Here is a 42,335-nt window from a genome sequence, read left to right on the forward strand (position 1 = left end):
CTCACCCCCCACCCTCCCCCACCCCCACACGCCCCCCCCTCCCCCCCCTCCCCCCACCCCCCCCCCTCCCCACCCTCCCCACACTCCCCACCCTCCCCATCTCCCCACACTTCCCACACTCCCCATCTCCCCACACTCCCCACCCTCCCCATCTCCCTATCTCCCCACACTCCCCATCTCCCCATCTCCCCATCTCCCCATCTCCCCACCCTCCCCACACTTCCCACACTTCCCACACTTCCCACCCTCCACTCCCGAACAATACTCTGGACAAATGACAATAGTTGATAGTACCAATGTTCTATAGAGCAATCACTAAGAACGACCATTTTTTGTCAAGAGTCTTATGGAAAACCTCACATCTGCTCAACAAGAACTCTACGATTGGCTGGTTAATTATATTCGCATCTCACACCATGCCCCTTCGATCCGGCAAATGATGAGAGCAATGAACTTGCGCTCACCAGCACCGATTCAGAGTAGGCTGGAACATTTGCGTAGCAAGGGATATATTGATTGGACTGAAGGAAAAGCCCGGACGATTAGGCTGCTGCGGCATTGTAATTTGGGAGTTCCTGTATTAGGAGCGATCGCAGCCGGGGGCCTAGTGGAACCTTTCACCGACACAGTTGAGGAGTTGGATATATCTGGCTTTTTCTATCAACCAGGTAATTTTGCTCTGCGGGTTACTGGAGACAGCATGATCGAAGACCTAATTGCAGAAGGGGATGTGGTGATTATGCGACCAGTGCCTGATCCCGATGACATCAAGAATGGTCTAATTGTAGCGGCACGGGTGGATGGACATGGTACTACCTTGAAACGTTTCTATCGTAAGGGTGATAAAGTTACTCTTAAACCCTCTAATGCTAAATACCACCCCATAGAAATTATGGCAAAACATGTCCAGGTTCAAGGAGTATTAGTTGGTGTCTGGCGGGGATATGAGCAGCATCTAACACCCGCAGCGATACATTAGACTTCCCAACAGTTGTCGGGAATAGGGAACAGAGTTTCCTATTCCCATCGGCTATAATTACTAGTTATTACTTTTCCTCCTCATCTTCAATCGCTTCATCTAGCCGGTCATTAGCATCCTTAGCTAGCTTAACAAAAGCAATATTCGATGCTAATCCCACACTGGTAGTAACTATTCCATCAGATAGCTGTTTGGACATTAATAATCCTGCGCCTGCTAGACCTACAATCCCGCTTAGAATTGTAGCCCCGACAAGCAAGTTAAAGGAAAGGTTGGCTTGACGAATGCGCTCGTTCAAGTAGGTGGTTTCTGGGTCATATTCTTTGTTTGGTTTAGACATAATTTATTCAGCCTTTAGTTCAGTAACGCTCTTATCTCCAACTATAGGCTCTCAAAATTAATAATCTGGATTTGTGGGTCAAAGTTCACTTAGTTCACGGTCTTTACTATTGGTGAATCTCGAATAATATATCCGTAATTATTGTTTCACTGCTTGACAAACAATCGTGAAACTAGGGAATAGGGAATAGGGAACAGGGAACAGTTGCGTAGGGTGCGTTAGGGGCGGGCTAGCCATGATTTTGCGCCTCTTTCTGGTTGAAACAGCCCGCCCCGTAACGCACCATCATGAATAGTTGATGTAGGGTGGGCAGTAAGTATAATCGCGATGGTAAGCTTTGGAATTGGTATGATTACTGCCCACCCTACGATTTATTTTAATCTATTTTACAATTAATTTTCTGTTGGTGGGCAGTGCCGATTTAATTTACTACAAGCTTTGGAATTGGTATGATTACTGCCCACCCTACGATTTATTTTACTATTTTACAATTAATTTTCTGTTGGTGGGCAGTGCCGATTTAACTGAATACAACCTTAAAAATTGCTAGGAAGCACTGCCCACCCTACGATTTATTTTACTATTTTGGAATTTATTTTCTGTTGGTGGGCAGTGCCGATTTAACTGAATACAACCTTAAAAATTGCTAGGAAGCACTGCCCACCCTACGATTTATTTTACTCTATTTTACAATTAATTTTCTGTTGGTGGGCAGTGCCGATTTAACTGAATACAACCTTGAAAATTCCTAGAAAGCACTGCCCACCCTACGATTAATTTTACTCTATTTTACAATTAATTTTCTGTTGGTGGGCAGTGCCGATTTAACTGAATACAAGCTTTGAAATTCCTAGGAAGCACTGCCCACCCTACGATTTATTTTAATCTATTTTACAATTAATTTTCTGTTGGTGGGCAGTGCCGATTTAATTTACTACAAGCTTTGAAATTGCTAGGAAGCACTGCCCACCCTACGATTTATTTTACTATTTTACAATTAATTTTCTGTTGGTGGGCAGTGCCGATTTAACTGAATACAAGCTTTGAAATTGCTAGGAAGCACTGCCCACCCTACGATTTATTTTACTATTTTACAATTAATTTTCTGTTGGTGGGCAGTGCCGATTTAACTGAATACAACCTTGAAAATTGCTAGGAAGCACTGCCCACCCTACGATTTATTTTAATCTATTTTACAATTAATTTTCTGTTGGTGGGCAGTGCCGATTTAACTGAATACAACCTTGAAAATTCCTAGAAAGCACTGCCCACCCTACGATTTATTTTACTCTCCACATTATCCATATTTCGTAATAAAAAAAAATTTATAAATTCCTTGACAATATATTAATTTATAAATATATTAATATTATAATCCATTTAGAGGAATCACGATTCATGACCAAGAACATTCCGCCTAACTCCGATGACAATAACACCCCAGAAAACCCTGGTCGCAAACCTAAGCAAGTCAAGCTGATCTTGATCGGTTCTCCTGAAAAAGTTTGGAAGACAATTATTGCCCTTTATGGCCTTAAATACGCCTATCCCAACGAGTGGAGCACTCCGGAACCTACGGGGAAGCCTGATGAGATTATGACTTTTTTGATTCGCTATTTTTACGTAGACTAGGATAGTAATTTGCCAGGGTTTGACCCCCTGGCGACCATGAGTAAAATTTGTTTTGTGGAGGTTAGTTTACTGAGTTAGGATGTTGTTGTTTTGGATCAGTTGCTGACTTAAGCAATACTTGTAATGGCTTATATAATAGAATTCGGTCAAGCATTGGTTAACCAAAACTTGACCAATTTTTTTTGTATGTAAGGGAGCAGAGAGCAGTAGGGAAGTGTGTGGAGTGTGGAAAAAAACTTCACGTTACTTCACGGCACTTCACATGGGTGAAGCTCTATGAAGATTTTTGTGATTATTTTTTCACGGATAAACAAAATTTGTGAAACTATTGTCTCAATCTTACTCAACTACTAAATAATACTCTATAATAACCATAGGAATACCTACGGCACAAGCAGCGATCGCTTATGATTAGTAAAGAAGCCTTCGAGGAAAAATATAAGAACATGCCCTCGAAAAGGCGAAAAGTATTGGAGGCTATGGTTGGTGGCCAGACAGATGAAGCAATCAAAGACGAGGTGCTAAACGTCTATGATAAATCTAGTGTAAGAAAGCATATTGAACAAATCTATAAAGACTTTGGTATTAAAGCTAATCGTTCTAATTGTCGTTGGGAATTAGTTGAAATCGTTTATACCCATAAGCCTGAGTTAGTAGCTGATAAAGTTTTAAAAAAGTACGAGTTACCATCGTCTCCAGCTAGAGCTAATCAAAAGATATATATTGACCGCCCACCCATTGAAGCTCGTTGTTATCAAGAAATTGTCAAACCGGGAGCGTTAATTCGGATTAAAGCGCCGAAACGGATGGGCAAAACCTTACTGATTCATAAGATTATTGCTCATGGGGAAAAACAGAATTATGAAAAGATTTATTTAAACATGAATCAGCTCCCTTTCACTAACTTAGATATATTTTTAAACTCGTTTTGCTTGCAAGTTGGGAAAAAACTGAAATTGCCCAATCAGTTGCAGACCTATTGGGATGATAGTTTATTTACCAGTGTAGACAACTGCACCACCTACTTTGAAGAGTATTTGTTAGACTCTTTAGAAAGTCCGTTGGTGTTGTGCTTGGATGACCTTGATCGAGTGTTTAAGCATCAAGAGATTGCGGAAGGGTTTCTGCCCTTGCTCCGTAGTTGGCATGAGAGTGGCAAGTTTGAGGATAGTTGGAAAAAACTGCGGTTGGTGGTGGCTCATGCCACGGAAATTTACATTGATTTAGATATAAATAAGTCGCCGTTTAATGTAGGATTACCGATAGAGTTACTAGAGTTTAGTGATCAGCAGGTTAACGAGTTTGCCCAGGGTTATGGTTTGACCTTGTCTGTGGATTCAGTAACGAAACTGATGGCAATGGTGGGGGGACATCCTGATTTATTGTCCCAAGGGTTTGATTATCTTAAAAATAACCAACCAGCCGAAAAAACCCTGGATACTCTTTTGGCTTTAGCCCCCACAGAAGCCGGAATTTATGGCAGTCATCTGTACTTACTGTTAACTAGTATTCAAGAGCATCCCCAATTGCTGGACGCTGTTAAACAATTAGTTAGTACACCCAAACCGGTGCGCCTGGATGCTACTATCACTCGGAAGTTAGAAAGTATTGGACTAGTGCAACGCCATGGCAATGATTGTAGTTTGATATCTAATTTGTATCGTCAGTATTTTAGCGATCGCATTTTAGGGAATAGGGAGTAGGGAGTAGGGAGTAGGGAGTAGGGAGTAGGGAGTAGGGGTAATATCATTATTATCAACATAGCAATAAGTACGATAACAATGAGCAAAACTATCTTTAACTATACCTAATTATTGAAAACTACTTGTTCTCTATCCTATCTCGCCAGACTTCCCAGACTTCCCAGACTTCCCACACTTGGTACACTCTTATCACTGCTCCCTACTCCCTACTCCCTGCTCCCTAAAACCCAGAAATTTGTACCTCACCGAATTGCAAACCGCTGTAATGACCAATCAACAATCAACAGTCTATAAAGTTGGAGGTAGTTTACCTCAAAATGAACCCACTTATGTGACCAGACAAGCTGATCACGAGCTTTTTCAGGCATTGATGGCTGGGGAGTTTTGTTATGTGCTCAATTCCCGACAAATGGGTAAGTCCAGTTTGCGGGTGCGAACCATGGAAAAGCTCACAAAGGCGGGAGTCGCTTGTGCCTCTATTGATGTTACCAGGATTGGCAATGACGTAACCTCCGAGAAGTGGTATGGCAGTTTGATTAGAAGTCTTGCCAAGAGTTTTGAATTAAAGGGAAAAGTCCAGGTAATTCCTTGGTTAAAAGAGCGTGAAATATTCTCGCCAGTGCAGTGGTTAGATGAGTTTATTGAGTCGGTTATCCTAAACGAACTAAGTCAACCGATTGTTATTTTCCTTGATGAAATTGATAGTATTATTAAAGTTAAGTTTAAAGATGATTTCTTTGCGTTAATTAGAGCCTGTTACAATCAACGAGCCGAAAATCCAGCTTACAATCGTCTAAGGTTTTGTTTACTGGGGGTGGCAACTGCCGCAGATTTAATTCAGGATAAACAGCGGACTCCGTTTAATATTGGTCGAGATATTCGGTTGACTGGGTTTACCTTTGAGGAGGCCAAACAGCCTTTGGTTCCGGGTTTGGAAGGTAAAGTTAATAATCCTGAACAGGTCTTAGGTGAGATAGTAGACTGGACGGGGGGACAACCGTTTCTTACCCAGCGCGTGTGTCGTTTGGTGGTCGAGACTTCGGAATCGGGCAATAGTCTTTCCCTAGACCAGATAGTGCGTAGGCAGATCATTGACAATTGGGAAGCCCAGGATGAACAGGAGCATTTGAAGACTATACGCGATCGCATTCTCAGGAATGAGCAACGGGCTGGGATGCTGTTGGGTTTGTATCAGCAAGTGTTGGATCACGGGTGTATAGCTGCTGATGGGAGTCAGGAACAGACGGAGTTAAGGCTATCGGGGCTGGTAGTTGAGCGCCATGGTTGTTTGGAGGTTAACAACCGGATTTATGGTGAGGTTTTCAATTCCGATTGGGTCAATCAAGAATTGGCTAGACTGCGCCCCTACTCTGAGGCGTTTACCGCTTGGCTTGATTCTGGGTGTAAGGATGAGTCTCGATTGTTGCGGGGGGGAGCATTAGACCAGGCGGAACAATGGTCGAAGGGAAAAGCCTTAAGCGATTTGGATTCCCAGTTCTTAAGAGCTAGTCAGGTTTTAGATAAGCGAGAAGTGCAAAAGGCTTTGGCGGCTGAGAAAGAGGCTAGTGAGATATTAGCCAAGGCCAAACAGGAAGCGGAAGCGTTGTTAGCAGAAGCCAAATTATTGACACGACTAGAACGGAAAGCCCTCGGTATTTTACGACAGTTACCGGATAATAATGTTTACTACGGCACCAATACAACAGGGGAAACCCTTTTGTACCAGGCCATGGAGAATGGGCAAGATCTATTCAATATAGTAACAGATGGTCGCCCCCTGGAGCAATATCCTGCTACTAGTCCTATAAATGTCCTCCACCAGAGTATTAGTCAATTTCGAAAAGGGGCTGTGCTCACCGGGCATCAGGACTGGGTAGATAGTGTAGCCTTCAGCCCGGATGGACAGAGGCTGGCCACTGCTTCAGGGGACAACACTGCCAGAATTTGGGACAACCAGGGCAATGAAATTGCCGTGCTCACCGGGCATCAGGACTGGGTAGATAGTGTAGCCTTCAGCCCGGATGGACAGAGGCTGGCCACTGCTTCAGCAGACGGCACTGCCAGAATTTGGGATAACCAGGGCAATCAAATCGCCGTGCTCAGCGGGCATCAGGACAGGGTAACGGATGTAGCCTTCAGCCCGGATGGACAGAGGCTGGCCACTGCTTCAGCAGACGGCACCGCCAGAATTTGGGACTTACAGGGCAATCAAATCGCCGTGCTCAGGGGGCATCAGGACAGGGTAACGGATGTAGCCTTCAGCCCGGATGGACAGAGGCTGGCCACTGCTTCAGCAGACGGCACTGCCAGAATTTGGGACAACCAGGGCAATGAAATCGCCGTGCTCACCGGGCATCAGTCTAGGGTATTAAGTGTAGCCTTCAGCCCGGATGGACAGAGGCTGGCCACTGCTTCAGCAGACGGCACCGCCAGAATTTGGGACAACCAGGGCAATGAAATCGCCGTGCTCAGCGGGCATCAGTCTAGGGTATTAAGTGTAGCCTTCAGCCCGGATGGACAGAGGCTGGCCACTGCTTCAGCAGAGGGCACCGCCAGAATTTGGGACAACCAGGGCAATGAAATCGCCGTGCTCACCGGGCATCAGGACTCGGTATTAAGTGTAGCCTTCAGCCCGGATGGACAGAGGCTGGCCACTGCTTCATCGGACCACACCGCCAGAATTTGGGACAACCAGGGCAATGAAATCGCCGTGCTCACCGGGCATCAGTCTAGGGTATTAAGTGTAGCCTTCAGCCCGGATGGACAGAGGCTGGCCACGGCATCATGGGACCACACCGCCAGAATTTGGGACAACCAGGGCAATGAAATCGCCGTGCTCACCGGGCATCAGAACTGGGTATTTAGTGTAGCCTTCAGCCCGGATGGACAGAGGCTGGCCACTGCTTCATCGGACCACACCGCCAGAATTTGGGACAACCAGGGCAATGAAATCGCCGTGCTCACCGGGCATCAGTCTAGGGTATTTAGTGTAGCCTTCAGCCCGGATGGACAGAGGCTGGCCACTGCTTCAGCAGACAAAACCGCCAGAATTTGGGACAACCAGGGCAATGAAATCGCCGTGCTCACCGGGCATCAGTCTAGGGTATTTAGTGTAGCCTTCAGCCCGGATGGACAGAGGCTGGCCACTGCTTCATCGGACCACACCGCCAGAATTTGGGACAACCAGGGCAATGAAATCGCCGTGCTCACCGGGCATCAGGACAGGGTAACAAGTGTAGCCTTCAGCCCGGATGGACAGAGGCTGGCCATGGCTTCAGATGACAACACCGCCAGAATTTGGGACAACCAGAGCAATGAAATTGCCGTGCTCACCGGGCATCAGTCTAGGGTATTTAGTGTAGCCTTCAGCCCGGATGGACAGAGGCTGGCCACGGCTTCATTTGACAACACCGCCAGAATTTGGGACAACCAGGGCAATGAAATCGCCGTGCTCACCGGGCATCAGTCTAGGGTATTAAGTGTAGCCTTCAGCCCGGATGGACAGAGGCTGGCCACTGCTTCATTTGACAACACCGCCAGAATTTGGGACAAAAAGGGCAATCAATTAGCCGTACTCACCGGGCATCAGAACTGGGTATTAAGTGTAGCATTCAGCCCTGATGGAAAGACCCTGGCCACTGCTTCAGCAGACGGCACTGCCAGAATTTGGAAGGTGGAAAGTTTAGGTGAGCTGCTAGCTAGGGGCTGTGAATTGCTGGAAGATTACTTTGTTAGGAATCCTGGAGCTAAAGAGAAGTTATGGGTATGCCAGGAAGAGGGAATAGGGAACAGGGAATCGGGAGTCGGGAGTCGGGAATCGGTTCAACGTTGAGGTTCAGAGGTTCAACGTTGAGGTTCAGAGGTTCGTTCACAACTGATCAATTTCATCCACACTCAACCCAGTATATTGAGCAATATCCTTCAGGGGTAACCCTGCTGCCTTCATCTGTTTAACAACCTTTTGTATACCTGCTTGTTCACCTTCTTGTCTACCTTGTTCAAGACCTTCTTGTCTACCTTGTTCAAGACCCTGTTCAAGACCTTCCTGAATCAAGGTTTGATTAACACTGTACATATCCCGGTACACCTTCAGACTATCCTGGTACAGGGCTTGCTCTTCAGAGGAGAAATTGGCAATTTCGGCCACCTCAAATAGCTGGGCAAAAACATTCCCTTGCAACGGTTCAGGGGGAGCATTACAGCTGGCGAGATGCCTCAATAAAAATAACCACTTATCAAAATGGGTTTCTAGTTGATCAACAGATTTAGTAAATTTTGGTAGTTCCACATAGATGAATTTCAACTTATCGTAGAACACTTCACACCGCTGATTTTTTAGCTCTACCACATGCAACAGTTCTGAATCCTGCTTATGGTCATCAAAACAAAAATCCAGAATACCGACGGTGTAGACTGCCCTTAGCTTATAATTCCAATTTCCCTGTTGCGCCTGTTCTTGGATGGGGAAAGTGGCATAGTAAACACTGCGGTCTTTGAAGAACGTTTGTTTTGCCTTTTGCATTTCCACAATGAAGCGTTCACCGCTTGTGCTCTGGCAATAAATATCAAAAATTGCTCTTCTGTCTACTAAGGTGTTACCCAGGAACTCGGGATTCTTAATGGTGACATCCTGAATCTGATGGTGAGGAGGCAACAGCGTATTCAAGAAATCAATCAACAGTGCCTTATTTGGCTCAGTGCCAAAGACGCGCTTAAAACCGAAATCCGTGAGCAGATCAATATATTTATCTGGCAAGGGGAAAACCATAGCAAAAATTCAGATCAATAAGAAGGTATTTTTATTAGCTTTAATTTCGTCTATCTCCCTATTTCTGGATTGGCTGCATCTTTTTGATTTTACTAAAAAACTATGCAGCTGTTGCCCCTATTGCCTATTGGGGTGCATCTCACCTTTGCTGTTTGAACCGTTGGGTGGAACGGGCATCAGTCGTGGAACAGGCTTCCAGCCTGTGGCAATTTTCGGAAGGGCGTTCCAACACTTTGTGGAACAGGCTTCCAGCCTGTGGCAATTTTCGGAAGGGCTATCCCAACACTACGAGGCAGAAAATCAGTGCGAGCCCGTCCCAACACACCCTACGGCTGTCAAGAAATTACAGACCGTTCCCACAAAAATTTTCTTTCAGACTCTTTAATCGGTACATCATTAATACTAGCTTCCCGTCTCTTCATTAAACCATTTTCAGCAAATTCCCAGTTTTCATTACCATAAGCTCGATACCAAAACCCAGAATCATCATGCCATTCATATTCAAAGCAAACTGAAATCCGATTATCCATAAAACTCCAAAGTCGTTTTCTCAGGCGATAATCTAATTCTTTTGCCCATTTGCGCTTCAGAAACGCAATTATTTCTTCTCGACCACTAATAAATTCGGCACGATTGCGCCATTCCGAATCAATGGTATAAGCGAGAGCAACTTTCTCGGGATTGCGGGTATTCCAGGCATCTTCAGCAGCTTGAACCTTAGCGGTTGCACTTTCTAAGGTAAAAGGAGGTAGGGGTGGTTTAGTTTCCATAGATAGATAGCGGTTTTAAATTTGGTGAGGTACAAATTATAGGCTTTTAGGGAACAGGGAACAGGGAACAGGGAACAGGGAGTAGGGAGTAGGGAGTAGCGATGCAGCGCGGTCTTGGGGGTTTCCCCCATGAGCGACTGCATCAAGACGGGAGTAGGGAGTAGGTAAGAGGGAAAACAATCCTGTGTACCTGATAGTTATGAAAAACGCTGATAGCACCTCAAGTAGCGTGCGCGTAGCGCATTAGCTTAATTATTATAGCGGTTTTTAGTCTAATGAGGTACACATAATTTTTGGCCTGTTCCCTCTTCCCCTCCTGGGAGGGGTTAGGGGTGGGTTACTCTTCCCTATTCCCTATTCCCTGTTCCCTGTTCCCTGTTCCCTAAAACCAGAAACTCTGTACCTCACAAAATTGAAAACCGCTATAACAAACTCTAAACAAGACAGGCTTGGAAATCTTGACGAAATTGGTTTTCATCAAGATTGCGGCCAATAAAGACTAACTCATTTTTTCTGGTTTCTTCTGGTTTCCAAGCACGGTCGGGACGACCCTCAAAAATCATATGTACTCCCTGGAAGACAAATCGATTCTCTTCTCCCATCACATTAAGAATACCTTTCATTCTGAAAATATTTTGCCCTTGGCTCTGTAATAATTCCGTTAGCCATGTGTTTAATTTTTCCAAATCTACTGCTCCTGATTCTACAATGGCAAAGGAAAAAACGGATTCATCATGTTCATGAGCATCTTCTCCTAATAAGTCCGGGTCAATGTCTAGAGCTTGTTTAAGGTCAAAAGCCCGCACCCCTAACACTGAATCCATATCAACTTCTGAGTTTTGGGTACGATAAATTTTGACTAAACCATTCATGGCTTTGATTTTTTGCTCTAATTCCTCCAGTTGTTGAGGGTCTACTAAATCAATTTTATTGAGCAAAATCACATTAGCGAAAGCAATTTGTTCCTGGGCTTCATCACTATCCCAGTGCTCTAAAATATGCTTAGCATCAACTACCGTTACCACGGCATCAAGGTCTAACTGGGTTTGAATCTCTTCATCCACAAAAAAGGTTTGAATTACCGGGGCAGGATCAGCAAGCCCAGTGGTTTCAATCACTAAATGGTCAAACTTATCCCGTCTCCGCATCAAGTTACCGATGATTCTAATTAAATCTCCCCGCACGGTACAGCAAATACAACCGTTGTTCATTTCAAAGATTTCTTCATCGGCATCGATAACTAACTTATTGTCAATACCAACTTCCCCAAATTCATTAACAATTACCGCTACCTTTTTACCATGCTCGTAGGTCAAGATATGGTTGAGTAACGTAGTTTTTCCGGCTCCTAAATAGCCAGTTAAAACCGTGACGGGTATAGCGTTATTTACAGTAGTTGCAACCATGACTAGTATAATGAATTAGTTGTCTAAAGTTTTTGGTAAGCATATGCGCTACGCGCACGCTGCGCGAACAGCCGTCAGTGGTCAGCCGTGAGCTAAAAGCTCACGCTACGCGAACAGTTTAAAATAAACCTCTTTCGTGGCACAGGCTTCTAGCCTGTGAAGCATTAGCTGATAGCTGATAGCTGATAGCTGATAGCTGATAGCTTACAGTTTTTGGATGTCTAGTTCTTGAATTTGTTCTATGGATTGATGAATCTTGTATTGTTGCGGAGGTGTTGTCATGATAGCAATCACGGTTTCTAAGGGAGGGCAATCTGGTTCATGGCATTGTAGCTGACTAACCGAAATAGGTATTTCCGGATCTATTGCCAAGTGCTGATAAACCCAGTTTTTGATTTCCCTAATTTTAGCTGAATTAGTTTTAGACTTAGAGGTTTGAAATAAGTTCATTGTTATTAACCAAATCCCCGACTGGAACTGGAAATAGAATTTTGCCAAATTATTACTTCACCATTTTGCCCTCCGGCAGCTAAATAGTCTCCAGTAGGGTTCCAAGCTAAACAAGAAAATTTTATTTTTCCGCTAAGTATTTTGTTTAGCTTTTTAGCCTTTGACCATAGTTGAATACCACCATCATTACTAGCGGAAGTTAGTAGGGATGAATTGGGGGCAAAGGTAATTGCTTGTATGGCTTGATCATGTTGTAACACAAGATTTTCCCAGTTGTTGATTTCGTTGTTAAACTGCCACACAATTACCGCATCTTGACAAGACGCAGCTAAAACTGGATCAGAAGTATTGGACCAAACAACTTTACTGACTTTGCCGGGAAATCCCTGCATTAACCAGGGGGGAGGATTACCCCAGTGAAGTACAGAAATAGTGCGGTCTAGATTGCCTGAAGCAAGATAGTCACCATGGGATGACCAAGCACAGTCTAGACTAGCTCCAGGGACTTCAAGCATTTCTGGTGGCTCTGACCAGTTGTCAATGTTCCAGACTTTAACACTACCATGGCCACTAGCAGCAAGGAATTTACCCTGGGGATGCCAAGCTATATTGAAAACTGATGAGTCTGCAAAGTTTAACTCTGCCATTAATTGCCCTTGGTTAACATCCCAAACCTTAACCTGGCGATTTACGGCAAAGGCTAATAGATTTTTTTGGGGATGCCAAGCTAGGGAGTCAATCCAAGCGTTGCCCTGATCCAGGGTTGTATTTAGCGTAAACTTGGGGGAATTGACCCCCAATTGCCAGATACTAACCTTGCCTTTCTGTCCAGCAGTGGCTAGATAATTGCCATCTTGGGAAAAGCCCACACAGTCTAGGGTATAGTCATTGCTGGCTGTCAAAATTTCCAAATTACCCTGTTGCCATAACGCCAGTTCTCCTGCAGCAGTAACAATAGCTAGATAATTACCTTGGTTTGACCAAACTAAGGCTGTGATGTACTCAGACAATTGCCGTTTATCTAACTGTTTTAGTGTGTTCGTGGTTTTGGATTTAGTTGACACTGATTCCCTGGTATAGCACTACACATTAAGATTAGTAGCGTAGGGTGCGTTAGGGGCGGGCTCCCCTTGATTTTCCCTCTCTTGACATCGGTTGAGAGAGCCCGGCCCGTAACGCACCACCGGGTCAAACACCATGCATTGAAATGCACCTGGATAATTTACGTTTACCCCGACAGCATTAATCATCCTAAGCTACCACTTTTTGTAGGGTAGGAATTTACCACACATAATGATTTGTACGCGATCGCCTTTCGGGTCTTCTACTTTCTCTACTTCTATGGAAAAATCAATAGCACTCATAATCCCATCCCCAAACTTCTCATGGACCACCGCTTTAACAGGCATACCATACACTTGCATAATTTCGTAAAAGCGGTAAATTAGGGGATCGGTAGGAATTTGAGGGTCTAGGGAACCCTTGAGAGGTGGCACAGTTAATTCTTCAGCTACGGATTCTGGTAAACCCAAAGCGGTGACTAGTTTGGTCGCTTCCTCCATATCTGCGCTAGCTTGACGATAGATTACAGAAGCAACCCAAGTTTCATCCCTACCTACAACTTTTTCCAAATCTTCAAAGGTGAGTCCTTTTTCTTTTTTTGCGGCTAACAACTGTTTAGTAATTTCTGCAATTGCCATAATTATTGATGTCTCCTGATTTTTGGTCTTTGGTATTTTACACTGTAAGCATTCAGCTATCAGCTTATGTGCTACGCACACGAGTGCGCGAACAGCTATCAGTTTATGGGCTACGGCTGAAGGCTAAAGGCTGAAGGCTTACTAGCTGACGGCTGACCGCTGACGGCTGAATGCTTACTTTACACTAACGGAGGATTTTTAGTGAATTCTCGCTTCTTCTACCGCTCTAGTTTCCCGATATAGATGGTTTTCCATTTCCTGTTTCAGTTCCATATAGGCAGGATGATGCTCAACCGTAGTGCGATCGCGTGGACGGGGGAAAGGCACTTCAAGCACCTCATCAATGCGCGCCGCAGGGCCTTTGGTCATCATGACAATCCGGTCGGATAACAACAGGGCTTCATCAATGCTATGGGTAATCATAATGGCAGTTTTACGCTGCTGCTCCCAAATGCGCTCGATTTCATCCTGTAAAAAGCCCCTAGTCAGAGCATCTAACGCACCAAAAGGTTCATCCATTAACAAAATTTGGGGATTAATAGCTAAAGCTCTCGCAATACCTACTCGTTGTCGCATACCCCCAGATAGTTCGTGAGGATGTTTGTTCTCTGCTCCGGTTAAACCCACTAGTTGGATATTTTCCTTAATAACCCGTTTTTGCTCCCTCGCAGAAATTTTAGGATAGACAGTTTCCACCGCAAACCTAATATTACCTTCCACAGTCATCCAAGGCATAAGGGCATAGTTTTGAAAAACCATACCCCGGTCAGGTCCTGGTTGAGTCACAAGTTGCCCATTGATAATCACTTCGCCACTAGTGGCGGAACTCAAACCCGCGATAATATTCAGCAAGGTGGACTTACCACAACCAGACGGGCCAATAATCGACACAAACGTGTTGTGCTCAATATCTAAATTGATATCTTCGATAGCGACAAAGTCTGCAGAAGATTGGCCAGTGATTTTATCAAACCAACCATGCTTACCGGGGAACGTTTTTGAAATATGACGTAATGAAATTTGAGCGTCACTGTCATTGTCACTAATGACCTTACGGCCCTTGGAAGAAAAAGAAGTACTCATCTGTCCGCCTCCCTGGAGACTCCCGCTATAATCTTTGATTTAGCGGTGTTTGAAGTTACCGTAAGGAGATTGGAGCCTTTGTGGTTGGTAGTCTGTGAGTTAAAGTTTAAGTCTGTTGTAATAAGGCTCCAATCTCCTAAGGTTTCGTCTATAGGAAAGGGAGGACAAAATTTAATTTGTATAGGCATAACCATCCTTCCTGTGAATAAATTTGCAATATTTGTGACTGATTCCTTGTACCAGCCCTGATTTAGTTGAGATGTTGAAATATCCTGATTTTCGAGTGGCTACTCGCCCAACGTAAGTACCGACCTTCTTTCCTTTAGTCACCACGGCTCGTACAATATCGCCTGTTTGGAAACCTCTGTGAATTTTAGTTCTTGAACAGTGACGGATGGGAAATCCATACTTGTTGGTTCGACAAAGCTGACGAGTTCCATGACCTTTGGCGGCAATCAGTAAAGGATGGGTTACTTCAACAATCAATGTTTCAACTTTTCCAACATTGGCCGCATCTAACCAATGAGTTTTTGGAAGGTTTTGACGACATCGATTGAACTTAGTTAATCCGCCGCTGCTTACTTCAACAGGCAACCCGGTTGACTTTAGGTTGTGGTACAACTTCCAACGAGTTACATTAACAGAAGCCGCATCAGCCAAGGGGCGTTTAGCTTGATTGAGTATGCGTTTCAAGATGCTAGGTTTCTTAGACAAGAAAAGCTCAATGTCTTGGCTGGATTTAGCCTGATTACATGGGTGACATGCTATAGCTAAATTAGAAACCCGATCGGAACCGCCTTTAGACTTTGGTTTGATATGCTCAATTTCTAACTGAGTACCTGTTGTCCCACAATAAGCACATTTACGATTCCATTTTTCAAGCAAATATTCCCGAAGTTCGTAACCGTAAAGTGTACCCTGCTGATACTCGACTCCAGATATCTCAGGATTTTGCAACTTCTGGGTGTCGAATCTTACCAACTCTTGAGATATGCCTATAACAGGACACAATCGAATCAGCTTCTTAACCCAAGTTAAAATGTTTTTAACTCTAGACATCAGGCTAGGAGCTAGCCAACCTTTTGGTCTAGTTCTATTAAGAAACCTGGGCTTGCGGTATCGAGTCTTACGATTCCGTCTACTACTCCTTAATTGCCTGCGAGAGGTTAAAGCCTCCCGTATTTTAAAGCCCCTATGGGTAAGTTCTGCTCCCCAAATTACTCGCTGTCCTTGGACAATAGCTAAACCGCTTGTTTTTGCGCCAGGGTCTATTTTGAGTTGATGCTCGTGAGTTACTGGTTCCTTTATTTCCTCCGTCAAAATTATAGTAAATGGGTAACGACGATAGACCTTTGCCTTCCCTGTCGAGAGTAAAATTATAGCCCTCGCTGGTTTACATGGATCTAATGGTTGTCCCTTTTTGTTAAGTACAAATACACGCATAATTGTGTTTTCTCCTATTGCTAGGGTAAAGTTAGCTTCGTCAAAGTTATTTCTCGGTACTTTCCTAATTACACTGGCTTAACTCAATTACACCTGTTTAATAATTAGGTTCTAGAGCTGGGGACTAGCTACGCATCCCCAGGTAGGAACTTAAACACTTAGAAATAACGTAGTTTTTTGAAAACTTAGACTGGTAAACTTTGAGCTGGAAAGCTCCCGCTATACTCGTGGGTGAGTTAGCGGTGAGTTGTTTACGAGGAGTTTTTACCGAAAGAAACCAGTTTTTCAAAATAGGCAAATATTTGATCAAGGACAATACCCACAATCCCAATAATAAAAATGGCCACGAGAATATTGGGTATGTAAAGGTTATTCCACTCATTCCAAATGAAGTAACCTAAACCCGTACCCAATAGCATTTCTGCTGCCACAATCACCAACCAAGAAATCCCCATACTAATTCTCAAACCAGATATGATGTTAGGTAGGGCAGCGGGAATAATCACCTTAAAAATCGTACGCCATTTAGAAGCGCCCAGAATTTTAGAAACATCAAGGTAATCTGGGTTAACATTGGCCACACCAAAAGCCGTGTTAGTTAGGGTTGGCCAAATACTAGCAATGGTAATAATGAAAATCCCTGTCATCTCTGAGTTCCGGAATATATACAGCCCCAAAGGTAACCAAGCCAGGGGAGAAACCGGTTTAAGAAGCTGGAAGTAGGGGTTAAAGGCTTTAAAGGCAATTTTGGAAATACCTACCAAGATTCCCAAAGGCACAGCAATGATTGACGCTAACGTGTAGCCAATCGCTACTCTCCGCAGGCTAATTAACAAATTCCAACCAATACCCAAATCATTAGGTCCATTGTCATAAAATGGATGGGTTACCCAATACCATAATTCCTTAATGGTTAGGGAAGCCGTGGGCATACCCTTAGCAAAAATCTTCATCTTTGCTCCTAATTCCCAAAACAGTAAAAATATGCCTAGGGAAAGGATAAATAGCAACAGAGCTCTGAAGTTTTCATTTTCAAAGATTGTGAGTTGTTGTTTTTTGTGAGTTACGTTTTTGGGTATTGATGTCATGTTGTAATTGCTTTTATCTGCAAAGAGCTTGGTGAGGTAGACTTCGTCAGCTTAAGCGCTACGCGCACGCTACTTGAGGTGCTATCAGCTATCAGCTATAGCAAAGGGAACAGGGAACAGGGAGTAGGGAACAGGGAACAAACATTCTCTCAATTGATTTAGGATTGCTATATCAGCTATCAGCTTTTGAATAAAATAAGCTGTTCGCGTAGCGTGGCCAACGGCCAACGGCTGACGGCTGACGGCTGACGGCTGACGGCTGACGGCTGATAGCTGACGGCTAAATGCTTACCTTTAAAAACCGTATTTTTTAATTTGTTCATCCACATACTCTTGGGGTTTAGCTGGATCAAAAGTGTCAAATTCCAAGGTTTCTGTACGGTAAATTTCTGTAGGTGGAGTTTGTCCCACTTCCTGAGCCAATTCCCTAGCTAAATCTGTAAGAAAAATTTCTTTACCCACTTCATCATACTTTTCAGAGGTGATAGCTGATTTGACTTTTCCATCTCCTTGCAAATCCCAACGCACTAACTGAGAAGAAATCCAATTCGCAAAGCTCTGCCAAGGATAGGGATCAAAATCAATTCTGTCTGGTACAGCTTTGGTGTTACCTTGACCATCTTCAAAGTTACCTGTTAGTACAGCTTCCACCACTTCCACCGGCTGGTTCAAAAAGGCTCTTTCGGAGATGGCTTTGGCAATTTCTGGACGATTGGCTGGGTTACGGGCATAACCTGCAGCTTCGATAATTGCTTTATTGAGGGAGCGGAAAGTGTTGGGGTTTTCCTCAATCCAAGCATCGCTGGCGGCAAAGGCACAACAAGGGTGTCCTGGCCATAACTCCTTGGTAAGTTTGTGGATAAATCCAGCGTCTTCATAGACAGCCCTTTGGTTAAAGGGATCGGGCATCAAGTAAGCATCGATATCCCCTGCAACCAACTGAGCAATACTATCTGGTGGAGGAACAGGGCGAATTTTGACATCTTTATCAGGATCAACTCCGCCAGTGGCCAAGTAGTAACGCATTAAGAGGTTGTGCATGGAGTAAGGAAAAGGTACACCGATGGTGAAGCCTTTGAAATCGGCGGGACCGTTAATTTTACCTTTGTATTTGTTAGCTACAGTAATGGCTTGACCGTTAATGTTCTCGATACTGGCTAGTTTAACTCCAAAGGTGGCGGAACCTAAACCCAACGTCATGGCAATAGGCATGGGGGCTAGCATATGATAAGCATCCAGTTCTCCTGCGATCGCAGAATCCCTAACCGCACCCCAGCTAGGCATTTTTACTACTTTGGCATTAAAACCATACTTGGAGTAGAACCCTAAAGGTTCAGACATAATAATAGGAGTGGCACATGTGATCGGGATAAACCCAATTTTAAGGTCTGTTTTTTCCAGACTGTCTACATTTGGTGGTGGTTGATTCTCCCCGGTCTTTAAATCCTGAGTTTGCTGTTTAGAGGTACAGTTGGCTAGGGTAACTAATGCAGCACCTACTGCTAAATTTTTCAAGAAGCGGCGGCGGCTGAAACTATTGTAATGCCTTACATCCCCGAAAAATTCTCCAGCTTTAGGACCAAAGGCAGCGGCAAAAGCATTTTCGATACCACCAGCTTGTTTAGCTAGCTCTAAAACTAATTGCTCCCTCTTCGGGTCCCCTTTACCAGCTACTTTTAGCTGTCCGGCAAAAGAAGCCCCACACAAATATGCGTAGCATAGGTGTGGGATTAATTTTGCACAGGGTATTATAAAATTGCTATAATATATTTACTGATAAACAAAGCCGAAAATGCTGGTTTGTCAGCCACAAACGTTCCTTAAAAATAGAACTTATTGTATTGTTCCGGCGCGGAGGGGCATCCCGTGTCGTTAATAAAGCTTGCCGAGTATCCGAACCGTTGGGTGGAGTTGGCAAGAAGCCCACACTGAACTCAACGAGTCAGTGTGGGAGTATGTCACTAGCAGTGCCTTTCTAATATCAGCAGCATTAACCGCATCTGCCATCTTAAACGTATCGGGTTTATAAACTCCCATTTTTGTGAGGTCTTCGATCATATCCACTGGATCGTTAGGCATATCTTCTGCCATAAATTTCCAGTGTTCAGCAGTCATGTGGACGCCACCACAAATCATACACCATAGATCTAATTCACTCAGATTACCTCTTTGGGAATCGAGGTTACCCCATTTTCCCGTTGCCTCTGTAACTGATGAAATTACCATAACTACATATATATGTTGATGTAGTTAGGTTAGGGCTGATGCTTCCAAGTCTTTTGTAGCTAAAAGTACATAAGCCTCGATTTTTTTTGCATCTACCGAAAATCCTGTGCTATTTTAGAACCTTCTTTTCCCGATTCCCGATTCCCGATTCCCGATTCCCGACTCCCGATTCCCGATTCCCGATTCCCGATTCCCGATTCCCGATTCCCGACCCGCCCCCAATCCGAATCTGATATGATATCTCAATCCGTGAGCAGCAACCGGAATTTATGCAACTCGTTGATTGGCTGATTGTCCTAGTTTACTTAGTCTTGTCCCTAGGGTTAGGACTATACCTCTCTCGCAAGGCTTCCGGCAGTCTTGTGGATTTCTTTGTTTCGGGGCGATCGCTCCCGTGGTGGTTAGCAGGTACCAGTATGGCTGCCACTACTTTTTCTATTGATACCCCCCTCTACATTGCCGGGGTAGTTGGCAATCGAGGCATTGCGGGCAACTGGGAATGGTGGAGTTTTGGCATATCCCATCTGATCATGATTTACATCTTTGCCCGGATGTGGCGACGGTCAGAAATTGTGACTGATGCCGAACTCACCGAAATCCGTTATGGTGGCTCCATCGCTGCCCTATTACGGGGAACCAAAGCCTTTCTGTTTGCTGTACCAATCAACTGTATTGCCATTGGCTATGCCATGCTAGCCATGGTGAAAGTGGTAGGTGCTCTAGAAATTTGGCAAAGCCTTGGTATTGCGCCCGAAGCCAGTAGTGTAAAACTCTGGAGTGTATTGGGAGTAAGTGTTCTAGTCTTAGTCTACGCTGGCTTTGCTGGACTGTGGGGCGTAGTAGCTACGGATTTCTTCCAATTCTTTTTTGCCCTACTCGGAGCAATCATAGTTGCTGTAGTTGCCATTAACCATGTCGGTGGTATTCATCAACTAATCCCAAAAGTGCAACAAGTCACCCAACAGGATGTACTCGCCTTTTTTCCCCTCACAGTTGGTTCTGGAGGGATTAGTTGGAGTGAAACCGCTGGGATCAGTGCTAGCACATTCTCTGCCTATGTGTTCCTGCAATGGTGGGCATGGCGTCGCAGTGATGGGGGTGGTGAATTTGTCCAGCGCCTGGCCGCATCTAAAAATGAAGCAGATGCCGAGAAAGCGGCTTGGCTATTCAATATCTTTCACTATGTAATCCGGACCTGGCCCTGGATATTAGTTGCCCTAGCCGCAATGGTAATCTATCCAGATTTGGCAGACCGGGAATTGGGGTATCCCAAACTGATGCTAGACTTTTTGCCACGAGGGATGCTGGGGATAGTGGTAACCTCCCTGATTGCCGCATTTATGAGTACTGTTTCTACCTCCATTAACTGGGGAGCCTCTTATCTTACTAATGACCTCTATTTGCGCTTTGTGCATCCCCAAGCCACAGAATCAGAACTGGTCTTAGTGGGGCGGATTGCTTCAGTGCTGGTCACGGTTTTAGGAGCAATTGCCGCCTTCTTTGCCACAGACGTTGCCACCGTGTTCCGGTTAGTAATTGCCATTGGTACCGGACCGGGATTAGTGTTAATGTTACGTTGGTTCTGGTGGCGGATTAATGCTGCTGCGGAACTAACCGCCATGGTTGCTGGTTTTGTAGTCGGGTTTGGTACCAGTGTCGTGCCAGTTATTCAGATTCCTGACTTTGGTTGGCGTCTGCTGGTAACTGCTGGAATTACTGGTGTTTTGTGGATAGTGGTGATGTTACTCACGCCACCAGAATCTGATACCACCTTAGATGAATTTTATCGACGGGTGCGTCCAGCCGGGCCTGGCTGGAAACGTCAGCAGCTTCGCACCGGTTTAGCCCCAATCCAGGATTTGGAACACGATCTAAAACGGGTGCTAGCATCGATATTGCTAATGTTTGGAGCAATGTTAGCCATTGGAGGATTTTTGTTGCTAAAGCCCTTGACCGGTTGGGTTTCTCTGGTAATAGCCGTTCTAGGATGGATGTGGCTGCGTCAGATTAAAGGGAGTAGGGAGTAGGGAACAGGGAACAGGGAATCGGGAATCGGGAATCGGGAATCGGGAATCGGGAATCGGGAATCGGGAATCGGGGAAGAGAGGGGAGTGTGGGGAGAGGGGGGAGTGTGGGAAGTGTGGGAAAGATAGGGAAGTGTGGGGAGTGTGGAGATAGGTAATTGCAACGACTATACTATTAAAGCGGTTGTCATAATTATCAGGTAAAGTCAATTTTCTTATCCCGATTCCCGATTCCCGATTCCCTACTCCCTACTCCCTATTCCCTGTTCCCTTAAAAAAACCATAGTTTGACAAGTCATTTTAAAACTATGTTAAAAACTGTAAATATCCAAAACCCTTTAGTAATCGTCCTGGTTATCGTAATTTTAGTAATCGGGGTGGTATTTTTTATCTACTCTCAAGCCCAGAAAAAAATGACCGAACCGAAACCATCTAACTACGAACTTTGTCGTAACGAGGAGATAAATCAACCTAGCTATTATCCCGTAAATCAGACCCTATCATCAAGTCTTTATCAACCCGTTAGTGAGTGGATCGGACGACTGATCGAGCTGCCAAAGGAGGAACGAACAACGGATGATTTGGTACTCTTTGAAGTCTACCATACTGCTCCTGAGTATCAGCATTTGGTAGGACAGATTGTGACCTTAGGATGGAGTAAGGATGCTCCAGGGATCCAAGACTATGTGAAGCGAGTTACCACAGATATTAATTTTAATCAAGCCACGATAGATAGCATCACAGGCGGCACTATCCATCCGGTTCGATTAAATAATCTCAATCAAGTAGGTCCCCTGGAATCGTTGGCTGCAGCCAGACCTGACGATAATGTGATTGTCATGGTAAACAATCCAGTTGTGACTGAGTCAGAGACAAGGACATCTTTGACTATTGCCGAAGACCCAGTGCAAATTACCGGTCGCTTCTATGGCTTAGTTACCATTATTAAGCGGGAGACACTTCAAAGCGATCGCTTTGAAGTGTCTCCCGCTTAATAAAGACTCAAAACAATTTGATGGACCTCAAGAAATTATTCGTATTCCTCAAGTGGTGGCTGACCGGGATGGCATCCCTAGATCTACCAATTCCCAGATTGAAGACTCTCCTCTAAATAGCGCTGGTTGGTATATTTATGGTGCTCAGGATCCTGACGGCATTTTTGTTACCCAAGGGATTGAACCTAGGGCTTTGATGATGCTAGAGCCAGATCAAGTAATTTTGGGAGTTGAGGAAGGGGTAACTTACATTAAGGAAAAAAATTGGGAAAATACCGAACAGCAAAAAGGTACTGGCAACACAGTTCTGCTGGATCCTTTAGCTGAAGAAGCAGAGGCGGCGATATCCCGTTGGCAAGAAGGAGACCGGGGAATTGTCATCCATCTTTTTGGGGGAATTGGTGGTAATAAAAAAGATGAACGTGCCCTTTTTAATATGGTAAGCGGTCACTTTGCCTATGGTATTGCTCATGTAGTGCGTGACCCATTAAGCGATGAATTACGCTTTGATATAGAGTACGATCAAGTTTATGCTAGTAACCCCGATGGCATTGTTTCAGGGTCAATCAAATGGCCGAACTATATGGGAAATTTGCAGCGGGGTTGGTTAGGCAATCGACCTGTTTCTGATGTGATTGTTAAGTTGGATGCAGTCACCCAAGACTACGAGTTTGGTGATATTAAACTATCACCCTTGGACGAATTGAAGCATCAGTTACAAGTAATGATGGCTCGCTACCGCACCGGGGATGGTGACGGTGCAGCATTGGTTTCACCAGCAGAATCCTGTGTGCAAGACTCCAATCAAGCGCTTTATGTAGCAATCCAACAGATAGAAGATGAAGTGAATGCCAATCCTGAAATTCAAGAGTGGTTGAAAAGTCATCCAGATCATCCCCAAACTCAACGATTTCAACAATTATCCGAGTTGGGACAAGCACTAGAAAAACAACTGACTCCCCTAGGAATTGTTCGTAGTGACTGGAAGGAAAATGCTGAAACCTTGGTGGGAGTTGCTACCAGTGACAATCCCATTATCCCGATCATTAGAGGACTTACTAGCTGGCGCACTATACTACCACGACGTGGTCATGACGAAATCGCTAATCTTTTGTTAAACCATGGCGCTAAACTTTGGGTTATCCGCACTAATCAAGTGGGAGGATTCGATCCCGATATTATCCCCTATGCTCCGACTACGTTATTTTAGAATGAAGAATGAAGAATGAAGAATGTAGAATGAAGAATGGAGAATGGAGAATGGAGAATGGAGAATGAAGAATGGAGAATGAAGAATGGATAATGAAGAATTAATAATGGAGAATGGAGAATGAAGAATGGAGAATGAAGAATGAAGAATGGAGAATTCTAAATTCTTAATTCTAAATTCTTAATTCTTAATTCTAACTTAATTCTTAATTCTTAATTCTTAATTCTTAATTCTAACTTAATTCTTAATTCTTAATTCTTAATTCTTAATTCTTAATTCTTAATTCGACCTTGACCGTGCCATAGTGGTCAAGCGTCTTAGCAAAGGTTGCAGCATCTCAGGAACTGCTGTATCACCAATTTCCACAGTTTTTTTCCGTCCAGCGACTTCCACTGTCAGTTTGTAGCTAAACTGATCGGCACCTGGTGTTGATGACATCAGCTGTGCTGGTAGCTCAAAAAAACTAGTAGTATTCAGCAGACCTTGCAACTGATCAGCTTCTTCTGGCGATAGGGATTCAGTATCAACCTCAGTTGCCATATTCATCCCCATAAAACCGCCACTACGCTCAAAGTATATTTTCATAACACCCCCATAGTCTTTACTTCTTAGATCTTGCACCATTGTGATTAATTCTAGTTATTAATTTTAAGGTGGGCAGTGTCTGGGGTGTGGGGTGATGGGGAGAGGGGTGGGTTCCTATCTCCCTATCTCCCTATCTCCCTATCTCCCTACCCGTGAAATTTTAGTCCGACGCCAGAAACAGGGCTACTCCCTAAGAGGGGGTGAAGAAAGACCTGATAAAGTCTGGCGCACCTGCGGAGCATCCTGGGGGTTCAGGGGGTTGAGGGGTCGGAGGCTGTTCAATAATCTCAACACCTATCTCTTCCCAACCTTTACGGACAGCTTTTTGTTCCAGGCTGCCAACACCAAATCGGTCACCTGCCACCTTGTATGTCTCTCTGGCAGCATCCTTAAATTCTGAGGTGGTACCCAGCTTATCCCTCAAAGTAAGATACCAGATCCAACCGGCCTTATCCCAAGCGTATCCACCAATGTCCAGAGCAGCAATGTAGAAGGCTCGGTTGGGGATACCAGAATTGATATGAACCCCACCATTATCTTGAGACCCGGTATAGATGTCTCTCATATGAGCTGGTTGAGGGTCTTTACCTAGTCTGGGGTCGTTATAAGCACTCCCTGGTTCTTTCATGGAGCGAATGCCTATACCATTGACATTCTCACTAAACAGACCAGCTCCAATCACCCAATCCGATTCACTAGCAGTTTGGTTCAGTGTCCGTTGCTTAACTAGGATGCCGAACACATCAGCAAAGTGTTCGTTGAGAGCACCTGGTTGATCCCGATAAACCAGTCCCGCTTCATATTGGACCACCCCATGGGTCAGCTCATGGCCAATAATATCGATGGCGATAGTAAAGCGATTGAAGAGTCTCTCCTCTTCTGGCAAATCTTCATCCCCATCCCCATAGGTCATCTGTCGGCCATTCCAGAAGGCGTTGTCAAAACCGCTCCCATAATGAACGGTTGAGCTCAAAACCATCCCGCGATCATCAATCGAGTTCCGCTCGTATATGTCACTATATAAATCAAAGGTGGCTCCAGAACCATCGTAGGCTTCATCCACTGCTGTGTCACCTGTGGCTGGGTCTCCTTCCCCCCGGACTTTACGGCCAGGTAAACGAGTTTGGTAGTCTGCATGGTAGATCACCCGTTCTTTAGCTGCTCCTGCTTCTCGGGCACTGGGTCGTGTGGAGAAGTCAGCTAATTCCTGGCGCACCCCACGGAACTGACCAGATTCCACTAGGGCGCTCAATGCCCGTTCTCGCTGTATAGGGCTTCCCTGTTCTGAAAGTTCCCGCAGCATATACGCCGGAAGTATACAGTGCAGAGGGTTGCGGTGGTTATGGTGGTTATGGTGGTGATGGTTTATCTTGGTAGGCATAGTATTATTTAAGTCTTTTTGCTATTACTATGATCGCCCTTGCTAGCGCAGGTTTTTTTGCCAAGTTTTTTTGCCCGAAGCAACATCTTGGAAGCTTTGCCAGCCACTCTCAATGATAGCGAAGGAAACTCAAAACAGTTTGTGATTTAGGGCATTTCCTATTGCTAGGATGATTGAGTCTGTTCTATCTTGCTTTAATTCCAGTCTCTTCACCCTCTTTCACAGTTTCATAAATCATCCATCCAAATCAGCAACGCCCTTATCTGTCGTGTCTCGATTGAAAAAATCGATACCCAAATTAGCATTATAGGTTAGATTTCCGAGCTTTTAAGTCTTTGATACAACAATTGTTACAATATAGTCGGATTGTATTATTTTTTCCTGATTAGTAATTGGCAATGGTTCAACATTTTTTAATGTCATGGAATAGCCATCAAAATTTCTAACAGCTAAATTTTCTTGGGCTGCTCTGAGGGTTAACTCAACCTCCTCTGGTTGTGAGTTCTCCTTGACAACCTCGAAGGCAATGGTGACTTGTCCTGGTTGCACACAGACTACATCAGCTGGGCATCTGGAATCCTCCACTATATCCAGAACCTTAACTTGCATCGTTTTCGATTCCATTAATGCCATCTGATCGATCTGGAGTTGAATCTCTTGATTTAAATCCGCCTTAACCAAATTTTCTGTTGGTTGAATCTCTTGATTTAAATCGGCCTTACTCACATTTTCTGTTGGTTGAGTACAACCGAGCATCGGTTGAATCAGACTACAAATAATAATAAGTTTTATGAACCCTGAGACTAAAGCTAATCCTTTCGATTTTGTCATGATTGACCACCCCAAGTCTGTTTAAATCTAACCTTTTCGCCCCTACTAATTGTACCTTACTAATTTTATAGGATTTTCTCTTAATTGACACAATAAGAGACAGAAAAATCCTCAAGCTCCTAACCGTGACTGTAATCGGATGGTAACCATTCAGCCCAAGGCTGATCAGCTATAAGCTAGTTATTATCAGGGTAACATAACTGATAGCTTCCAAACCGGGTCACGAAAAAGTGCCCTATTTGAAAAACCGATTAGGGCTGACTCTGTTTATTGATCCAGCATTACCTAATTTTAGCTAAGACGTGAATGCTGAGGTCGGATTTGACTACAATATCTTGCGATTTATTAATTAACGTAAATTTATCAATGCGGGAACTTGCAACAATGAATTTAAATCAATTAACTGGTAACTAAGGGTAATTGCTATTCAACGATCAATACTCTTACCCATAAGCCGGTCTTGTATAGGTTGGTCACTTTTTTCCACAGCCATAGCACTTATCAAGACCAAGCTTAGATATTGTTTCAGTTTATGGAACATCATGACTAAAAGTTTGTTAAAAATTTATCCCCTTGGCCATCTCAGTCTTGGTTTGGTGGAATTGGTATTACTGGCATGGGCAATTCGCCTGTGGCGTCGCTCAACTAGTCTGGCAATGATTGTCCTGCCCATTGTGCTAGCAAGCATTAGCTATGACAATCTAGTTCTGGCCATGGGGAGCCTGATTGGTGAAGGAGATCTCCTGAAATCACTGAGTATGGTGCGCTTCCTCTTACACTTCTTAGTGGTGCCGCTGTTCATTGTAATTGCTGTTGAGCTAGCTCACCGCGCTGGAGCAGTTTGGGCTAAGACAATTGTACGAGTGTTATCCTGGGTGCTTGCCCTAGGACTGGGTGGGTTTGAAGTGGCGACCCAGTTTGTTGGCCTAGAATTGGTTCCAGTCACCTTTGCTGGCACCTTGCGCTACACAGTAGCGGAAGTGAGTGCTCCACCAATTGTAACAATTTTGGTCAATTTGTTCGTGCTGCTGATTGGTATCGGCATCTGGGTAAGGCTGAAATGGCCATGGCTATTTGTAGGAACCTTGGTTGCCCTAATTGGCAATGCTGTACCAATCTCTAGAGTTGGCACCCTCGTCGGTAGTGCCTCTGAATTCGTCATGGCTCTGAGTTTGCTGTTAACTGAGCGGCGGACGCAGTTTGTCCGTGCCCAACTCGGCTCAGGTGAAAAGACAACGAAGGTTGAAGGTTGGGTTGAAGGTTGTTCGCGTAGCGTGGCCAAAGGCCAAGGTTGAAGGTTGGGTTGAAGGTTGGGTTGAAGGTTGAATGTTGAAGGTTGAATGTTGAATGTTGAAGGGTTAATAACCTGAAAGCTGAAAGCTGTAATCTCTAAGCTCTAACCTTAAACCTCTAACCTGTAACCTGTAACCTTCAACCTGTAACCTTCAACCTGTAACCTGTAACCTTCAACCTCTAACCTTCAACCTGTAACCTTCAACCTCTAACCTGCAACCTTCAACCTAGATGGTATTACCGACAAGCGATCGCATTATAAAATCCCTTTCGATTAGTTATCCTCAAAGAGGTTACTGCCATGAATGCCGAATTTAAATTTAGACCAATTCCCTTTGCTTGGGTTGCTATCCATCCTGAGCCGGTAGGTGTTGTTCAATTGATTGGTGGTGCGTTTTTCGGAAGTTTTCCGACAATTTTTTACCGGTATATCGCCAAGCGATTATTTGAATCAGGTTATACCGTTGTTGCCAGACCGTTTAGATTTACCTTCCGCCATTGGCCTGTAGCCATTGGTTTGGTCAAAGAACAAAAACCCCTATTCAATGGAATTTTAGAAGAAGCAAAAAAATTGGGCTATGATTACAGTATCTATGAAGAGGACTCCTCTGCCAGAGCGAAGAATTATTTTTGGTTAGGTCACAGCTTAGGAACAAAATACATCGCACTCTTGGAACTTTTAAGTGATTTGGAGTTCAAAAAAATTCAGGAAATTCTGGGAGATTGTGTGGGTAAAGATCAAGAGGAGCAGATTCATAATAGCCTCAGAGATGCTGATCTAAAAGATATTTCTTTGATCAATCAACCCTCTGTATTAATGGCTCCTGTTATTAGTGGTACCAGTAGTGCGGTTCCTGTTCCATTCATAGCTGATTTAGTAGACAGACTTGGTTTCGGGGTGGTACCCACACCCGAACAAACCTATTGCTTGATCAAAAATAGCAGTTTATTTAATCTTACTGCTTTAATTAGCTTCAGTAAGGATAAGATTGCTGAAGAAGCTGGAACGGTGCGTTGGCTACAGGAGAATTTAGGCAATAAACTCCTCACTGATAAGAAACTTCCCGGTAAGCATTTGACTCCCCTCGGTTGGCTCCGGGGAAATGATCAACTTGCGGATACCGTGATTCAAGTTATCAAAGAACTAACCAAGTAAGTCTAAGGGAGCAGGGAATAGGGAACAGGGAACAGGGGGAAGAGTGTGGGAAGTGTGGGAAGTGCGGGGAGATGGGGAGATGGGGAGATGAGGAGATGAGGAAGGGGTCAACCTACAACCTCTAACCTCTAACCTCTAACCTCTAACCTCTAACCTCCAACCTGCAACCTCTAACCTCCAACCTGCAACCTCCAACCTCCAACCTTGGCCTTTGGCCACGCTACGCGAACAACCTCCAACCTCCAACCTCCAACCTCCAACCTTCAACCAAATAACCTCCAACCTCTAACCGTCAACCGCTAAAAGCTGTGCCATTGTAGTAAGATGGAGAAAGTAAAGAATTGTTAAAATCAACGAACCATTAAATTCATGGCTATTTTTCGTCAGTACATTGCTCCCCTACTGGCACTACTAGGCTTCTTAATTGCCCTATTGGCAGTCAGTTCTCGGATCTTTTTACCGAACGATATGCTAGCCCCTGCACCGATTGAAGAAGTTGACGCTGCCAGCATTCAAGCACCAGTATTCGCTCAGCTGGTTGTTAACCAAAATTTCGCGAAAATTGGTGAGTAAGCCATTGTTAGCAGGCTACCAGCTACGACTGGGAACGGTACGAGAACGGGCAATTTTGGTGAAGTTCATGGAGTTCACTTACCAAGAGCTTTTCCCAGAACAAAATGATTTTTCTCACCTGGCGAAGACTGTTAAACAGTACTTTTCCAGAGAAACCCCCCTGTGGTGGGTTACAGCAGCGGATGGGAACGTTTCTAGGAAAGGTTATACTGCAACTCATCCCTTGCCCGTGGGGTGTCTGTGGATGGGCAATGGGGTTGATCAGGTAAATGGCGATCGCTATGGCTATATCTTTTTACTGTACGTCATGCCAGCACACCGCCGTCAAGGCATTGGTTCAGCACTGATGCAGCAGGCTGAAGCTAGGGCAAGGGCAAGAGGCGATCGCCAAATTGGACTACAGGTGTTTCAATCGAATCAAGTCGCTTTGAACCTTTACCACGGACTGGGTTTCCGCACCCAATCTCTGTGGATGGTTAAACCATTGGCAAGGAAATACTAATGAAGACTCTGGTAGAATCAGGCAAGATAAGGTAGGTTATCAGGCATGTATGAAGATGATGATCTGAGTTTACTGGATAATACGGCTTTACTAGAAAGCCCTTTAGATGACATAGAGCCGATTGAAGATGAGTTAGAAGCTTCCAAACCTGATCCAGAGGAAATGCTGGCTCTGTTAACGGCACCGGAAAGCCAACAACGGATGCTAGCAGCTCGTGCCTTTTGTGAGTTGCAAGATGAGCGGGCAATTCCCCATCTGATTAACCTGTTAAATGATGTTTGTCCTTTGGTACGGGTAAGTGCTGCCTATGGTCTCGGGCACAATCCCAGTCCCACGGCAGTAAAGCCCTTGATTGACCAGCTAACCGTTGATTGGAACGGTTATGTCCGTAAAGGGGTTGTTTGGGCATTGGGGAACTGTCGCGATCGCCGTGCTTTAGCTTCTCTAATTGATTCCCTAAAAACGGATATTCCTGCAGTGCGTTTGTGGGCAGCTAGTGCTCTGGCGCAAATGGCAGAGTTAGATTATGAAGAAGTAATCGCATCGATTCCGCCCTTGATTACTGCTTTAAGGAAAGACCCAGTAGCAGCAGTGCGCAGTAATTGTGCTTGGTCTATCGGGCAACTGTGTCGGGAATTGCCCTCCAATGCCGTTTACGCTGGTGCTATTGATGCCTTAATTGAAGCAATTGCTGATGATGAAGACCTAGGGGTAAAAGAAGACGCCAAAGCTGCCCTCTTGAAAGTGGGAGACCCCCGTGGACTTCAGATGATTGAAATGATTGAGATGGAAGGGTTTTTGTAAGTTGGCATGTTATAGCCCTGGGCGCGGGAAGTCTGGGGAGATGGGGAGATAGGGAGATAGGGAGATGGGGAGATGGGGAGATGGGGAGATCTTACAAGGGTAGGTTTTGAGTACGTACTTTCATTAGCTAGAAACTCCTCAATATATGTATTAAAATATGTATCAAAATACACAATCATTTCCGGGGTAATTCTGCCCATTTCCCGCTTCTGACGACTCCCGACTCCCGACTCCCGACTCCCGACTCCCGACCCAAATGTAAAAAACCTACCCCTGTGAGCCCCTCTCCCCACAGTCTTCTTCCTATTCCCTGTTCAAGCCTTATGCTTTTAAGCCATCTTGCGCTACACTAGCCACCTGCTCAACACTGTCATTAGCTAATGTTTCTAGGACTGCCTTAGCCTCTTCTCCTCCCAGATTAACCAGTGCCTGTACTAACCGGTAACGAATTTGCCAGTCGGAATTAGTGGCAAAGGGAATCAGCAGAGGCACAGCCCGGGGGTCTCCCAATTCTCCTAAGGAACTAATGGCGGCTGTTTGGATTAAACTGGTATCGGATTTGAGAGCGTCTTCTAAAATTTGAAATGAACGGGGTTCACCTAGTTCCCCTAAGGCAGCAATAATACTAAATTTAACGATCCACTCAGTGGTTTGGTGATAGATTTGCTCTAAATCATCATAGGCTTCGGTGAGCTTCAAGGCACTCAAGGAATCCGCTGCTGCTGCCTGAACATCTGGTTCTGGATCATTCAAAAGGCGATCGCGTAATAGGGTCAAAGATACGGTTAAATCCTGATCACCCAAGGTATCGAGCTGGCTGACTGCCCCATATCGAATCCGAACATTGTTATCTTTAACCAAGGGTTGAATTAGCTCAAACCCCACCGATGGTTCCAGCTGGCGTAGTTGGTTTAATCCTCTAATGCGGTGGCCAAAATCCGATGAATTCAGCAGCTCTTGGACAGATTCACGAGTAACGCTCATGGGTATTTGATCTATATGTAGCCAAAACTCAACTTACCATGTTACTTGTTCACCGTGAACACTGTTTGAGATAGAACAGTTTCCTTAATTCGCTAATTCAGCTGCCATGGCCCGGACAATATCCCCAGATGTCAGAATTCCAATCACTTGCTCTGCCTCATCTGTTACTGGTAAATGGTGGATTGATTTTTCCTGCATCAACTTAGCCGCTTTCCGTAAGGGTTTATCCGGTTTGATGCTCATGGGATGACCAGTCATTACTTCTCCAGCGGTTTGTCCGAGTGCTTTATGGAGTTCTTGGTCATAACGGGCAGGATTTTCTAAGTAAATGACGCTGTCGAGAAACATGATATAGACTGGCGGTTCTACTCCTGTCTCCTGCCACAGCAAGTCAGCTTCTGAAATCACTCCTACCAATTTGCCTGCTTCGTTAACCACTGGCAAGCCACTGATGCTTTGTTCAGCAATAATTTTGATGACTTCCTTGATCGGTGTTTGGGGCTGCACCACGATCGGGTCGCGGGTCATGACTTCAGCAACGGTTTTGGCCATAGTTGGGTTTTTAAGGGTTTTCAAGGGTTTGCCAGGTGATAACTATATTCTCCCACTGCCTTAGTCTAGAAGGTGACAGTAGTCTGAAAACTTTATTGTTGATTAAGCTTTGACAAGCCTTGCCCAGTTACCGTTAGCGACCCAAACAGCCCCCAAACCATAAGCAACGTCCCTTTGAGAAGGTACCCTTTAGGGTACTGTCAAGCCAGGTAATTATCTAAGATTCTATAAATGTATAGTGTTGCTCATACTTAAGAGGTACCTTCAATGGTCTTACCCCTATCCCTACTCCCTACTCCCTACTCCCATTAACCCAGGAGGAGGTAGCTGACCAATGTTTGCGATCGCTATCACTACACTAGGGTTTTACACTAGAGTTTACAAATGAGATGTAAAACTAGGATGGATAAAGAAAAGGAACAGTAAACCGGTTACAAGTAACAGTGGTAAAGAGATACGAATAGTTTTTGATGCTCCGATAAATCAGCAATATTGTTCATGACCTATTTGTAAATGCTGAGATAGCCGCTATCTGATTTTGGGATTTGGGGGTGTTGAGCTGGTATAGCAGAAGTCAGAAGTCAGAAGTCAGAAGTCAGAAGTCAAACTCTTGCGCTTACTTAGGTTTGAGACTTTTGTCATGTCCGCGCCTGCCCTGGCGACTGCTATATAATTTACTCTGAATACTGCTCTTAGAGTTCCCCGCCAAGGCAGTGATTATCTACACTTCGGGAATTACTCCGGCCAAGATTAAACCACGATTATCCTCACTAACCTTATATTTTATCTGCTGAGATTGTTATTATAAAAATAAAATTGTTACATTGTTATGTGGTAGATGATCTAGCTATCACTTTAATTAATGATAGATTTAACTGGTTCTCAACGCAAGAAATTACGCGAAGCCATTATCAGTGCTTATCCCACCAAAGATGACTTAGCGATAATGGTTGATGATGAGTTAGAAGAAAACTTAAATGCCATAGCTGGGGGAGGGAACCTTACTCAGGTTGTTTTTAGTTTGATTAAATGGGCTGAGTCAAGAGGTAAATTAGAACCCTTAATTATCGCAGCCTATGGGACTAATCGAGGTAATCCAGAATTAAAAGAGTTTTATCAAACCATTTTTCAGCAGAGGTTTAGGATTCATCTCCCCCCAGTAAATACTATCAGGGATATTGGCCCTGCTATTGAGTGGCTTGGAGCAACGGAAGAGTTACAACTCCAAGGTTTCTGGCAACCGGAACCAGATTTTTGGGATGTTGGCTACCTGAAACGAGCAATAGCACAAGCAAGCTCTGTATGTCGGATTGAAATTAACCCACAGGGAATTGAAGGGACTGGTGTTTTGATTGCCAACAGGCTAGTTTTGACTAATTACCATGTTCTGAATCCAGATGAAAACGCGGATATGCACATCAATGCTCTCAATGCTGTCTTGCGTTTTGGTTATTTTAGCTCTGGTGAAACCGAGGGACAGGTCGTTAAATTAGACAGACAGCAACCGATTTTACATTTCAGTCCTACCAACAAACTAGATTACGTTTTGCTACAAGTGGCAGCAACTAGTCCTCCATCCAATGATACTAAACCTGCTCGTTGGAAGCCTAATCATCTTCCTGTTAAAGGGATGGGAATTAATCTTTTTCAGCATCCTGAAGGTGCATCAATGAAACTCTCTATCAGTCGTGATGGGATAACCGGAGTTTATCCCGAGAGGGGACTAGTTCAATATGTCAACAAAACTGCCTTCGGGTCTAGTGGTGCCCCATGTTTTGATGAAGATGGTACCCTAGTCGCTTTGCATCACGCTCAGCGAGCTAGATCGTTTGGTACTATCCGGGAAGGAATTTTATTTAGTTGCATCTATCAGGAAATTAAATCCTATCTCTAGTAAGGAGAACTAATACTTGACATGGGTCGTCGAATTATTACCACCCAATTTGAAGCTAAGAGCAGGGCAAAGATTGATGGCTATTTTGATCGGCTGCTCAAATATATTCCCTCGGAAATTGTTGGGGCTTGGATAGCTATCAAAGGACTGATAACAAGTGCCGACGACGTTCCGATTAATCTATTATTATGGGTGTTATTTATAGTCTTTGTAGTTCTAACTGCTGTTTGGATATTAAAGTTAACATCAGAGTCCAATAAGCCACCAGCTGTTACCCAAATAGTAGTTTCTACTGGCGCATTTGTAGTTTGGGTATTTGCTCTGGGAGAGCCATTTTCATCCTTGGCATTTTACCGTCCAGTCTATGGTTCCCTATTGCTGATTCTCTATAATATCATTATCCCTTTGTTTAATCCTTCTGAATTAAATTCGTAAGTAATTTAGTAAAATATAGTATGAATGTATGAGTTATCTGGTTCTGAACGGGAGGAATTACAAAAAGCTATTCTTGATGCTTATCCAGATATAGGTGACCTTGAGATGGTGGTCAGTTTTAAGTTCAATAAAAATCTGACAGCTATTGCAGGAGGAAATAATGATGCTCAAATTATCTTTAAACTAATTCGGTGGGCAGAAGCACACGGAGATATAAAAACACTAATTGATGGGCTTTATAATGATAATCCTAGAAATGAAAATCTCGCTATAATTTATGATAAAATTATAGCGAGATTTGATTCAAATGAGAGAAGTGTAAATCATAAAATTTCCAGTATGCATGATAAAGTCATACCGGATTATGAAAAAAAAAATTATCACTATAATAATCAAAATAACAAAAAACAAATTATACAACAGCCAAATAAGCAATTACCTCAACCACCAAACCAAGAAAACTATCAACACTTAAACTATCTTCTTAAAAATCAACAATGGGAAGAAGCCAATGAAGAAACGTTGACTATTATGAATCAAGTTTATGGTAGAACTACAACAGACTCTTGGCAGGAAAGAGATATTCAAGAATTTCCCTGTGATATCCTCTGTCAAATCGATAAACTCTGGCGACAATACAGCAATAACTATTTTGGTTTTACTATCCAGACAATGATTTGGGAAAGACAATGCACTAATTTAGCTCATCCTGAAGAAGCATTTGGTAACTATGTAGGCTGGTATGACTCCGACAGAAACAGATGGCTATTGTATTCAGACCCAGCTTTCAGAGCAAAAGTCAGACATCAATACATGTATAAAGGAATTCTGCCAACACTGACTTCAAAGAATTACCCAAAGAATTACCCTCTGAAAGTTAATGCTAGTTTTATACCTCACCTTGTTGAAAGACTTCAATTCTGTGACTGTGATTCATTTGATTGAATCAGGATGATTGACAATACTTTACCAGGGGCATAGTTAATACTGTTTATAACCTTGAGGAGTTTGCTAATGAATGAAATCTTTCTAGGACGAGATCAACAACAGGAACGTTTCCGAGATGTGTTAGAATCCTTGCGTGATTCAGCCTCCACTTCCCAAGAACATCCAAAAATTTTTCTACTTCATGGTTTTGGTGGTATGGGTAAAACGACGCTCTTGCAACGACTGTACAACATCAGTCGAGAGGGAGAGTTTCGAAATTGGTTCAATACTTTATGGATGGATTGGGAGAAAGAAAGAGAACACTATATTGGTCTTCAAGTAGACCATGATGCTATTGAGCCAGCTACTATGCTGGAGGCTATTTATCATAAATTTGTTAAGCAGGAAGAATGGAAAGACTATTTTCAAGAGTATAGTGAAACTCAGAGTATCTTGAAAGTAACTATAGAAAAAATTAAACAAGCGGAGGAAGAACAGGAAAGAACGAACCAACCAGTGCGACTTGATTTGACAAAAGACGAATCAGACGTTTACAGAAATTCAGACGAAAAGTTAGCCGAGGCTTTGGGAGCAGGGATTGCGCAGATAGCTGATAAAAAGCCATTACTAATTTTTTTTGACACTTACGAACTGGTTGACCGAATCGAGTGTGATCGTGTTTTGCGCAAGGTGATGAAACATCGTGGCGGTCAGGTTGTGTGGGTAATTGCTGGACGGTCAAATTTAGCAGATAATATCTGGAGAAATGAACCAGCTAAAGAAGCCCTAATTGCAGCCTTGGCAGATAACGATCCCGATATTGTGGCAGTAGCTATCAGGGCTTTAGGGCGTTTAAATGCCCTGGAAGTACCGCAACTTATTCGTTTCCTCAATTTGAATCAATCAAAAGATCGATACGTGCGTGAAGCAGCTGCTCGTCAGTTAGGTTATATGGCTAACGATCCGATAGATATAGCCAAGGTCTTAGAGGCAGTTGAACCTTTAATTGAGGCAATGCGTAATGACTACATTAAGCCAGTTCGGGAGGCAGCTAGTGAGGCAGGAGCTACTATGTATTTTGCAACGGAGTCTTCAGATTATAAAGGAGTAAAATTAAATAAAAATGTTCGTCAAAAACTTCAAGCTTTTCTGATACTATTGGGAATATTATATCCTAAAAACAAAGAAGAATTAGAAGAAACAGATCCGGCAATATTAATGAATAATTTAGACAGTTCCGATGATATTAATGAACGAGAGCGTATTATTCATAAACTAGGGAAGTTACAAGCTCCAAAAGCTGTGAGACCACTGGTTGACTTGCTCCAAGACACCAATCAAGAACCTGATATCAGAGCAACAGCAGCAGCAGCCCTTGGGGAGATCGGAACAGCAACTGCCAATGATGATCCGGCAATTCAGGCTCTACTTAACGCTTTAAGGGATAATGATAGTTTTGTGCGTCTGCAAGCAGCACAAGCTTTGGGGAAATTAATTCCTCCCGTAGGCATAGATGCCTTATACCAAGCTATTAGACAAGATAAATTTAGTAATGTCCGTGATGCTGCCAAGGAGGCATTAAAAAAATATATTATAGATTCTAATCGTTCAACTAGTGAAGATAGACTAAATGCATTTAATTACTTAAAGCTAGTTTATCCAAATGATGCGGAAACACTGTTACAACAACCTATCCCTGATGCCCATGTTTTAAGGAAATATAATCCAGAGCAACAGGTCAATTTTGATAATATGTCTGTGGGTGAACTTATTGATCAACTAAATAATAACAATACTCAAATAAACCCAGATGAATGTGTAGCGATCGCTAAGGCTCTAGGGAAACATGGAGATAGCGATGCCTTAGAGCCACTTATTAACAAACTAAAAGATTTAGAAGAGGGAGATTGGGTAGCACGGGTGTCTGTAATCGAAGCATTAGGTAATTTAAAAATTTCAATGGAGGAATTAGAACAAACCCAATTGGTACAAAAAATTCTGGTGGATAGGTGGCGTAATGATGCTATATCTGATGTTAGAGATGCTGTCAAGGAAGCTCTCAAGTATATATATCTAAAAACCGGTGGCTACAAACCTGCAGCACAAGCTTTGGAGCGATACTCGGACGATCCATTCTTCCTGGAACGTTTAAAAGCTAAGATATCTTCAGCAAACACTAACTAACGTAAAATTAAGCACAAAAAGTTATTTAAATATTATCTATACTAGAGTAAACTTATGTAATGAACTAATACCCAAGATGGAGTATCCAATTAGAGCCAGAGAAGGTAATCCCTACACAACTCTAGAGTCGAAACAGGTAAGTATATCAGAAATAATTAGTAAGCTATCTAATCCAGAAACACAAGTTGATGCCTTGCAAGCCCTTGGCATTAGATTTAATAATAAAATCTTAGACATCAAGTTTATTGAAACTGGCAATGCCTACGCCGATCCGGATGGGGATAGAACTAAAACAGAGGATGTATCAACAAAAATCGTTGACGTAGAATTAATCCTTGATAACCAGCCACGGCAACCTCTTACTATAGAAAATTATCTCGAACCCTTCATAGAAGATGGTGTTAATTTTTTTGGTTCTGTTACGTTCAAAACTCCTAATGGAGAAACTAGAAAAATACCCATGATTGGCAGAGGAACAGCGGCACTTGATGGCAGAGCAAATGATGCACACGCCGGATTTTGTGTTGGTGGTGCTTGTGCCTCTTTCCAAGAACGTACTGCTATAGTTCTAGCGGTCGCTGCTGCTGCTGGTGCTAAGGACGAGCAAATAGACTTGATTGGAGAAAAACTAGGGTATATTAATGATAAATATCACGGGCGCAGAGATATACTGGCTTATTCCTTAGAATGTGCCAAGAGGTCACAGATGCCAAGTTATACAGAGTACATGAAAGCCCGTTATCCAGAAGGTGAACGTTCTCCATTACTTCAAAGTATGATTAATACAGGGAAACCTAATCAGGCTTATTACCAAAAGGCACTCCATAAAATGACTCCTGAAGAACTGGCAGAGGATCGAGAGGCAGCAAAAGCTAGTTATAAATCCTACTCTTAGTTCTTGCTTTAGGCATTTTCGAGGAACTAAATCCCAACTCTATTTTATCTTACCCTTTCAGAGATTATATTGATGGAATTTTAGTTCCCCAGAATAACCCCAAATCATAGTAGTTGGGTTTTAAACAACAGGGTTGCATCTATAGTTTCGCTATACAATAGCACAAAAAAACTTTATTTTAAAATAACCAAAACTATGGTATCTAAAGATATAGTCAGCAACTATTTGCAAGAGTTAAAAGATTCTCTTAAAGAAAAGTTAAGCAACAAATTTTTTAAAATCTATCCCTTTAAGCGTACTTATAAAGATAAGTCCACGGCTATAGGTATAGGTAAGGAAGTAATCTCCCGTAAAGAAGAAATTACTGGTTTAGATGAGAGTTTCCATAAATACAAGAGTCGATTATTGCTGCTTGGTGAGCCAGGGGGCGGTAAAACTATCTCATTGATTAAATTTGCTATCAAAAAGGTAGAAGAGCGAATTGATAATCAAAGTTCATTGTTGCCAATTTTTGCAGAAATTTACACCTGGACTGAAATTTATAATGATCGAAAAGAAATCAGTAAAGAGAGTATTATTGACTGGTTAGCCAAGCAAACAAAATTAGAAGGGGATTATCTCGAAAAAAAAATTCAAGATCATCAAGTATTATTACTACTAGACGGATTAGATGAACTTCCGTTAAATGTATCTCAAAAACCACAAGATCCAAATGCCCCTCGTGAAGACTATCGTGCTAAATTTATTGATAGTTTAAACTCTCTTGATGGTTTCCAGCAAGTTTCGATAGTGATTAGCTGTCGCCGTAGAGATTATGAAGAGATAACGGGGAATGATGATAACAATCCACTCAACTTAAATGGTGCAGTAGTCCTCAATCGTTTGAGTGAAGCAGAAATTAAACAGTATGTCACGTTTGACTCTACTTTTACGGATAATCAACAAGGGGCAAGACTCTGGAATCTACTGGATAAGAGTCCAGATTTACTCAAAATGGTTCGCACGCCATTTCTTTTATATACATTAATTTCGACCTACCAAAATCAAGAGAGCGACGGCGAAGTCAAACAGTTTTCGAGAGTCAGTACTCACGAACAATTGTTTGACAGATTTATCGAACAAGGGTTTAGTATAGAAAAGAATAAAAAAGAAAACAGAAGTCAACAAAACCTACCATGTTCTTCGGCAGAGGAACTCAAGGAAAAGCTAGGGGCAATTGCGGTAGTGATGATGAGTGATTCAGAACCAGATAATACTAAAATAGAAGAGCAAATTTTTTCTAAAGTTATCCCTCAACCGGAACAGAGAGATGCTTTTACTCGCTTAGCTAGAACTATCCAATTATTATTTGAGACTTCTGAAAAACAGGTTTATTGTTTTCGACATCTACTACTCCGGGATTACGTTGCTTTTCGTTATGCTAATAATTTTTTACAAAAGGGAGAGCTTCAGGATGACAAGTCCAGCAGCTCAATCAGCAAAATTGAAGTGGTGAAAGCTCTTGGTAAGCTAGATAACCAACGCGCTGTTGACTTACTAACAGGAGTATTAAATAATAACGAAGAAGATAAAGATGTTCGCTACGAAGCAGCTAATTCTTTAGGTCAATTTACGTCTGGAGTATATTTTCGAGGTTATCGACAGACCTTTGGCGATGACCATGTGATTAGCTATTCCCTGGATGAATTCTCTTCAGATCAGACCGAGGAATATTTCCGTCAATTTGTCTCAAAGCGAAGTATTGAGCGAAGTATTGCAGATGAGGATGTCAATAAAATTGATAGAATCAGCCGTGGCATTCCCTTAGTGGTTAATCTAGCCGCAACGATGTGGCGTGAAGGAATTCCCGTTAATGATATTGTTTCTGAACAGGGATATTCTCACGCTGAAATTGTGGCAACAGCTTGCGGACGCTTTCTGACTCACTTTAGTAAATTTCAAGATACCGAAGAAGATTTGCGAGCAGTTTATCTCCTCGCCATGATGCGTCGCTTTGATTCTGAATTTTTGCAGAGCATGCTGAATACTCCCGACTTACAGAGTCGAGGACAAGAGCTATACCAACGCTATTCCTTTGTTTCTCATGAATTAAGGCTAGATGATCAGCATCAAGTCTTCTTCAAGAAATTTTTGATCGAAAAACAGCGCAATGATTCACTGGTCAAGGAAATCAGTAGGGAAGCCCGAATTTATCTAGAAAAGCGCTTTAACGAATATGACATTAACCAAGCAAGGGATATCCGCTTAACCGATAGTTTAACCACTAGTGCCGAAGAGTGGATTAATAATTCCGAGAATCGAGAGATAATTAGTGATTGGATTTATTATTGGTTCTGGAAAAGTGAAGAAGAAGGTTGGAAGTATCTTATCCCCTATCTAGTAAAAGGATGGTTTTATAACCTGGACTGGGCACGTAGTCTTTTGGACATTCCAGTTCAGTTTACCTCTACAATAGAAAGCAGCGATTTGTTAAGACTTTTCAGATGGGGTCTGACTTCTGGAACGGAAGATCAGTCTCTGCTGCTAGAGGAATTAGAAAAACGAATTAATCAGAGATCAGAAGATAAAGAGTTGATAGCGATTGTGCTACTCAAACGGGGTGATTTACTCTTTGAACAGCGAAAATATCAAGAGGCTCAGGACAAATACCAGAAATCAAAAACGTACATACCCTATCAAGGGAGAACCTTGACACAGAAGTTATTATTCTCAGAGCAAAGAGTAGAAGGTTATATTAAAAACAAGGATAATATCCAAAATGAATTACGGGAATTTATCCAAAAAATGGATGATATATTAACACGAAAAGAAAACCAACAGCCAACATCAACTTCAGATAATTCGGATAAAAATTTAGAATACCAAGAAAATTCTAGCCCAGAAACTAGTCAAGATGTACCACAACAGCCTTCAGATACAACGTCTTCCCCACTTTTAGATGCACTTCTGGCAAACAAGTTAAATTCTATCCCGATCAAAGCGGTATTTTTAGGGTTTATTGTAGGGGTTTTATTGGGGGTTTTGATTAGTGGTAATGGAAACGTTTTCTTGTGGGTACTTGTGGGGTTTTTATTAGGGATTATCGTTGGTAATGACCAAATCCGTGAGGCTTCTAAGGGGCTATATGATCAGATTATAGCCCTTATCAAATAGCTGAGGTACTTACGCCCTTGGGGTTTTAGCGAATAGCGAATAGGTAATAGTCGGATATCTTTACACTACTCCCTACTCCCGATTCCCGATTCCCGATTCCCTACTCCCTACTCCCTTTCCCATACTTAATCTTTCATTTTTCAACTAACTCACGAACTAGAGAGGCTAAACGCTTTCCACTATCCCTAATCGCAAGACTAGCTGCTTTGTGTTTCATCTCTTCTAACCTAGTTGGTGACTTGAGTAAAGCCAGCACCTCCTGTTCTAAAATTTCCTGAGTCAACTGCTCTTGACGAAATACGAAAGCAGCACCAGAATCCTTAAAGCTAGCTGCATTGAAAGCTTGATGGTCTTCCGCTGCATAAGGGT

At 43.2% G+C, this 42,335-nt stretch carries 48 protein-coding genes; 21 read left to right on the plus strand and 27 right to left on the minus strand.

What is annotated here, in order from left to right; translation table 11 throughout:
* Together F6K49_RS16215 and F6K49_RS16220 are read right to left on the minus strand one after the other, a co-directional pair.
* Positions 1–185, minus strand: a 185-nt coding sequence (locus F6K49_RS16215) for a hypothetical protein (RefSeq protein WP_293098251.1), incomplete at its 3' end; no start/stop codon positions are given.
* On the minus strand, positions 157–297 hold the full coding sequence (locus F6K49_RS16220) for a hypothetical protein (RefSeq protein WP_293098254.1): 141 nt from the start codon (positions 295–297) through the stop codon (positions 157–159). The genes F6K49_RS16215 and F6K49_RS16220, both read right to left, overlap by 29 nt.
* Positions 298–346: 49 nt before the next feature.
* Here F6K49_RS16220 and lexA point away from each other — a divergent pair, with 49 nt between their 5' ends.
* Positions 347–979 (plus strand): transcriptional repressor LexA, encoded by a 633-nt coding sequence (gene lexA, locus F6K49_RS16225; protein WP_293071535.1) that lies wholly within the window; start codon positions 347–349, stop codon positions 977–979.
* A gap of 67 nt (positions 980–1,046) precedes the next feature.
* Here lexA and F6K49_RS16230 read toward each other — a convergent pair whose 3' ends face one another.
* Positions 1,047–1,319: a hypothetical protein gene (locus F6K49_RS16230; RefSeq protein WP_293071534.1), complete on the minus strand. Its 273-nt coding sequence runs from the start codon at positions 1,317–1,319 to the stop codon at positions 1,047–1,049.
* Positions 1,320–2,717: 1,398 nt separating this feature from the next.
* Here F6K49_RS16230 and F6K49_RS16235 point away from each other — a divergent pair.
* Together F6K49_RS16235 and F6K49_RS16240 are read left to right on the plus strand one after the other, a co-directional pair.
* Complete coding sequence (locus F6K49_RS16235) at positions 2,718–2,951, plus strand: hypothetical protein (RefSeq protein ID WP_293098258.1); 234 nt, start codon at positions 2,718–2,720, stop codon at positions 2,949–2,951.
* A 407-nt stretch (positions 2,952–3,358) separates the two neighbouring features.
* The gene (locus F6K49_RS16240) at positions 3,359–4,654 is read left to right on the plus strand and encodes an AAA-like domain-containing protein (protein WP_293098261.1); all 1,296 of its coding nucleotides are present in this window, start codon (positions 3,359–3,361) and stop codon (positions 4,652–4,654) included.
* Here F6K49_RS16240 and F6K49_RS16245 read toward each other — a convergent pair.
* Positions 4,615–4,740, minus strand: a complete 126-nt coding sequence (locus F6K49_RS16245) for a hypothetical protein (RefSeq protein ID WP_293098264.1) — start codon at positions 4,738–4,740, stop codon at positions 4,615–4,617. The genes F6K49_RS16240 and F6K49_RS16245 overlap by 40 nt on opposite strands.
* An 89-nt stretch (positions 4,741–4,829) precedes the next feature.
* Here F6K49_RS16245 and F6K49_RS16250 point away from each other — a divergent pair, with 89 nt between their 5' ends.
* Positions 4,830–8,486: an AAA-like domain-containing protein gene (locus F6K49_RS16250; RefSeq protein WP_366514194.1), complete on the plus strand. Its 3,657-nt coding sequence runs from the start codon at positions 4,830–4,832 to the stop codon at positions 8,484–8,486.
* A gap of 36 nt (positions 8,487–8,522) precedes the next feature.
* Here F6K49_RS16250 and F6K49_RS16255 read toward each other — a convergent pair whose 3' ends face one another.
* The 8 genes from F6K49_RS16255 to cynS form a co-directional block, all read right to left on the minus strand.
* Positions 8,523–9,422: an Rpn family recombination-promoting nuclease/putative transposase gene (locus F6K49_RS16255; protein ID WP_293098267.1), complete on the minus strand. Its 900-nt coding sequence runs from the start codon at positions 9,420–9,422 to the stop codon at positions 8,523–8,525.
* A gap of 139 nt (positions 9,423–9,561) precedes the next feature.
* A complete protein-coding gene (locus tag F6K49_RS16260; RefSeq protein WP_293046172.1) occupies positions 9,562–9,684 on the minus strand; it encodes a hypothetical protein in 123 nt (40 codons plus the stop codon).
* Between the two features lie 73 nt (positions 9,685–9,757).
* Positions 9,758–10,192 (minus strand): nuclear transport factor 2 family protein, encoded by a 435-nt coding sequence (locus tag F6K49_RS16265; RefSeq protein WP_075905743.1) that lies wholly within the window; start codon positions 10,190–10,192, stop codon positions 9,758–9,760.
* A 36-nt stretch (positions 10,193–10,228) separates the two neighbouring features.
* The gene (locus F6K49_RS16270; RefSeq protein ID WP_293098270.1) at positions 10,229–10,372 is read right to left on the minus strand and encodes a hypothetical protein; all 144 of its coding nucleotides are present in this window, start codon (positions 10,370–10,372) and stop codon (positions 10,229–10,231) included.
* Positions 10,373–10,626: 254 nt separating this feature from the next.
* Entirely contained in the window at positions 10,627–11,598 is a 972-nt protein-coding gene (locus tag F6K49_RS16275) for a GTP-binding protein (RefSeq protein WP_293086171.1), read from the minus strand.
* Between the two features lie 204 nt (positions 11,599–11,802).
* Positions 11,803–12,048 carry a hypothetical protein gene (locus F6K49_RS16280; RefSeq protein WP_293098273.1) on the minus strand — a complete coding sequence of 82 codons (246 nt, stop codon included), beginning with the start codon at positions 12,046–12,048 and terminating at the stop codon, positions 11,803–11,805.
* Positions 12,049–12,053: 5 nt separating this feature from the next.
* The gene (locus tag F6K49_RS16285; RefSeq protein ID WP_293098276.1) at positions 12,054–13,112 is read right to left on the minus strand and encodes a hypothetical protein; all 1,059 of its coding nucleotides are present in this window, start codon (positions 13,110–13,112) and stop codon (positions 12,054–12,056) included.
* Positions 13,113–13,304: 192 nt separating this feature from the next.
* Positions 13,305–13,748: a cyanase gene (cynS, locus tag F6K49_RS16290; protein ID WP_293092175.1), complete on the minus strand. Its 444-nt coding sequence runs from the start codon at positions 13,746–13,748 to the stop codon at positions 13,305–13,307.
* Positions 13,749–13,756: 8 nt separating this feature from the next.
* On the opposite strand from cynS, the gene F6K49_RS16295 reads away from it, so the two are divergent.
* Positions 13,757–13,882, plus strand: a complete 126-nt coding sequence (locus tag F6K49_RS16295) for a hypothetical protein (RefSeq protein WP_293098280.1) — start codon at positions 13,757–13,759, stop codon at positions 13,880–13,882.
* A gap of 64 nt (positions 13,883–13,946) precedes the next feature.
* Here F6K49_RS16295 and F6K49_RS16300 read toward each other — a convergent pair whose 3' ends face one another.
* From F6K49_RS16300 to F6K49_RS16330, 7 genes are all read right to left on the minus strand, one after another.
* Positions 13,947–14,831, minus strand: a complete 885-nt coding sequence (locus tag F6K49_RS16300) for an ABC transporter ATP-binding protein (RefSeq protein ID WP_070391211.1) — start codon at positions 14,829–14,831, stop codon at positions 13,947–13,949.
* A gap of 171 nt (positions 14,832–15,002) precedes the next feature.
* Complete coding sequence (gene iscB / locus F6K49_RS16305; protein ID WP_293098283.1) at positions 15,003–16,274, minus strand: RNA-guided endonuclease IscB; 1,272 nt, start codon at positions 16,272–16,274, stop codon at positions 15,003–15,005.
* A 251-nt stretch (positions 16,275–16,525) separates the two neighbouring features.
* Entirely contained in the window at positions 16,526–17,362 is an 837-nt protein-coding gene (ntrB, locus tag F6K49_RS16310; RefSeq protein ID WP_293055885.1) for a nitrate ABC transporter permease, read from the minus strand.
* An 84-nt stretch (positions 17,363–17,446) separates the two neighbouring features.
* Positions 17,447–17,590, minus strand: coding sequence for a hypothetical protein (locus tag F6K49_RS16315; protein WP_293098285.1), 144 nt, complete (start codon positions 17,588–17,590; stop codon positions 17,447–17,449).
* Positions 17,542–17,685 (minus strand): hypothetical protein, encoded by a 144-nt coding sequence (locus F6K49_RS16320; RefSeq protein ID WP_293098355.1) that lies wholly within the window; start codon positions 17,683–17,685, stop codon positions 17,542–17,544. The genes F6K49_RS16315 and F6K49_RS16320 overlap by 49 nt, the downstream gene beginning before the upstream one ends.
* Positions 17,657–19,069 (minus strand): ABC transporter substrate-binding protein, encoded by a 1,413-nt coding sequence (locus F6K49_RS16325; protein ID WP_293098287.1) that lies wholly within the window; start codon positions 19,067–19,069, stop codon positions 17,657–17,659. Before F6K49_RS16325 ends, F6K49_RS16320 begins: the two co-directional genes overlap by 29 nt.
* 165 nt (positions 19,070–19,234) lie before the next feature.
* The gene (locus F6K49_RS16330; RefSeq protein ID WP_293098289.1) at positions 19,235–19,588 is read right to left on the minus strand and encodes a hypothetical protein; all 354 of its coding nucleotides are present in this window, start codon (positions 19,586–19,588) and stop codon (positions 19,235–19,237) included.
* A gap of 86 nt (positions 19,589–19,674) precedes the next feature.
* Here F6K49_RS16330 and F6K49_RS16335 point away from each other — a divergent pair, with 86 nt between their 5' ends.
* Both F6K49_RS16335 and F6K49_RS16340 read left to right on the plus strand, forming a co-directional pair.
* The gene (locus F6K49_RS16335; RefSeq protein WP_293098291.1) at positions 19,675–19,821 is read left to right on the plus strand and encodes a hypothetical protein; all 147 of its coding nucleotides are present in this window, start codon (positions 19,675–19,677) and stop codon (positions 19,819–19,821) included.
* Between the two features lie 36 nt (positions 19,822–19,857).
* Positions 19,858–21,615 carry a sodium:solute symporter family protein gene (locus F6K49_RS16340; RefSeq protein WP_293098293.1) on the plus strand — a complete coding sequence of 586 codons (1,758 nt, stop codon included), beginning with the start codon at positions 19,858–19,860 and terminating at the stop codon, positions 21,613–21,615.
* On the opposite strand, the gene F6K49_RS16345 is transcribed toward F6K49_RS16340, so the two are convergent.
* Complete coding sequence (locus F6K49_RS16345; RefSeq protein ID WP_293098295.1) at positions 21,591–21,776, minus strand: hypothetical protein; 186 nt, start codon at positions 21,774–21,776, stop codon at positions 21,591–21,593. The genes F6K49_RS16340 and F6K49_RS16345 overlap by 25 nt on opposite strands.
* Positions 21,777–21,920: 144 nt before the next feature.
* Here F6K49_RS16345 and F6K49_RS16350 point away from each other — a divergent pair, with 144 nt between their 5' ends.
* Entirely contained in the window at positions 21,921–22,607 is a 687-nt protein-coding gene (locus F6K49_RS16350) for a hypothetical protein (protein ID WP_293098297.1), read from the plus strand.
* Entirely contained in the window at positions 22,588–23,817 is a 1,230-nt protein-coding gene (locus F6K49_RS16355; protein ID WP_293029833.1) for a hypothetical protein, read from the plus strand. The genes F6K49_RS16350 and F6K49_RS16355 overlap by 20 nt, the downstream gene beginning before the upstream one ends.
* 279 nt (positions 23,818–24,096) lie before the next feature.
* Here the strand turns inward: F6K49_RS16355 and F6K49_RS16360 are convergent, their stop codons facing one another.
* The 3 genes from F6K49_RS16360 to F6K49_RS16370 form a co-directional block, all read right to left on the minus strand.
* Positions 24,097–24,441: a protealysin inhibitor emfourin gene (locus F6K49_RS16360; protein ID WP_293029827.1), complete on the minus strand. Its 345-nt coding sequence runs from the start codon at positions 24,439–24,441 to the stop codon at positions 24,097–24,099.
* 151 nt (positions 24,442–24,592) lie between these two features.
* Positions 24,593–25,783, minus strand: coding sequence for a M4 family metallopeptidase (locus tag F6K49_RS16365; protein ID WP_293098299.1), 1,191 nt, complete (start codon positions 25,781–25,783; stop codon positions 24,593–24,595).
* A gap of 327 nt (positions 25,784–26,110) precedes the next feature.
* On the minus strand, positions 26,111–26,614 hold the full coding sequence (locus tag F6K49_RS16370; protein WP_293071522.1) for a hypothetical protein: 504 nt from the start codon (positions 26,612–26,614) through the stop codon (positions 26,111–26,113).
* Positions 26,615–27,156: 542 nt separating this feature from the next.
* Here F6K49_RS16370 and F6K49_RS16375 point away from each other — a divergent pair.
* Positions 27,157–27,909, plus strand: coding sequence for a hypothetical protein (locus F6K49_RS16375; protein WP_293071521.1), 753 nt, complete (start codon positions 27,157–27,159; stop codon positions 27,907–27,909).
* A 299-nt stretch (positions 27,910–28,208) separates the two neighbouring features.
* Positions 28,209–29,063 carry a DUF1350 family protein gene (locus F6K49_RS16380; protein ID WP_293098305.1) on the plus strand — a complete coding sequence of 285 codons (855 nt, stop codon included), beginning with the start codon at positions 28,209–28,211 and terminating at the stop codon, positions 29,061–29,063.
* Here the strand turns inward: F6K49_RS16380 and F6K49_RS16385 are convergent.
* A complete protein-coding gene (locus F6K49_RS16385) occupies positions 29,052–29,174 on the minus strand; it encodes a hypothetical protein (RefSeq protein ID WP_293098309.1) in 123 nt (40 codons plus the stop codon). The two genes, F6K49_RS16380 and F6K49_RS16385, sit on opposite strands and share 12 nt — an antisense overlap.
* 258 nt (positions 29,175–29,432) lie before the next feature.
* Between F6K49_RS16385 and F6K49_RS16390 the strand changes: the two genes are divergently transcribed.
* The 4 genes from F6K49_RS16390 to F6K49_RS16405 all read left to right on the plus strand — a co-directional run bounded on the left by F6K49_RS16390 (position 29,433) and on the right by F6K49_RS16405 (position 31,155).
* On the plus strand, positions 29,433–29,636 hold the full coding sequence (locus tag F6K49_RS16390) for a hypothetical protein (RefSeq protein ID WP_293019706.1): 204 nt from the start codon (positions 29,433–29,435) through the stop codon (positions 29,634–29,636).
* Positions 29,629–30,138 carry an N-acetyltransferase gene (locus F6K49_RS16395; RefSeq protein ID WP_293072141.1) on the plus strand — a complete coding sequence of 170 codons (510 nt, stop codon included), beginning with the start codon at positions 29,629–29,631 and terminating at the stop codon, positions 30,136–30,138. Before F6K49_RS16390 ends, F6K49_RS16395 begins: the two co-directional genes overlap by 8 nt.
* A gap of 45 nt (positions 30,139–30,183) precedes the next feature.
* Positions 30,184–30,942: a HEAT repeat domain-containing protein gene (locus tag F6K49_RS16400; protein WP_293019704.1), complete on the plus strand. Its 759-nt coding sequence runs from the start codon at positions 30,184–30,186 to the stop codon at positions 30,940–30,942.
* A 72-nt stretch (positions 30,943–31,014) separates the two neighbouring features.
* Entirely contained in the window at positions 31,015–31,155 is a 141-nt protein-coding gene (locus F6K49_RS16405; protein ID WP_293019702.1) for a hypothetical protein, read from the plus strand.
* A gap of 108 nt (positions 31,156–31,263) precedes the next feature.
* Here F6K49_RS16405 and nblB read toward each other — a convergent pair whose 3' ends face one another.
* Positions 31,264–31,926 carry a phycobilisome degradation protein NblB gene (gene nblB / locus F6K49_RS16410; protein ID WP_293072140.1) on the minus strand — a complete coding sequence of 221 codons (663 nt, stop codon included), beginning with the start codon at positions 31,924–31,926 and terminating at the stop codon, positions 31,264–31,266.
* Between the two features lie 84 nt (positions 31,927–32,010).
* Complete coding sequence (locus F6K49_RS16415) at positions 32,011–32,478, minus strand: CBS domain-containing protein (protein WP_293098315.1); 468 nt, start codon at positions 32,476–32,478, stop codon at positions 32,011–32,013.
* 862 nt (positions 32,479–33,340) lie between these two features.
* Between F6K49_RS16415 and F6K49_RS16420 the strand changes: the two genes are divergently transcribed.
* From F6K49_RS16420 to F6K49_RS16445, 6 genes are all read left to right on the plus strand, one after another.
* On the plus strand, positions 33,341–34,372 hold the full coding sequence (locus F6K49_RS16420; protein WP_293098319.1) for an effector-associated domain EAD1-containing protein: 1,032 nt from the start codon (positions 33,341–33,343) through the stop codon (positions 34,370–34,372).
* Positions 34,373–34,393: 21 nt separating this feature from the next.
* Positions 34,394–34,807 carry a hypothetical protein gene (locus tag F6K49_RS16425; RefSeq protein ID WP_293044472.1) on the plus strand — a complete coding sequence of 138 codons (414 nt, stop codon included), beginning with the start codon at positions 34,394–34,396 and terminating at the stop codon, positions 34,805–34,807.
* Positions 34,808–34,831: 24 nt separating this feature from the next.
* Complete coding sequence (locus F6K49_RS16430) at positions 34,832–35,752, plus strand: GUN4 domain-containing protein (RefSeq protein ID WP_293098325.1); 921 nt, start codon at positions 34,832–34,834, stop codon at positions 35,750–35,752.
* Positions 35,753–35,821: 69 nt separating this feature from the next.
* Positions 35,822–37,918: a HEAT repeat domain-containing protein gene (locus F6K49_RS16435; protein ID WP_293098330.1), complete on the plus strand. Its 2,097-nt coding sequence runs from the start codon at positions 35,822–35,824 to the stop codon at positions 37,916–37,918.
* A gap of 76 nt (positions 37,919–37,994) precedes the next feature.
* Positions 37,995–38,813 (plus strand): hypothetical protein, encoded by an 819-nt coding sequence (locus tag F6K49_RS16440; RefSeq protein ID WP_293098335.1) that lies wholly within the window; start codon positions 37,995–37,997, stop codon positions 38,811–38,813.
* Between the two features lie 195 nt (positions 38,814–39,008).
* A complete protein-coding gene (locus F6K49_RS16445) occupies positions 39,009–41,966 on the plus strand; it encodes a HEAT repeat domain-containing protein (protein WP_293098340.1) in 2,958 nt (985 codons plus the stop codon).
* Between the two features lie 133 nt (positions 41,967–42,099).
* Here the strand turns inward: F6K49_RS16445 and F6K49_RS16450 are convergent.
* A partial coding sequence (locus F6K49_RS16450; protein WP_293098344.1) for a glycosyltransferase occupies positions 42,100–42,335 on the minus strand: 236 nt, incomplete at its 5' end.

It is taken from the genome of Moorena sp. SIO3I6, from assembly GCF_010672095.1.

Bases quoted from the DNA above. Each gene is read 5' to 3' on its own strand.
- lexA (WP_293071535.1), top strand. From the start codon at position 347: ATGGAAAACCTCACATCTGCTCAACAAGAACTCTACGATTGGCTGGTT.
- F6K49_RS16230 (WP_293071534.1), bottom strand. From the start codon at position 1,319: ATGTCTAAACCAAACAAAGAATATGACCCAGAAACCACCTACTTGAAC.
- F6K49_RS16235 (WP_293098258.1), top strand. From the start codon at position 2,718: ATGACCAAGAACATTCCGCCTAACTCCGATGACAATAACACCCCAGAA.
- F6K49_RS16240 (WP_293098261.1), top strand. From the start codon at position 3,359: ATGATTAGTAAAGAAGCCTTCGAGGAAAAATATAAGAACATGCCCTCG.
- F6K49_RS16255 (WP_293098267.1), bottom strand. From the start codon at position 9,422: ATGGTTTTCCCCTTGCCAGATAAATATATTGATCTGCTCACGGATTTC.
- F6K49_RS16265 (WP_075905743.1), bottom strand. From the start codon at position 10,192: ATGGAAACTAAACCACCCCTACCTCCTTTTACCTTAGAAAGTGCAACC.
- F6K49_RS16275 (WP_293086171.1), bottom strand. From the start codon at position 11,598: ATGGTTGCAACTACTGTAAATAACGCTATACCCGTCACGGTTTTAACT.
- F6K49_RS16280 (WP_293098273.1), bottom strand. From the start codon at position 12,048: ATGAACTTATTTCAAACCTCTAAGTCTAAAACTAATTCAGCTAAAATT.
- cynS (WP_293092175.1), bottom strand. From the start codon at position 13,748: ATGGCAATTGCAGAAATTACTAAACAGTTGTTAGCCGCAAAAAAAGAA.
- F6K49_RS16295 (WP_293098280.1), top strand. From the start codon at position 13,757: ATGTCTCCTGATTTTTGGTCTTTGGTATTTTACACTGTAAGCATTCAG.
- F6K49_RS16300 (WP_070391211.1), bottom strand. From the start codon at position 14,831: ATGAGTACTTCTTTTTCTTCCAAGGGCCGTAAGGTCATTAGTGACAAT.
- iscB (WP_293098283.1), bottom strand. From the start codon at position 16,274: ATGCGTGTATTTGTACTTAACAAAAAGGGACAACCATTAGATCCATGT.
- ntrB (WP_293055885.1), bottom strand. From the start codon at position 17,362: ATGACATCAATACCCAAAAACGTAACTCACAAAAAACAACAACTCACA.
- F6K49_RS16320 (WP_293098355.1), bottom strand. From the start codon at position 17,685: ATGAACAAATTAAAAAATACGGTTTTTAAAGGTAAGCATTTAGCCGTC.
- F6K49_RS16330 (WP_293098289.1), bottom strand. From the start codon at position 19,588: ATGGTAATTTCATCAGTTACAGAGGCAACGGGAAAATGGGGTAACCTC.
- F6K49_RS16340 (WP_293098293.1), top strand. From the start codon at position 19,858: ATGCAACTCGTTGATTGGCTGATTGTCCTAGTTTACTTAGTCTTGTCC.
- F6K49_RS16350 (WP_293098297.1), top strand. From the start codon at position 21,921: ATGTTAAAAACTGTAAATATCCAAAACCCTTTAGTAATCGTCCTGGTT.
- F6K49_RS16360 (WP_293029827.1), bottom strand. From the start codon at position 24,441: ATGGTGCAAGATCTAAGAAGTAAAGACTATGGGGGTGTTATGAAAATA.
- F6K49_RS16365 (WP_293098299.1), bottom strand. From the start codon at position 25,783: ATGCCTACCAAGATAAACCATCACCACCATAACCACCATAACCACCGC.
- F6K49_RS16370 (WP_293071522.1), bottom strand. From the start codon at position 26,614: ATGACAAAATCGAAAGGATTAGCTTTAGTCTCAGGGTTCATAAAACTT.
- F6K49_RS16375 (WP_293071521.1), top strand. From the start codon at position 27,157: ATGACTAAAAGTTTGTTAAAAATTTATCCCCTTGGCCATCTCAGTCTT.
- F6K49_RS16380 (WP_293098305.1), top strand. From the start codon at position 28,209: ATGAATGCCGAATTTAAATTTAGACCAATTCCCTTTGCTTGGGTTGCT.
- F6K49_RS16390 (WP_293019706.1), top strand. From the start codon at position 29,433: ATGGCTATTTTTCGTCAGTACATTGCTCCCCTACTGGCACTACTAGGC.
- F6K49_RS16400 (WP_293019704.1), top strand. From the start codon at position 30,184: ATGTATGAAGATGATGATCTGAGTTTACTGGATAATACGGCTTTACTA.
- F6K49_RS16405 (WP_293019702.1), top strand. From the start codon at position 31,015: ATGGGGAGATGGGGAGATCTTACAAGGGTAGGTTTTGAGTACGTACTT.
- nblB (WP_293072140.1), bottom strand. From the start codon at position 31,926: ATGAGCGTTACTCGTGAATCTGTCCAAGAGCTGCTGAATTCATCGGAT.
- F6K49_RS16415 (WP_293098315.1), bottom strand. From the start codon at position 32,478: ATGGCCAAAACCGTTGCTGAAGTCATGACCCGCGACCCGATCGTGGTG.
- F6K49_RS16420 (WP_293098319.1), top strand. From the start codon at position 33,341: ATGATAGATTTAACTGGTTCTCAACGCAAGAAATTACGCGAAGCCATT.
- F6K49_RS16425 (WP_293044472.1), top strand. From the start codon at position 34,394: ATGGGTCGTCGAATTATTACCACCCAATTTGAAGCTAAGAGCAGGGCA.
- F6K49_RS16430 (WP_293098325.1), top strand. From the start codon at position 34,832: ATGTATGAGTTATCTGGTTCTGAACGGGAGGAATTACAAAAAGCTATT.
- F6K49_RS16435 (WP_293098330.1), top strand. From the start codon at position 35,822: ATGAATGAAATCTTTCTAGGACGAGATCAACAACAGGAACGTTTCCGA.
- F6K49_RS16440 (WP_293098335.1), top strand. From the start codon at position 37,995: ATGGAGTATCCAATTAGAGCCAGAGAAGGTAATCCCTACACAACTCTA.
- F6K49_RS16445 (WP_293098340.1), top strand. From the start codon at position 39,009: ATGGTATCTAAAGATATAGTCAGCAACTATTTGCAAGAGTTAAAAGAT.